We start from the raw sequence: 55560 nt of genomic DNA on the forward strand, positions 1-55560 counted from the left end.
GAACAACTCCCATAGACCGTCTGGAACCAGGTGCTCTACAAGTCTCTCCACGCGGGCTTAACGCCCCGCCCCCGCCAAAAGAAACGGTGTCTAAGGACCTGATCACATACGGGAGCCCTGGACTGACTTGAGCGGTCCGGGGCTTCGGCTTGCCGGAAGGCGTGTAGCCTCCTGGCCGATACGGCCGGAGAACGATCCAGCCAGGTCCGATTGAGGAGACACCATGCCCCCCGAGACGATGAGCACGTCTGCAGAAACCCGCGTTGGCCTGAAGGACGGTACCTATGCCGTCCTTACGCTCGCGGACGTCGCTGTCGCTGCTCTGCGTACGTCCGAAGACGAGAAGTACGACGTGCTCGCAGTGGTCGGCGGGAAGAACGTCCCCGCACTCGTGCTCGTGCGGAACGCGCTGAAGGGACAGGAGCCAGCGAACACGAACGCCGCCGAGATGGCCCTGCATGATCTCGGGTTCAGGATTCTGGTGCGGCGCCGGTTTGACAACGCGACCGGTGAGCCGGTGCGACTGACCCGTGAGCAGATCAACAACTCTTCGATCTGACCTCGAACGACGTCTTCGACGAGGCGACTACATCTCGGAGCCCCGGGTCGTGAGTGGTCCGGGGCCCCGGCCTGTCCACAGGTGGTCCACAGGGCTACGCTCAGGGCCGCGCGAAACACGCTCTGACCTGGCACGATGTCATCACGATCATTACGTCGCCATTACGTGATCACTGGCAAACGGCTGCTTCCGACGGCATCTGCCTGCACATACGACAAGACCCCGCACTCAGCAAACTTGCTGATGGCGGGGTCTTTGGGCACCTCATACAAGGTGCCCCCGGCAGGATTCGAACCCGCGCACACGGCCCCTGAGGACGTTGCCGCGATCTTGCTGTGGCGGGCGGCCCGCTACTTGGAGCGCGCCGTGGCGGGTGAGGAGTCCGCCGTGGGCGACCGATCCATGGCTGTGAGGCCGCGGGCGGGACCGCCGTGTGGGCGCAGGCCACCGACCAGGCCGAGCATCAGCACGGCGATGCCGAGCCATACCGACGGTCCCGGCGCGCCGCTGCCCGAGACGGCGCCGACGACCGCCGCGGAGAGCGGTGCGATGCCGGTGAGCAGCCCGGCTCGTCCGGCCCCGAGGGCGCGGACCGTCGAGTACCACAGCACAAAGGCGACCGCCGTCACCATCAGCGCCAGATAGCCGACGGCAGCCCACTGGGAGCCGGACAACTCCCGGACCGCCGAAGGACCTTCCGAGGTCGCGCCGAGAACGGCCAGCAGCACACCGGCCAGCCACATCGCGTGCACGGACACCCCCCACGGCGAGTGCCGTCGCAGCACCGGCACCGCGAGCAGTGTGAACGCGGCCTCGCACCCGAGGGCCGCCACCGCCCAGCCCACCCCCACGGCGTCGGTGCGACCCGTCCCCTCCACCAGCACCGCGCCCGCCATGACGACCGGCGCCGCCAACAGGACCTGCCGGCTCGGCCTGCGCCGCTCCAGCGCCGGGCCCACCACCCCGAGTACCACGGGTACGCACGCGATCGCGACGGCGACCACCGCGGGCTCCGCATGGCCGACGCCCCGGACCACGGCCACGTTGAACAGCACCAGACCGGTGACCGCGATCCCGGCCAGCCACAGCCACTCCCGGCCACGGGGCCACAGCAGGCGAGCGCCGGCGAGCCGGGCCATGAGCAAAAGGATCACGGTCGCGGCCGCGTACCGGACCGCCTGAGTGGTGAACAGCGGGGAGTCGACCAGCGTGCGCGAGACGGTGACGCTGCTGCCGACCAGCGTCATCCCGACCATGCCGGGGAGGAGTTGGGTGAACGAAGCGGAAGGTGTGTCCATACCGCCCACGCTGCCGTGACAATGGACGCCATGGACAGGTCCACAAGGCCATCGACTCACGGGTCCAAAAGTGCACGCTCGAGGGCGGCGGCAGTGGACGTGCCGGTGGACAACGGGGCAGCCCCGGGCGCGGTTGTCGGCTCGGACTTCCTCCAGCTGGACATCGGTGAGGCACCGCCCGGCGGCCGTACCGCCTGGCTCGCCGACCGGCTGCGGTCAGCCATCGCCGACGGCCGGCTGCCCGTCGGCGCACGACTGCCTGCCAGTCGCGTGCTCGCCGAGGAGCTGCGCGTCACCCGGGGCGTGGTCACCGAGGCCTATCGGCGCCTCGCCGAGTCCGGCCAGATCGCCGGGCGCGGCCGGCTCGGCACGGTGGTCGTGGCGGCTCCTGCGGGGCCCCGCGACCACGCCCGCGACACGGCCGGATCTGGGGCCGGGACCGGATCTGGGGCCGTGGCCGGACCCGCGCTGTTCGGCTCGGGCGACCGCGACGGCCTCATCGACGCTCTGCGCGCCCTGCCCTGCCGTATCGACCTCTCCCCGGGCGTCCCCGACCTCGCCGCCTTCCCCCGCACCGGCTGGCTGCGCGCCGAACGCGCCGTCCTCGCGGGAGTCGGACCGGCCGACTTCGGCTATGGCGACCCCCGGGGTGCGCCCGCCCTTCGCCGGGCCGTGGTCGGCTGGCTGGCCCGCAACCGCGGCATTCGGGCCGACCCGGAGGAGGTGGTGGTCGTCGCGGGCGTGGCGCAGGCTCTCGGCCTGCTCGGGCAGATCCTGCGGGCGGACGGGATCCGCCGCGTCGCCGTCGAAGATCCCGGTTCGCTCGGGGCGCGCCAGCAGCTGGAGTACGGCGGCCACGAGGTCGTGCCTGTTCCGGTGGACGCGGGCGGCCTCGATGTGGGAGCGCTGCGTGCCAGTGGTGCCCGGGCGGTGTTGCTGACCCCGGCACACCAGTTCCCCACCGGTGTCGTCCTCGACGGGGAACGCCGTCGCGAGCTGCTGAGCTGGGCGGCCGAGGGTGGCGTGGTCATCGAGGACGACTACGACGCCGAGCACCGCTACGACCGGCCGCCGGTGTCCGCGCTGCGCTCGCTGCTGCCCGACGGCGTCTGCTACGCGGGCAGCGTCTCCAAACTGCTCGCGCCGGCGCTCCGAGTGGGCTGGCTCCTCGTACCGCCGGACCGACGAGACGCCCTCGTGACGGCCAAGCGGTACGCCGACCTCGGAAACGGCGTCCTCACCCAGCTCGTCCTCGCCCGCCTGATGGACTCGGGCGAGCTGGAACGGCACCTGCGCCATGTCCGGCAGCGCCACCGCAGGCGCCGGGACGTGATGCTGCGAGCGATCGAGAGGCATCTGCCCGGCGCCCGCGTCCACGGGGCGGCAGCCGGCCTGCACCTGATGGTCACCTTCAGCGACCCGCCGGGCGGCGCCCGCGACAGCGGCTTCCGCGACACCGACCTCGCCGCGGCCGCTCTCGCAGGAGGCGTCAAGGTGCACCCACTGTCCTGGCACCGGATCACGCCCGGCCCTCCGGGCCTGGTCCTCGGCTACGCGGCGGGCCCGGCCCACGAGATCGACGAGGGCATCGCCGCCATCGGAGCCGCCCTGCGCGACCTTCTTCCCTCCAGCCCGGCGCCGTAGGGGACGACCTCGGTGAAGTTGTAGCCGACCCTTGACCAAGCAGAACCCGGCGTGGCTGACGTGGTAGAGGCCCAACGACCCGGCGCGGATGGCCGACCACGAGCGAGGACGCCTGCAGGCCACCGCCCGTGCCGATCAGTGGGCGACGACGCCGGTGGCGGAGACGATGCCGACCGTCCCTCTGACGGATGTGCCGGAGGGGCGGGCCGGCGCGCCCTGCCCGGAATAGAGGCGGGCGGGCACATGTTCGGGCAGTCAGTCGACGTATCAATCGGTTGAGGGAGGCGAGGGCGATGCGGTTCGGGATCCTCGGCGTCGGTGATGTGGCCACCGATCCGATCACGAGCCGGACGCCGACCGGGAACACCAGCGCCGGCTGTTCGTCGTGGACGGGGGTGGAGTACCGCTGAAGACCCTGCTCGAGCAGATCGACATGCTCGGCGAGGAGGTCGTACCCGTGCTGCGCCAGGAGTACGCGACGAACCGCCCGGCCGACGTGCCCGACGCCCCCACCCATGCGTCACTGGTCGCAGCCCGCGACGCCGGGAGCACCCGCTCGGCCGAGCGGGCGTCCTGAGGGCGTAACGGCGGCGGCGTGTCCACCCTGCCGTACGAACAGCAACTGGCCGAGCTCTGGACCCCGTGAGGGACCGTGCTCACGCCGGACAACTCCAAGAGGAAGACTGATGAGCGACACCTTCAACGGCTACCCGGCGACGGACGGCGTCGCGCCGGACCGCTGGGCGAGCGCCCTGCACCTGTTCGACAACGGCGCCGGCGTCCCGCACGAGGAGACCACGGCGGAGTGCTGGGAGCGGGCCCGGCTGCTGTTCGAGGCGAAGGACTACATCGGGGCCGCGAAACTGCTCGCCGCCGTCGTCGAGGAGGTCCCCGAGCAGAGTGCGCCCCGGCTGCTGCTGGCCCGCGCCTACTACCAGTCGGCACAGCTGCGGCGTGCCGAGGAGCAACTGCGGCAGATCATCGACCGTGACCCTGTGGAGCACTACGCCCACCTGATGCTGGGCCGCACCCTGCAACGCCAGGGCCGACACGAGGACGCCGCGCCCTGGCTGCGCATGGCCGCCGCTTTCACCGGAGAGTTCCCGGCCGACGACTGACGTGCCGCCGGTGGTGCGACAGCGGCTCCACCTGGGCCGGTTCGGACTGCGACCGGGATCCCGACGGGCGCCTCTGTCCAGGGCATCGGCGTTGTAGATCCCTGACCGCAGGCGCGTTGACGCAGACGGCGTCCCGGCGGCTGGTGTCAGTCGGTGGTGGCAGAGGTGTGGAAGTAATGGCCCTTGTCGAGATCGGTGAGGAGGTCGGGCTGGGTGGGTTCCCAGTCCAGCAGTTCGCGGGTCAGGGTGTTCGACATCGGGGCGTCGGCGCGGAGGAAGGCGCCCAGCCAGGAGAAGTGCTCGGATGCGGCCTCGGGGGGCACGGAGGCCGTCGGCACGTCGAGGTGACGGCCGATCACCTCGGCGATGTCGCGGATCGCGACGCCCTCTTCCGCGGCGCCGTGCAACACCGATCCGGCGGGGGCCTTCTCGACCGCCAGGCGGAACAGCCGTACCGCGTCGAGGCGGTGGACGGCCGGCCAGCGGTTGGCGCCGTCGCCGATGTAGCCGGAGACTTCCCTGGTGCGGGCAATGGCGACGAGGGTCGCCATGAAGCCGTTGTCTCCTTCGCCGTGGCAGGTCGGAGAGAGCCGCACCACGGATGAGCGCACGCCGCGGGAGGCGAGTGCGAGCACCGCTTGTGCGGTGGCCGCTCGGATCGACGTCGGCGAGCCGTCGATCGTGGGCATGTCCCGCTCGGTCGCCACGTGCCCGGGCGCGAGTCCGACCACGCCGGAGGCGAGGACGAAGGGGCGGTCCGTGCCGGCGAGTGCGTCGCCGACGGCGTCGACGGCGCGGCGATCGGCCTCGGCGGCGCCCTGGAAATCGCCGGTGAAGGCGATGTCGTGCTTGAAGGCGAGGTGGATCACCCCGTCCGAGGCGGCGGCCGTGTCCCGCAGGACGGCGAGGTCGTCGAGGGTGCCGCGGACGACCTCCGCCCCGGCCGCGGTGAGCGCGCCGGCGGAGGCGTCCGACCGGGCGAGCCCGACGACCTGGTGCCCCGCGTCGATGAGCTCGGGTACGACGGCGGAACCGATCCAACCGGACGCGCCGGTGACAAAGATGCGCATGACAGAGACCCCGATCCGTTGATGTCAGTTACTGTCATCGACGCTAGCACCTGATGTCAGTTACTGTCATCACGTTAGGATCGGTGCATGGGTAGATGGGAGCCGAACGCGCGCGAGCGCCTGGCGAAGGCGGCGTTGGAGCTTTACACCGAGCGCGGGTTCGAGCAGACCACCGTGGCCGAGATCGCCAAAAGGGCCGGGCTCACGGAGCGGACCTTCTTCCGGCACTACGCCGACAAGCGCGAGGTGCTGTTCTCCGGCTCCGGTGAAGTGCAGGAGCTGCTCGTCAAGGCGGTCGCCGACGCTCCGGAGTCCGCGACGCCGATCGACGCGCTGGCCCTGGGCCTCGACGCGGTCTGCAAGGTGTTCACCGACCGGCGCGAGCACGCGCGGAGGCGGCAGGCCGTGATCATGGCGAACGCGGAACTCCGCGAGCGTGAACTGATCAAGCTCGCCTCGATGTCGGCCGCGCTCGCCGACACCCTGCGCCGGCGGGGCGTCGGCGAGCCGGCCGCGAGCCTGACCGCCGAGGCGGGGATGGCCGTCTTCAAGGTCGGCTTCGAACGCTGGATCGCGGCCGCCGAGGAACGCGAGATGTCGCAGCTGATGCGGGAATCGCTGGACGAGCTCAAGGCCGTGGCTGCGGGAGGCCAGGAGGAGGCGTACCCGGCGGCCCTGCCGTGGCAGCGCCGCTGACGGCCCCACCCCTCAAGTACGAGGTGTCGACGGACAAGGCGATCGACGCCGTGGGCAGGGTGCGCGACATCGCCCACTCCTCCGCCCCGCAGGGCACCGAGGCCCTCGTCGGTGGCATGTCCTCGATCTACAAGGACATCGATGCCGCGGTCAACCACGACTACCGGACGGTCTTCCCTGTCGCCGCTCTCCTGATCATGGTCATCCTGGGGCTGCTGCTGCGCAGTGTGGTCGCCCCCTGGTACCTGATCGCCTCGGTGGGCCTCGGCTTCGGCGCACCCTCGGCGCCACGGTCTGGATCTTCCAGGAGGGACAGGGACACTCGGGGCTGATGTTCATGCTCCCGGTGATCATGTATCTCTTCGTGGTCGCCATCGGCACCGACTACAACATCCTCATGATCGCCCGGCTCCGCGAGGAGGCCCGGGAGGGCCGCGAGCCTCGTGAGGCGGCCGGCATGGCGCTGAGGCACGCCGGACCGACCGTGGCCGCCGCGGGCTTCATCCTGGCGGCGACCTTCGCCACGATGATGCTGGCGGGCAACTCGCTGCTCACGGAGATGGGTTTCGCGGTCTCCTTCGGCATCGCGGTCGCCGCCTTCGTCATGGCGATGTTCTTCACAGCCGGTGACAGTGTGACGGGACAGGTCTGCCAGGCCGCGAGGCCCGGCAGACGCCGACTCGGTCCAGATCGGACGCGACCGACACAGCGACCGACAGACCGAACTCATGCTCCGCACGTCCGCCCTGTACGCGGGTCAACCGTGGTCCTTGTGTCCCTTGGGCGCTTGAGACTTCTTGGCCTCCGCCGCCCGGGTGGCCTCGTCTGCCCCCGCATCCTTGGCTTTCCTGGCCTCTTTGACCTCCTCGACCTCCTTGGTCGCCTTACGGCCGTCGCGGAGCGCGGCCTCCGGTCGAACAGCACGGCCGTACGCGCCGTCGCCGCCCGACGCGCCGGCCAGGGGGGAGGGGGAAGTATTCGAGTCGGACGAGAACGCGGACGCGGTCGGTCGAGGGGCCGCCGTGGACGGAGCTTCCCTCGTCGCGGTTTTGGTGGGCGGCTCCGCCGACGGGGACGTGGGCGGGGCGGAGTCGGCCCGTCCGGCGTTGGTCTCACTGCTGCCCGGAGCCACGGCGAGCGTGACCGTCAGCGTTGCCGAGAGCGCTGTGAGGACGGCGCCCGCCGTACGGCGGCGGGTGTGTTTCGGCCTGCTCGCATGCCGCGTTCCGGTGCGCGGATGCGCGGCTGTGGTGTCGACCGTAGGCTTCTTGGCTTCCTCGACCGCGATCCCCCCGGTACGCGCGTGGACACGCGTATCGGGGGATGCGGTTGACCGGGGGCTGAAGGAGGCCGAGGACGACAGGACGTGCCGATCGGCGCGCAGAGCGGACAGGGCCTGGGCGCAGTGCTCGGCGTCGGGACGGGCCTCCGCGTCCTGAGCGGTCATGGCACGCAGCAGGCGGGCCAGCTCCTGGGGCACCGAGGGCGGAACCACCGGTTGGCGGTGAAGCCGGGCCACGGCGGACTCCAACGGGGTCCCCTCATACTCCAGTTCGCCCTTCAGGCACTCCAGCAGAACCAGGCCGAGCGCGTAGACGTCGGCGGAGGGTCCCACTCCCTTGCCCATGACCTGCTCCGGGGCCAGATAGGCCGCGGTCCCGATCAGTACGTCGGAGGCCGTGTGCCGCGTGGCGTTCACCAGTCGGGCGATACCGAAGTCCGCCAGGTGCGGGGCCCCGGAGGCGTTCAGCAGGACGTTCGACGGCTTCACGTCACGGTGCACGATGCCGGCACCGTGCACATGGGCGAGCGCCTGCGCAAGGGCGGCGCCGAGCTCGGCGACGCGCCCGGGAGGCAGGGGCCCGGCGGCCAGACGCGTGCGCAGAGTCTCGCCCTTGATCAGTTGCATCACCAGATAGGAGCGTCCCCTGTGCCGGCCGGCGTCGTAAACGGTGACCAGCCCCGGGTGCTGCATACGCGCGAGAAGGACGGCCTCCTCGGAGAACCGCTCTTCCATCCGCGGATCGGTGTCCGGCCGGAAGAGCTTGACGGCCACCTCCCGGCCCAAGCGGACGTCGAACGCCTCATGGACGTCGGCGGCGCCTCCCCGGCCGATCCCGGCTCCCAACCGGTACCGGCCACCCACCATTTCCGAGGAGACATGCCGCGCCGACCGGAACCCGGAACCTGGGCCCTTCATCTGTCCTCCGTCACCGTCACCGAGCAGTGCAACCAGCGAAACGCTGCGGGCGCGAGTACCCCCCGCCGCGCCACGCAACCGGACGGAATCGGCGTCAACCGCCTCTCAGGTCCGCACGGCCAGGCCCCGCCGCTGAATTCCGGCACTCCTTCCGGCATCCCGGCCGGGCCAGACGGTAACGGCGGCGTGGGATCAGGCCGTCCTCTGCCGCCGGGCCGCCAGCACCGCGTACACGATGACCCCCGCGAACAGGAACAGCACGCCCTGGTACACCGCGGCGTATCCGGCGCCCGCCACCAGCCACAGTGAGAAGGCGGCCGCGACCGACGCGACCACGGCGTCCCGCACCAGCCGCGCCCGGTCGACCAGCTCGCGCCGCCCCGAGACGAGGTGGAAGAGCTGCGCGGCGGTGGCCAACAGATACGGCACGGTCGCGGTGAACGTGGTGACGAGGACCAGGATCTCGAAGACCTTCGCCGAGCCCGACGTGTAGTTGTAGACGGTGAGCAGCGAGGCGAGGACGACGGTGACGGCGACACCGACGGTGGGAACGCCCCGCCGCCGGCGCGCGAAGGGGGCGGGGAACAGGCCGTCCCTGGCCGCGGCGTAGGGGGTCTGGGCGCTCAGCAGCGTCCAGCCGTTGAGGCAGCCGGTCATCGACACGAGCGCGGCGAGCGCTACGGCCCAGCCTCCCCAACTGCCGCCGAACATGGCGTTGACGGCGTCCGAGAAGGGCGCGGTGGACTTCACCAGGCTGTCGTGCGCGACCGTGCCGAAGACGGACAGTGTGCCGAGGAGATAGACCAGCGCAGCGCCCGTGGTGCCGATGACGGTGGCGCGTCCCACGTTGCGCCGGGCGTTCCTCACCTCGCCCGCGCTGACGGCGGCGGACTCCACACCCAGGTAGGAGAAGAGCAGGATCGCGGCGGAGGCGGACACCGCGCCGATCGCGCTGCCGCCTCCCGCATGGAACGGGCCGAGGTTGTGCGGATCGAAGAAGAACAGCCCACCGACGGCGACGAGCAGGAGCGGTGCGAACTTCAGCACGGTGGACACCAACTGGACGGCGCCCACGTAGCGGGTGCCCGCGAAGTTGGCGAGGGCGGGCAGCCACTGCAGGGTGAGCGCGGCCAGGCAGGCGCTCCAGCGGTGACCGTTCACCGGGATCAGTACGTCGAGGTAGCCGACGGCGGCGACGGCGAGCGCCGCGTTCGACACCCAGGTGGTGATCCAGTACGCCCAGGCGGCGAGGAAGCCGGCGAAGTCACCGAAGGCCTCGCGGGCGTAGACGTAGGGCCCGCCGGTGCGCGGGTCACGCTCGGCGAGCCGGCCGAAGACCAGGGCGAGGGCGATGGCACCGACGGTCAGGACGCCGAAGGCGACCAGACTGACCGTGCCGTACGGGGCGACGGAGGCCGGGAGCAGGAAGATGCCGCCGCCGATGATGTTGCCCATGACCAGCGCGGTGGCGACGGGGAGACCGAAGCGGCGGGTGTGCCTGCCGGTGTCGCCGCTGGAGTCCTCGGCGGGGGCGGGGGCCTTGGGGGCCTCCTGCGGGGCCGGAGCCGACGGAGGGGCGGTTCCGGTGACGTGCATGGGGTGGTGCGCCTTTCATCGAACTGGTGCCCGGGATCGCCGGGGCGGACCCATGGTCCGGCATGGCCCGACGCGGCACCAAATCGCTCGCTTTTGTCCTGTATGGCTCCGCCGGATGCCGCAAAAGATGCGCCGTGACGGGCCCTGAGCGGGGAATCGTTCAGCGACGGCGGATCTGCATGCCGGCGGCGCTTGTGGACGGTGAGGTAGGACAGGCCGTCTTCCCCCGCGGTGACGCTGCGGGTGGAGCCGCGCGGCAGCCACAGCAGCGTGCCCTCGGTGAGACGGCGTGGCCCGTCGGGGCTGCCGAGGACGCCGTCTCCGGTGATGACCACGAGGAGAACGTCCAGGTCCGTCCGCTGCACCTGGGCCTGATGCAGGGCGCGCTGGCCTGATCGCGCTGGGAGTCAGCGTGCTGACACGGTGAACCGAACCGCGCGGGAAGGTCCCATCACCCGGGTCGGCCGCCGAGCCGGAGCGGCTGCGGGACCAGGCGTTCGCACGATCCTGGACGTATGAGGCAACAGGCGCTCGTCACCTTCGGACACGGTACGGCGGACCGCGACCGGCTCTCGGACCTGTTGCGCGCGGCTCGGATCGCCGCCGTGGTGGATGTCAGGACCGCCCCGGGAAGCCGCCGCAACCCGGACGTCGGCAGGGAGCGGCTGCAGCAGTGGCTCCCCGAGTGCGGGATCGGCTACCGCTGGGAGCCGCGACTGGGCGGATTCCGCAAGGTGCCGCAGGACTCACCCGACACCGTGTGGCGCAACGAGTCCTTCCGCGGATACGCCGGACACACCCGGACGGCCGAGTTCGTCGACGCGATCACGCTGCTCCTCGACGAAGCCGCACAGCGCCGGACGGCCGTGATGTGCGGGGAGGCCGTCTGGTGGCGCTGCCACCGTCGCCTCATCGCCGACTTCGTGGTGCTCGCCCGCGGGCGGCCCGTCCTGCATCTGATGCACGACGGCCGGCTCGTCCCGCACTCCCTCAGCCAGGGAGTGCGGCTGCGCGAGGACGGACTGCTCGTCTACGACGTCCGGCCTCCGGCCGGGCAGTGAGCCGGCGGTTCCCCACAAGTGGGGGACCGAGCGGTGCGGTGCGACGTCAGGCTGCCGGACCGCACGACGGAACGGCAGGATGCCCCGGCGCACCCCGCCGTTCCGGGCGGGGTCAGCCGAAGCGGCCCGGACGGAAGGCCGCGAGGAGGGGGCTGGGCTCCCCGGTGACGATCTCGTCGGCCAGCAGTTCACCCGCGATCAAAGCGAGCGTCGCCCCGCTGTGCGTGAACGCCACGAACAGACCGGGTACCTCCTCCAGTTCGCCGAAGACCGGCTCGCCGTCGCCGGGGATCGGCTTGGGCCCGACCCCGTAGGAGGCGGCGGTCAGCACGGGGTTGCCCTCCAGCACGGCCGACGCCTCGCGCAGCAGCTGCTCGACCGTGGCGTCCTTGACCTCGTAGCTGCCGTCCGGATGGACGACCACCTCGTCCGCCGCCGCGTCGGAGTCCATCACCAGCGAACCGTCCGGCGCAGGACGCACCGCCACCCGCGGGGTGTTGAGCACCGCTCGCAGGGCGGTGTCCACGGGCGGGGTCCGCACCAGGAGGGCCACCGGGGTGGCGTCCGGGACGGTGGCACCGTATTCCTGGACCATCCGCGGCACGGCGGCACCGGTCGCCAGGAGCACGGCATCGACGTCGATCCGCTCACCCGACCCGGTCCGCACGGCCCTGGCACGGCCCCCCTCCACCACGACCGAGGCCGCTCCCGCACCGGTGACGATCCGGCCGCCGGCCCCCGTGAGGTCGGCGGCGAGCCGCCGGACGAGCGCCGCGAGGTCCACCCAGCCCTCACCGGGGTTGAAGATCGCCCCCTCGTCGGGGATGGCGGCCGGGTCGACGCCCGGCGTCCAGTCGGCCACCTCGTCGCGCTCCAGCCACACCGCGTCGTAGCCGCACCGCCGCATGTGTGCGAACGCCGAGCGATGCGGTTCGGTGTCACCGGACGGCGCCCAGGTCAGCCCGCCGTCGAAGCGGAGGTAGGGGGAGGAGGACGGAACCCGGTGTGCGAGCGTGCGATAGCGGTCCAGGCCCAGCATCCGCAGGTCGTGGTAGGCCGCCGACCGTACGCCGGGACCGCCGAAGGAGTTCAGCCACGACAGGGAGCGGCCCGACGCGCCCGAGGTCAGGCCGGAGTCGGTGACCAGGACGACCTCCGCGCCGCGCCGGGCGAGCTGTGCCGCGGTCGATACGCCGAGCACGCCACCGCCGACCACGGCCACGCGACGACGGCTGGAGGAAGAGGAGGACGAAGGTGAGGAAACGGGCATGGTGAACGTGCCTTTCCGCGGGCGCCGTGCGGGATGCGCTCGCATGAGCGTGTTGTGTGCCTGCGCCGCGTCGTGATCGCGCTGCGCTGAGTGAGGACGAGGGTGAGGGTCTTGGGGCGAGGCCCTGTGTCAGTCGGCGCGGGCGTCGCCGCGCCGCGGCTTCGCGGCGCTGGAGCGGACGAGCAGCCGGGTGGGCAGGACGATCCGTTCGCCGGGGCTGTCGTCGCCCTTGATACGGGCGAAGAGCCGCTCGGCCGCGGTGCGCCCCATGTCCATCGGCGACTGGCCCACCACGGTCAGCGGCGGGTCGACCAGAGTCGTCCAGTCCAGGTCGTCGAAGCCCACCAGCGAGATGTCGCCCGGAAGGGCGAGGCCCCGCTGTCGGACGGCTGTGAACAACCCCTGGGTGGCGACGTTGTCGGCGGCGAAGACGGCGGTCGGCGGCTCAGGAAGCGACAGCAGCGCGTGGGCCTCCTTCTCGAACTCGGCGGCGTCCCCGATCACCGAGCAGCGGATCAGCTCCCGGGACGACTCCGCTCCGTACGCGTCCAGAGCGGCCAGGTAGCCGCGGATACGGTCGATCGAAGGGCGCGCCGCACCCCGTACGGTCAGCCGGCCGCTGTCCGACGTGACCAGTTCGGGGCTTTCGTCGGGATCCACGTACAGGAGCATCCCGATCCGCCGGTGGCCCAGATCCAGCAGATGCTCGACCGCCTCCTGCGCGGCGCCCTCGTTGTCGATGACGACGCTGTCCGCGTCCAGGGCGCTGCTGTGGCGGTCGAGCAGGACCACCGGTACCCCGAGGTCCTGGGCGCGCCGCAGGTGCGCGACGTCGATCACGGCGTTCGGTGCGACGACGAGGCCCTCGATCTGCTTCTCCAGGAAGACCTTCACCGCGGCCCGTTCGGCGTCCATACGGTCGTCGCTGTTGGCCAGGATCGCCTCGTAGCCCTCCTCGCGGGCCACGTCGCAGATGCCGCGCATCGCGGTCGCGAAGTAGGGGTTCGAGATGTCGACCCCGATGAAGCCGATGGTGCGGGTGCCGCCGGAGCGCATGCTGCGGGCGACGCCGTTGGGGGAGTAGCCGAGTCGGGCGGCGGCGGCCCGCACCTGGTCGCGCAGGGCGTCGCCGACCCGGCCGTAGTCGCCGAGGGCGCGGCCCGCGGTGGCCACCGACACGCCGGCCTCGCGGGCCACGTCGGCCACCGTCGGACGCCTGCGTCCGCCCTGCGCTCCGGTACCGTTCCCCGCCATCACAGCACCTGCGAGAGGAACTTCTTCAGCCGCGCGGACCGCGGCGCGTCGAAGATCTGCTCCGGCGGCCCGGACTCCACGACGACTCCCGCATCCATGAACACCACTGTATCGGCGACCTGCCGGGCGAAGCCCATCTCGTGGGTCACGACCACCATGGTCATGCCCGCGCCGGCCAGCTCGGCCATCAACTCCAGGATTCCCTTGACCAGTTCGGGGTCCAGCGCGCTGGTGGCCTCGTCGAACAGCATCACCTGCGGCTCCATGGCCAGAGCCCGGGCGATGGCCACCCGCTGCTGCTGCCCGCCGGACAGCTGGGCCGGCCGGTGCCCGCCACGGTCGCCGAGCCCGACGTCCCGCAGACGCCGCAGCCCGATCTCGGCGGCCTCCTCCTTCGACAGCTTCTTCACGGTGCGCAGTGCCAGCGTGATGTTCTGCAGGGCCGTCTTGTGCGGGAACAGGTTGAACTGCTGGAACACCATGCCGATGCGCTGCCGCAGCACGTTGGGGTCCATCGCCGTGGTGTCCTCGCCGTCCAGCAGGACCTCGCCCGACGTGCGGGTCTCCAGGCCGTTCAGACAGCGCAGCAGCGTCGACTTGCCCGAGCCGGAGGGGCCGATCACGCACACCACCTCACCGGCCGGCGCCGTCAGGTCCGCACCGCGCAGGACCTCGACGGGCCCGAACCGCATCCGGATGTCGCGCGCCTGAAGGGAGGCGCCCGTGTACCGCTGCCCTGCCGGGGAGACGGTCAGGTCCGGCGTCCTCACGCCAGCACCTCCTTCGGGTCGACGAGCGAGGGCTCCTCGGGCGCCGCGGCCGGGCGGGAGCCCTCGCGCAGCCGCCGGTCGATGTGGTTGACGAGGTGGGTGAGGGGCACCGTCAGCAGCAGGTAGCACAGGCCGGTGGCCAGCAGCGGTGACAGGTTGCCCGAGGTCACCGACTCGTCCTCGCCGATACGGAACAGCTCGCGCTGGGTGGTGATCAGCCCCAGGAAGTACACCAGGCTGGAGTCCTTGATGATGCCGATGAACTGGTTCACCATCGCGGGCAGCACCCGCCGCACACCCTGCGGCACCACCACCAGGCGCAGCGCCTGGCCGTGGGTGAGGCCGAGGGCCCGGCACGCCTCGCCCTGTCCCTTGTCGACGCTCTGGATGCCCGAGCGGAAGATCTCCCCGATGTACGCCCCGGACATCAGGCTCAGCGCCAGGATGGCCGCCGGGTACGGCGAGGCCAGCCAGCTGATCCGGGCCGCGAACACGCCCTCGCCGATCACCAGGATGGTGAGCGCGGCGGGCATACCGCGGAAGATGTCGGTGTAGACGCGGGCGGGGAACCGCAGCCAGCTGCGGGAGGACAGGGCCATGACCGCGAGCACCATGCCGATGACACTGCCGAGGAGTGCGGAGAGCACCGACAGCAGCAGGGTGTTGCGCAGGCCGTAGGTGAGCAGGTCCGGAAGCACCTGCCCGATCAGGTGCCAGTCGAAGAAGTTGCCGATGAGGTCGTTCACTTCAGTGCCCTCGCCTTGTAGGGAGGCAGCTGGCTGCTGCTCGGCACCGGGTCCTCGGGGAAGTACTTCTTGTAGAGCCTCAGCCAGGTGCCGTCGGCGACGACTTGCTTCAGCGCGGTGTCGAGCTTGCTCCGCAGCGCGGTGTTGCCCTTGCGCACCGCCCAGCCGGCGGGGAAGTCGGTGGCGGGGACGGTGAGGGGCTGGCCCAGGTGCAGGGCCGGGTACTTGCCGGCGATGGCGCGGTTGGGACCGTAGTCGTTGAAGAACCCGTCGACGCGGCCGTTCTTCAGGGCCAGGGCGGCGGTGTTGTTGTCGGGGAAGCGGACGATCTGCGCGCCGGGGATCAGTGTGGCGGAGTTGACGTCGGTGATGGAGCCCTGGAGGACCGCGATCTTCTTCCCCTCGACGCTGGAGACCTTGGAGGTGATGCCGCTCTTGGCGGCCGTCAACAGGCCGAAGTAGCCCGCGAGGTAGCCGTCGGAGAAGTCGACCATCTTCACGCGGTCGGTGGTGATGCCCACGGCCGCGGCGGCCACGTCGAACTGCCGGTTGTTGACCGCCGGCAGCAGTCCCGCGAAGTCCAGCGACACGAACTCCGGCTTCAGCTTCAGCTTCTGTGCCGCTGCCGAGATCAGGTCGACGTCGAAGCCGGTCAGCTTGCCGTTCTCTTCGTAGGTGTACGGCTTGGTGTTGTTCGACGTGCCGACCTTCAGCGTGCCGGCCTGGGCCACGCCGGACGCGTTCGCGGCCGAAGAGCTCCCGTCCGCCGCGGAACCGGAACCGCAGCCGGTCACGGCGAGGGCCAGCACGGCCGCCGCGGCGGCCACCCCTCTGGCCGAGCGGAACTTCCCCATGTCTCCTCCATGCGTGCTGGAACGTCATGCGTGCGCTGAGCACCGGACCGTGCCCGGGCGCACGGGATTCCGGCGGTGGTGCGGGTGGTGACGGCCTGATCGACGGGTGCGGGTGGTGACGGCCTGATCGACGGGGCCGAACGGCGGTGGCCGGGTGGGCGACGACTGCGGGGCCGGGATGCCCCTCTGCGGCCGCGGACGGCACGCGAGGGGCGCGAGAGTGTGTTCCCATGCTTGCTGAGAACGTTCTCTCAGAGGTGGTGAGAGAACGTTCTCCCGACTGGGTGAGAGAACGTTCTCATGTGTCTCACGGGCGGTCAATACCCGCGTGGGACGGAAGTCGTCGCGGTGTTGGCCGCCGCCCCGAGATCGAGGTGGCGACGCCGCTCGTCAACCGCCTCAGGGCCGTCCGGCCGGCCGTGTTCGGCGCCGCCGCCCGCCAGGCCTACGGTCTGGTCGGATCTGTCCGGCTGGTGCCGTACGTGCAGGCGGCCGTGGGCTGAGGCAGGCCGCCACACCGGGCTGCTGCCGGGTGGGCCATGAGGCATCCGGCTCCTGGCGGGTCTCAGTCGCCCGACACGAGCAGCACGTCCTTGCTGCTGCCGCTGTCCGGGTCGGCCGGGTCGGCCGGGTCGGCCGGCGTCTCCTCGGCCCGCTCCAGCGGGAAGCTGTGGGTGGTGGGCCCAGTGACGTCCAGGCCGTCCCCCAGGGACGCGGTCGGCGGTGGCGGCGTGGCACTGGCCCTCACCGCGATGTACACCCACCTGCGGACGGTCTTCGGCGACATCGAACGCATCCGCGCCCGTTCACCCCGATCTGTTCGCCTCCGGCCCTGCGACGGTGCCGGTGCGGCGGGACGTGGTGGTCCGGGAGCGGCGAGGCCGAGGCGGGCGTGCGGGGCGTCACCCGATAGGGGCACCGCCGCGCACGCCCGTGCGGGCGCCCCCGTCAGTCGGGTGCCGCGGCCGGAGCCTCGCGGGCGGGCGCGATGGGTTCCGGCCTGGCGGCCTGCGGGGCCGGCTGTGTGCGGGAGGACCGGCGGTCGCGGAGCAGCAGCCGTCGTGCGGGGCGTTCCACCGCCTCGTACAGCACCCAGGACAGGCCGAGGGACAGACCGAACGCGACGGCGGTGGTGGCCACGGCCGTCGGCAGGCCGAAGTGGGGCGGCGAGTTGCCGAGCAGGCTGGTGCCGGCCCGCAGGACCAGAAGGTGGATCATGTAGAACGCGAACGAGAGTTCCCCCAGGCGCACCAGTCGCCGGTGCCGCCACAGCGAGGGCAGGCCCCGCAGGTCGGCGAGGGCCGCCGCCGGGATGAGCAGCGCGAAGCCGACGAGGGTGCAGGCGGTGGCCGGGTAACCCCCGTCGGTGATCTGCGGCACGAGGAAGTAGCCGATGATCGTCAGGGCGAGTGAGGCCTCCAGGCCGGGACCGCGCCACCGTTCGAGCCGCACCAGCCGGGCGGTGGCGGCGCCGAGGACGAACTCGGGCAGGCGGGCGGCGGGGAGGGAGTAGAGCGACTGGCTCACCCAGTCGTGGGTGTCCGCCCGGGCGAGGACCAGGACCGCCAGCACGGATGCCCCGGCCAGGGCCGCCGACGCCCGGGGCCCCAGACGGCGCAGGACGACCATCATCAGCGGGAAGGCGGCGTAGAAGAAGGCTTCGCAGGCCAGCGACCAGCTGACCGGGTTCAGCGTCTGCCACCAGGACTGCCGCCAGGAGTGCACCAGCAGCACGTTGGCCACTCCCTGGGCCGCCGTCGGCTTCGCCAGATGGGGCGGTGTGTAGACCATGAGCAGCGCGATCCCGGTGGTGACCAGATGAACGGGAAAGATGCGCGCGATGCGCCGCCGCCAGAAGGAGACCGCGCGGTCGTTCGGCCGCGCGGTCCACATCAGAACGAACCCGGACAGGATGAAGAAGAACGACACCCCGGTGCTACCCGCTTGGAACGCCCAGGTCATGATGTGGCCGCCGGTGCCTCCGAAATAGCCGAAGTTGCCCACGTGCAGTCCGAAGACCAGGAGCGCGGCCATCCAGCGCAGCCCGGTGAGGGACGGCAGCGAGGGCGCCGGAGCGGATGGAGGGACCCTTGTGGCGGGCTCGGTGGTGGCGGGCGCTGTCCGGGGCGGCGTCGTGTCAACTACCGGGGGTGTGCGAACGGGCATGAAGGGGAACGTTGCCCGTTCGCCACGTTTCATTCGGGGGCAGTAGGGAACGTCACACCGGCACGGACGATCTCCCTCCCCCACGCGTCCGGATCCGCCGCAGGGGTGGGGCTGCGGGTGTCGTCCGCCTCAGTGGCGTCCGCGTCCCTCGCTCAAGCGTTCAAGGACGGCCCGCGCCATGGCCTCCTCGCCTTGGGCGTTGGGGTGCGCGGGGGCCGCGGGCGAAGCCGGCTGCAGCGGCTCGATCCAGCGGTCCGCCGGGGCCTTGCACATGTCGTGGCCGCGCGTGGGACCGTAGGTGTCGACGTACTCCGCCCGGTTCCACTCCGCCACCAGACGGAGCATCAGATTCAGGCGCTTCTCGGTGTCCCGCAGATAGGGGAAGTCCTTCGACGCGAACGGGACCGAGGGGTAGCAGCCGCTGCCGTCGTCGGGCAGGAGGTCCGGGTAGCCGACGACGAGCACCCGGGCGTGCGGCGCCCTGGCGTGCACGGCCCGCAGGACACGGTCCACCTTCGGCGCCGTCTGCACGACGGCGAGCGTCAACCGGTCGATCCCGGATGAGGCGTAGGAGCGCCGGCACGGATCTCCCGTCGGGTCCTGGGAGCTCAGGCGCGCGCAGGTGGCGATGATGGAGCCGAAACCGATGTCGTTGCCGCCGATCTGAACCGTCACCAGATCGGTGTCGCGCCGCACCGCGTCGAGCTGTGGCGCGTTGGTGCCCTGCGCCTTCCACATGTCGTCGGTCGTCGCTCCGCCGCAGCTCACGTCCTTGAAAGCGGTCACGCGCCGCTCCGCCGCCACGAGCGAGGGGTAGTTGTGGTCGGAACGGGCGCAGGCGGCGTCCACCTGCCGGGGGATGGCGGGGCCGGAGGTGTAGGAGTCCCCGAGTGACACGTAGCGCGTGTCGCGGCCGGGTACCGCGCCGTGCGCCGCGGCAGGTGCCGTCGAGGTGGCGAAGAGGGCGCAACCGCCGATGGCCGCCCCCACGGCGAGCGGCCATCGGCGGCGTCTGGCCGCTCCACGTCCCGCCGCTGTGCCCGGATGCGTGTCGTGCGCCGTGGAAAGTCCGGCGTGCGCCATGGAAGTCCTCCCCCTGAGGCCGGAACGGCGCGCGGAGCCCGCGTCGGGCGGCGGCCGGCGCACGTTCGCCGGGGCCTGTATACCGGTCGCCGCGTCACCGGGGCCAGGGGTGGGAAGCGAGCATTTCGTGGCATGGCCGCTTCAATCAGGCTCCGGGCGTGCGGCCTCCGTCGCGACGCGCCAAACTTGGTCTGCTCATTTTCTTGAACAGTTCGTGTTTGTGAGGGTAGGTTCGACGCCATGACCGCATCCCGGACTCCGACCACCGCCGAGGAGCTGCGCGGTGCCGGCCTGCGGGTGACGGCGGCCCGCGTCGCGCTGCTGGAGACCGTCCGGGAAGGCGACCACCTCGGCGTCGAGGCGATCGCCTCCGGAGTGCGCGACCGCGTAGGACACATCTCGCTTCAAGCCGTGTACGAGGCCCTCCACGCGCTCACCGCGGCCGGGCTCATACGCCGTATCGAGCCGGCCGGCAGCCCCGCCCGGTTCGAGGGACGCGTCGGCGACAACCACCACCACGTCGTGTGCCGGTCGTGCGGCGCCGTCGCCGACGTCGACTGCGCGGTCGGCGAGGCGCCCTGCCTGACCGCGTCCGACGACCACGGCTTCTCGATCGACGAGGCCGAGGTCGTCTACTGGGGCCTGTGCTCCGCATGTTCCACCGCCCGCAGTTCCTGAGCACTGTGATCCGCTCTCATCCGGAAGGATTGCCATGACCGAGAACCACGACGCAGTCGTCACAGACCCGAAGACGGAGGGTGGAGGCGGCGGCTGCCCCGTCGCGCACGGGCGCGCCCTGCACCCGACGCAGGGCGGCGGCAACCGCCAGTGGTGGCCGGAGCGGCTCAACCTGAAGATCCTCGCCAAGAACCCCGCCGTGGCCAATCCCCTCGGTGAGGAGTTCGACTATGCCGAGGCGTTCAAGTCCCTCGACCTTCAGGCGGTGAAGCGGGACATCGCCGAGGTGCTGACCACTTCGCAGGACTGGTGGCCCGCCGACTTCGGCAACTACGGCCCGCTGATGATCCGTATGGCCTGGCACAGCGCGGGCACCTACCGCATCAGCGACGGCCGCGGCGGCGCCGGTGCCGGCCAGCAGCGCTTCGCCCCGCTCAACAGCTGGCCGGACAACGGCAACCTCGACAAGGCGCGCCGTCTGCTGTGGCCGGTCAAGAAGAAGTACGGCCAGAGCATCTCCTGGGCCGACCTCATGATCCTCACCGGCAACGTCGCCCTGGAGCAGATGGGATTCAAGCCCTTCGGCTTCGGCGGCGGCCGCGAGGACGTCTGGGAGCCGGAGGAGGACGTCTACTGGGGTCCCGAGACCACCTGGCTCGACGACCGGCGCTACACCGGCGACCGCGAGCTGGAGAACCCGCTCGGCGCGGTCCAGATGGGCCTGATCTACGTCAACCCGGAGGGCCCGAACGGCAACCCGGACCCGATCGCCGCGGCCCGCGACATCCGTGAGACGTTCCGCCGCATGGCGATGAACGACGAGGAGACCGTCGCCCTGATCGCCGGCGGCCACACCTTCGGCAAGACTCACGGTGCCGGTCCGGCGGACCACGTCGGTGCCGACCCCGAGGCCGCCTCGCTGGAGGAGCAGGGCCTGGGCTGGAGGAGCACCTATGGCACCGGCAAGGGCGCGGACGCCATCACGTCCGGCCTGGAGGTCACCTGGACCGCCACGCCGACCCAGTGGAGCAACGGGTTCTTCAAGAACCTCTTCGAATACGAGTACGAACTCGAGCAGAGCCCGGCCGGCGCCCACCAGTGGGTGGCCAAGGACGCCCCGGAGATCATCCCCGACGCGCACGACCCGTCGAAGAGGCACCGCCCGCGGATGCTCACCACCGACCTGTCGCTGCGCTTCGACCCGATCTACGAGCCGATCTCCCGCCGGTTCTACGAGAACCCCGAGGAGTTCGCGGACGCGTTCGCCCGGGCCTGGTACAAGCTGACCCACCGCGACATGGGCCCGAAGTCGCTGTACCTCGGCCCGGAGGTCCCGCAGGAGACCCTGCTGTGGCAGGACCCGCTGCCTGAGCGCGAGGGCGAGCTGATCGACGAGGCGGACATCGCGGCCCTGAAGACCAAGCTGCTCGAGTCGGGCCTCACCGTGTCCCAGCTGGTCACCACCGCCTGGGCGTCCGCCTCCACCTTCCGCGGCAGCGACAAGCGCGGCGGCGCCAACGGCGCCCGCATCCGCCTCGCTCCGCAGCGCGGCTGGGAGGTCAACGACCCGGACCAGCTCGCCCAGGTGCTGCGTGTCCTCGAGGGCGTCCGGCAGGAGTTCAACGCCTCCTCCGGCGCCAAGAAGGTCTCCCTGGCCGACCTCATCGTCCTCGGCGGTGCCGCCGCCGTGGAGAGGGCCGCCAAGGAAGCCGGCTTCGAGGTGGAGGTGCCCTTCACCCCGGGCCGTGTGGACGCCGGCGAGGAGCACACCGACGTCGAGTCCTTCGAGGCGCTGGAGCCGACGGCGGACGGCTTCCGCAACTACCTGGGCAAGGGCAACCGCCTGCCGGGCGAGTACCTGCTGCTCGACAAGGCGAACCTGCTCACCCTGAGCGCCCCCGAGACGACCGTGCTCGTCGGCGGTCTGCGCGTCCTCGGCGCCAACCACCAGGGTTCGCAGCTCGGTGTCTTCACCAAGACGCCCGGTGTCCTCACCAACGACTTCTTCGTCAACCTGCTCGACCTGGGCACGACGTGGAAGGCGACCTCCGAGGACCAGACCACGTTCGAGGGCCGCGACGCCGCCACCGGCGAGCTGAAGTGGGCCGGCAGCCGGGTCGACCTCGTCTTCGGTTCCAACTCCGAGCTGCGCGCGCTCGCGGAGGTCTACGCCGGCGACGACGCGAAGGAGAAGTTCGTCAAGGACTTCGTCGCGGCGTGGGGCAAGGTCATGAACCTCGACCGGTTCGACCTCGTCTGATCGTTCCGACCGCGATGCCCGGGCAGGCCCACACGGCCGGCCCGGGCGTCGTCCGTTTGTGGGCAGCGCACCCGCCGCTCATCTCCGAATACCACCAAAATCCGCCCACACCTGAAATTCCGCTGAAAAGACGTATAAATTGTCTGGAAGTGGACAGCGGAAAGGGGACCCGGTCATGTCCATCAGGCCCGATGTCCCAGGACCACCCGGTGCGACCGTGCTCTCGCCCCAGTGGCCGCCGGACGCGGACCTGTTCGGGCCGGCCCCGGTGATCTTCGCTTCCCTGAGTGGTCCCGGGCACATCGTGGAGACTGCGAACCCGGCGTTCTTCGACATCGTCTGCGGCGGCCGGAGGCGGACCGGCGTGCCGATCGTCGAGCTGATGCCCGACGCGGCTCTGCAGGGTGTGATCGCCCGCATCCGGGAGGTGTACCGCACCGGTGCTCCTCACCGCACGCGGGACAAACGGCTGGTCCTCGGGGAGCCCGGGGCGGAACAGGAGAGGATCTTCGACCTCACCTACGAGCCCCGGCGGGACGCCCTGGGCACGGTCGACGGGGTCGTGGTGATCGCCATGGACACCACCGCCTACCGTGACACACAGCTGCTGGCGGCGGAGCAGCGCGCCCTGCTGGAGCAGATCGCACGCGAGGCACCGCTGCAGGAGATCCTCACCGGCATGGCCAGGACGATCGAGGACTTCTCCCCGGGCATGCTCGTCTCGGTGCTGCTCGTCGACGCCGACGGCCGGCGGCTGCGGCACGGCACCGGCCCGAGCCTGCCCGACTACTACAACGAGGCGATCGACGGGGTCCCGATCGGCGAGGGCCAGGGATCCTGCGGCACCACCGCGTACCGGCGCGCCCCGGTGGTCTGTACCGACATCGCCACCGATCCGCTGTGGGCGGAGTACCGCGAGCTGGCGAAGCGGGCGGGGGTCGGGGCTTGCTGGTCCACCCCGATCCTGAGCACGGACGGGCGGTTGCTGGGCACATTCGCCATGTACCACCGGACGCCGAAGATCCCGGAACTGAAGGACCTGGCCCTTGGCGCCGCCTTCACGCGCATCGCGGCGCTGGCCATCGAGCGGCACCAGGCCGTGGCGGCGGGCCGAGCCGCGCGGCAGCGTGAGAGTTCGGCCCGTGAGGACCTGGCGTTCGTCCTGGAGGCGAGCACCGCCATCGCACGCGAGCAGCACTACGCCAACAGCCTGCGCTGTCTGGCCCAGCTGGTGGTCCCGGGCCTTGCGCAGCTGTGCGGGGTCTACGTGTTCGACGGTGGCCACCGCAGCCGGATCGCCTCCGCGGCCGCGACCCCGGCGGAAGCGGCGCTGCTCGTGGCACCGGAGTGGTGCGAGGTGGTGGACCGTGTGGTCGCCCGCGTGCTGGCCTCCGGCACGACGGAGACCGGCTCCCTCGACGTCCGCCCCGGCACGGAGCCCGGCGGACGCGGTGCCGGTTATCTGTGCGTACCGCTCACGGCCCGCGGATGCACCTTCGGCGCCCTGGCGCTGCTGACCCTCGACCGGGACTGGGACGGCCACGTCGTCGCACTGGCCGAAGAGCTCGCCGGCCGGGCGGCCCTGAGCGCGGACAACGCCCGCCAGTTCACGCACCGGGTGCGGCTCGCGCACGACCTCCAGGCCGGGCTGCTGCCCCCGAAGCTGCCGAACGTGCCGGGCGCGGCCCTGGCGGCCTCCTACCATCCGGCCGGCGAGGGTCTCGACGTCGGCGGCGACTTCTACGACGTCTTCCCGCTGCCCGGCGACCGCTGGGCCGTCATGATCGGCGACGTGTGCGGTCACGGAGCGGTGGCCGCCACCACGACCGGCATGGTCCGGCACACGGCGCGTGCGGTCGCCCGTCTGCTGCGCGACCCCGTGGCCGTGGTCACCGCGATCAACGACGCTCTGGCCGAGCACACCGAGGGCCAGGACCTGTTCGTGTCGCTCGTCTACGGCGAACTGCGGCACACCACCACCGGTCAGGCGGTGACCCTGATGCGCGCCGGCCATGTGCCGCCGCTCGTGCGCCGCGCAGGCGGCACCGTCGAGCGGCTCGTGCCGCCCGGCCTGCTGCTGGGCCTCGGCCTGGGCGGTGTGGGATCACCCGTGCGCGTCGACCTGCACCCGGGCGACGGCCTGGTCCTCGTCACGGACGGCATCACCGAAGCGCGGTCGCCGGCCGGCGAGCTGTTCGGTGAGGAACGGCTGGCCGACACGCTGACCACGGTTCCGCCCACCGCCGCCGCCCTGCTGGAGTCCGTCACCACCGCCGTCGCCGCCTTCACCCACGGCACCTCCCTGGACGACCAGGCCGCGCTGGTCGTGACCGCCGTATGAGCCGATCCAAGGACACGCCCTACGGCTCGCGGTGCTCGTGTGCCGCTCGTTCCAGTTCCGCGGCCTCCGCCTCGGCCAGTCGCCTCTCGGCCTCCACATCGATGGACCGTGTCAGCAGCCAGTACAGCAGCGCGGCGACCGGCAGCCCGATGAACAGGGAGATGTCGGCACCGCCGAGTGCCTCGGCGGCGGGCCCGACGTAGAGGTTCGCGACGGAGAAGAACGGCACCATGGCGGCGAACCCGACCAGGTAGGCGATGATGCCGTGCCACCCCCAGCGCCCGTAGACGCCGCGCGGATTGAAGATCTCGGCGATGGCGTAGTGGCCGCGGCGCACCACGTAGTAATCCATGAGGTTGACCGCGGTCCACGGGATGAACAGGTAGAGCACCAGCAGCAGGAAGTTGCTGAAGTTCTGGAGGAAGCCGGACGTCGCGGACAGTGCGCCGATCAGGGAGAGGACCGCGGTCAGTCCGATGGTCACCAGCCGTACGGCGAGTGTCGGGCGCACCCTCCTGAAGGAGTCGATGGCGCTGATGAGCGTCAGCGACCCGCCGTACATGTTCAGCGCGGTGACCGACACCAGCCCCAGCGCGGCGAACAGCAGCACGATCGCGCCGAAGCCACTGAACACCTTGTCGCCCGCGGCGTCGATCGAGCGGATGGTGTCGAAGTCCTTGCCCGCCCAGGCGGCGAGCAGCGTCCCGAGCACCATCAGCCAGATCCCGCCGAGCGCCGACCCGAAGTAGGTCCAGTAGAAGGTCTTACGGACCGTCACGTCCGGTGGAAGGTACCGCGAGTAGTCCGAGACGTAGATGGCCCAGCTGATCTGGTAGCCGGCCACCACACCGAACTGGGCGAGGAACGGCGTCCACCGGAAGGCGCCGAGGTCGAAGGAGCCCGGCGGGTAGTGCAGGGTGACCAGGATCCCCACGGTGAAGATCCCGAAGACGACCAGGAAGGTGTACGTCAGCACCTGCTCGGCCCGGTGGATGACGTCGTAGCCCACCAGTGCGACGAGGAAGGCGACGACGGTGACCACGACCACCCACAGGTCGACGCCCCCGTGCAGCGTGGTGTGCAGGGCCTCCCCGGCGAGGATGGTGTTGAAGACGTTGAACCCGGCGTACTGCAGGTAGGCGAAGAGCCACACCAGAAGGGCCCCGACATAGCCGAACTGCGGCCGCGACTGGATCATCTGGGGGAGCCCCAGCTGTGGGCCCTGGGCCGAGTGGAAGGCCATGAAGAAGGTGCCGACGACGGTCCCCGCCACGATCGCGATCAGCGACCAGATGAGGTTGCCGCCCTCGGTGATGCTGATCAGGCCCACCGCCAGCGTGGCGATCTGCGCGTTCGACATGAACCACAGCGGCCCGAGGTGCCACAGCTTGCCGTGGCGTTCGTCGAGGGGGACGTAGTCGATGGAGCGGATCTCCAGGCCCGGCATCCGCGGCTCTGCTGATGTGCTTGTCACGGTGCCTCCTGCGTGCCGGTCCGCCCCCGTCACACGATCTTCCCCTGATCGCGGCTGGTCAAGAGGTGCGTCGCAACGCGCGCCGTTCGCCTCACGCGGCCGCGCGAGGGGGCCATGTGCGGCAGGCCCCTGCGCGGCCCGTGCCCTGTTTGTTCAGTTTGCCCTAGTGGGATGGGGTTACCCGCCCAGTGAACGACGCTCAGAGGAGGGCAGTGCCGTGAGCAATGCGACGATGGAACGCAAGGAGGCGGCGAGGCTTCCGGAAGGCGACGTGGTCCGCGTCCTGCTGGAGCAGCACGCACGTATCCGAGACCTGTTCGACGACGTGAAGAGCGCGCAGGGCGAGCAGAAGAAGCAGACGTTCGACGAGCTGAGGGCGCTGCTGGCGGTGCACGAGACGGCGGAGGAGCTGATCCTGCGCCCCACCGCGAAGAAGACGGCCGGTGACGCCGAGGCCGACGCCCGCAACCACGAGGAGGAGGAAGCCAACAAGGTCCTCGCCGAGCTGGAGAAGATGGACGTCACCAGCGTCGAGTTCGACGCGAAACTGGCCGCCTTCGAGAAGGCCGTCATCGACCACGCCGAGCACGAGGAGCTGGAGGAGTTCCCCGCGGTGCGGCGCGGTTGCGACGAGGAGCAGCTCAAGGGCCTCGGGGCAAGGCTGCAGATGGTCGAGAAGGTGGCGCCGACCCATCCGCACCCCACCGCTGCAGGATCGCCCGCGGCCCAGTTGCTGACGGGTCCCTTCGCGTCCATGGTGGACCGGGTGAAGGACGCGATCACCGGATCGTCGGGCCGCACCTGAGACATACGGGCGCACACTCACCGTGTGCGCACCGGCAGACGGGCGACGCCACCGCCGGCGGACACCGGCGGTGGCGTCGTCCTGTCCGTGGGTACCGTCAGGGCTTCTGCGTGTCGCCCGGGCCCTCCCCACGCTGCCGCCGGGAAGGCCGGGGCGGATGGGCCGCGCCCGTGCCGCCCGGCCGGCCGTCACCGGCGGTGCCGTAGCCGCCGGGAACGCCGGGCGCCATGTCGGCGTCCGCGTCCTGTTCCGTCACGCGGCGCCGGGCCCTGACCCCTGCCCGGCGCTCCGGGTAGGGGTACTCGAACGGACGCGAAGCGGCGCGCTGCTCCTCTGCCTCGCGCTGCTCCCGGGCGGCCTGCTCGGCCGTCCGCCGCTCGTCACTGTCGTGGTTGCGGTGCTTGTCGTTCATGCGCGCCGAGTACCCGGAGCCCGTCGTCCGACAACGCGCCCGTGTCATGTGAGGCTGGCAGCCCGTTTCCTTGTGTTCCCGGGCGCGTTCTCGCGGCGCGGGAGCAGCAGCGGGGTGGCGAGGAGGAGGACTCCGGCGACCGCGATCGCGGTGCGGGGGCCGGTGACGGCGGCCAGCAGGCCCCACAGAGCGGTCAGGGCCGCGATGGCGGCGCTGCTGCTGACCGACCACGCGGCCAGGGTGCGGGCGACCCGGTCGGGGCCGGTGTGGTCGAGCCGGTAGGTGGCCAGCACCGGGTTGAACACGCCGATGCAGGTGACCAGGCCGAGTTGGACCGCGATGACGAGGACGATCCCGGGGGCACCGGGCCGGACGAACGCCAGTCCGACAGGCCAGCACGCACGCAGCACCCCCGCGGTGAGCATCACCCTGTGCTGCCCGAACCGCGCCACGAGCCGGCGCGCCAGGCGTGAGCCGACGAGACCACCGACGCAAGGGGCAGCGAACGCGAGACCGTACTGCCAGGGTGCGAACCCCAGCCGGCCCAGCAGGAGTACGGCGAGCAGCGGCTCGGAGGCCATGATCAGGCCGTTGACCACGATCGTGTTGAGGAACAGCGGGCGCAGCACGGGGTGGGTGAGGATGTGGCGCCATCCTTCGAGGAGATCGCCTGCGCGCAGCCGCGGTGCGCCGGTCCGCGCGGGACGCGGTTCCCTCCCGCCGATGGCGCGGATGCCCAGCGCCGAGAGCAGGTAGCTGACCGCATCGGCCACCACGGTCGTCACCGGGCCGAACATCCCGATCGCCGCCCCGCCGAGCGGCGGCCCGACCACCGTCGCGCTCCACATCGTGGACTCGAACCGGCCGTTGGCGACGAGCAGGTCCTCCGGCGGCACGAGCGCCTTCAGATACGCACCGCTGGCCGCGTTGAAGGCGATGTTGGCCGCGGCGACGACGACGGAGACGACGAGGAGTTGGGCGAAGGTGAGCCGGCCGAGCGCGAACGCGGCCGGGACGCTCATCAACGCCGCGAACCGGGTCAGGTCCATCGCCACCATGACCGGCCGCTTGCGGCGGAACTCCACCCACGGACCGAGTGGCACCGCCACCAGGGCCCCCACTGCCCGCCCCGCCGCGGACAGCGCCGCCACCTGGGTCGGCCCGGAGTGCAGCACGAGAACCGCGATCAGGGGAAAGGCACCGAACCCGAACCCTGAGCCGTACGAGCTGACCGCATACGCCGCCCACAACCACCCGAACCGCCGCCCCAGCGCCCGTCTCCCCGCCATACCCGCCGCACCTCTCGCCGCCCCGAACAACCAGCCGCTGACCATCGGCAATCAAAGCGAGTGGCAGATGACGAGATCAAACAACCGATCCACCAGGAAAGCACAACCATTTGTTGTGCCGATACGGTGGGCGGCGTGGATCTCGATGACACCGGGACCTGGACACCGGCATGGGCGAAGCGGTCAGGGCCACCGCGTCACCCGGCGACGACCGGATCGTGAGCCGAGAGGACCGGGGCGTACCACGACACCCCGGTTATCCGCCCGTCGACGGGGGCACCCGGTGTGCCGGGCGAGCCCTCGTGGGGTCGCCCTATCCAGCCGAATCCACAGGGAGGCGTTGGACATGGGACATGGAGGGAACGTCATCGACGAACTGATGACGGACCATCGGGAAGTGGAGGAGCTCTTCGGCCGGATCGAGGCGCTGCCGCCCGGTGACAAGAACCGCAAGGTGTACGCCGATCAGGCCGTCATGGAGCTGGTGCGTCACTCGGTGGCCGAGGAGGCCTACCTCTACCCGGCCGTACGGCAGTTCCTGCCCGACGGGGACGCGGTGGCCGACAAGGAGCTCAAGGACCACGCCGAGGCCGAGCAGATCATGAAGGATCTGGAGCGCCACGAGGCCGACGACCCGGAGTTCGACCGGCTCATCGGGATGCTCATGACCGAGATCCGGTCCCATGTGGCCGACGAGGAGGGGAACCTCTTCCCGAGGCTCGGCGAAACGGCTTCCGCCGAAGCCCTCGACGAGCTGGGCGACAAGGTCCGGCGGGCGAAGAAGACGGCACCGACCCGCCCGCACCCCTCCGCCCCGGACAAGCCGCCGGCCAACAAGCTGCTCGCGCCCGGCGCCGGCCTGGTGGACCGCATCCGCGACGCGCTCACGGGGCGCGGAGAGAAGGACTGACCGGCCGGCGGTTCACCGGTCGGGTCCGTCGGCGGTTCACCGGTCGGGCCGGTCGGCGCGGGAGCGGATCTCGTACCGGCTGAGCGCCTCCCGCAGCTGGTTCAGCTCGGGGTCGGGCAGGGCGTCACCCTGCGCGAACCTCAGGATGTGCTCGGCCACGACCCGCAGTTTGGTGTTGGTGTGCTGGGAGACGTCGCGCAGGACGCGCCATGCCTCCTCCGGCGCGATCCGTGCCAGCACCACCACGGCGCCCATGGCCTGGTCGATGGTGGCATGAGAGGTCACCGCCTGCCGCAGCTGCGCGTTTTCCTCGTGCAGTCGCTCGTTCTCCGTCGCCAGGTCGGCGGGGGAGAGCAGGTGCGCGGGCAGGCGCGGAGGCTGCCGCTTGGATATCGCGTGGAACGCCATGGTGTGCCCCTGGATGAACGAGTGGCCGCAGTTCCAGCTTCCCCCAGGTCGGCGTCGTGGACGACCTGGATGCGGGGTGTCCCCGTCGGCCGCGCCCGTGCCTAGGCGCTGCGCGGCCGACGGGCCGTCCTCTTCTCCGCGGTCTTCTTCGCCGCGGCCCCTTTCGCCGCGGTTTCCTCCTGTGCGGTGTCCTTCCGCGCGGCGGTCCGCGCCCCGGCCTTCGGGGCGGTCTTCGCCGCGGTCTTCTTCGTGGTCTTCTTCCCGGCCGTCTTCTTCGCCGCGGTCTTCTCGGCCGGCTCATTCTTCGCCGCCCTGCCGGTGGCGGCCTTCTTCCTCGGCAGCTCGTGGACCTCGGCCTCCGTCCCCTCGCCGCGGGCGGCCTTCGCCTGGGCCACGGACGCCTGGAGCGCGGTCATCAGGTCCAGCACCCTGCCGGGCCCCGCCTCCGGCTCCGGCATCTCGGGCGGCGCCTGCCCCTCACGCCGGGCCTCGATCACCTGCTCGAGCGCTTCGGTGTAGTGGTCGACGAAGTCGGGGCCCTCGAGGTCCTCACGGGTCATGCGGTCGATCAGATGTTCCGCCTCGCTGATCTCGTCGTCGGAGAGCCGGACCTGCTGCGGAGCCAGCTGGCCCGGGTCGCGGATCTCGTCGGGCCAGCGCATCGCGTGCAGCACGATCGCCTCGTCCCGCACCCTCAGCAGCCCGAGCCTCTCCCGGCCGTGCCAGGCGAACTTCGCCACCGCGACCTTCGACGTCCGCTCCAGCGCCTTGCGCAGCAGCGCGTACGGCTTCGCGGCGACCGTGCCGGACGCCTGAAGGTAGTAGCCCTCGCCGATGCGCAACGGGTCGATCGAACCGGCCGGCACGAAAGCGGCGATCTCGATGGCCTTCGCCGTGGGCAACGGCAGCTCACGCAGCTCCTCGTCGAGCACGGGCACGACCCGGTCCCTGGACAGCTCGTAGCCCTTGCCGATCTCCTCGGGCGGGACCTCACGGTCCTCCAGCTCGCAGTACTTGCGTACCCGGACCCGGCCCATGTCCTCCAAGTGGTACTGGTGGAAGCGCACGCTGTGGTCCTCGGTCGCGGGCACCACGTTGACCGGAATCGTGACCAGACCGAAGCTGATCGCTCCCGACCAGATGCTCCGGGGCATCGCAGACCTCCGTGACATGCCCCGAGGGCACCAGCGTACGAAGGGCGCGGGCCCGTGGCACGGCGAAGGGGTCCGCAGGACTGACGACGACCGCGACCGGCGAGCACCCGGTGAACCCTGACGGAACTCTTGGTGTCCGCCCCCGTCGCAGGGCCGTTCGGGCGTACGGTGCTGCCTGTCATGAGTGCGCCCGCCACCCGGGCGCGTCGGTACGTTCGCACGTCGTCCGGGGAGGCGCGGAGCAAAATGCCGGTGCCCGGCCTCGCATCACGGCGGGCCCGACTCTGGGCCGCGGGTGGCGCTCTCCTCACCCTGGTCCTGGCGACGGCACTGTTGGCCACGGCCCTCGGCGGAGCCCGGCACGCACGGGCCGCCGCCGACGACGGGCTGCCGCACACCACCGTCGAGGTGTCACCGAGCGGCTGCGGACGGGGCTGGGACCGGCCGGTCCCCGGCCTGCAGGTCTTCGATCTGCACAACACCTCCAGCGGCCCCGCCGAGGTCTACCTCGAGGACGCCCGCACCAGGGCCGTCTACGGCGAGATGGAGGGCCTGGCCCCGGGCACGAAACGGGCGTTGACCGTGCGCCTCGGCACGGGCTCGTACGCTTTCACCTGCCTGCCCGACGACGCCGACGCGGTCACCGGCCCCACCGTCCGCATCACCTCGGGACAGTCCGGGCCCGCGGCGGCCCCGGTCACCGAGCACGACCTGATCCCCCTGGCGATCGACTACCAGAAGTGGGTGGCGGGCGGTCTGGACCAGGTCGTACGACTGACCGGACGGCTGAACGACGCCATCGACCGCGGCGACCTCGAGGGGGCCAGGGCCGCCTGGCTCCCCGCGCACCTGGAGTACGAGCGGCTGGGCGCGGCGTACGACGCCTTCGGCGACGCGGACAAGCAGATCGACGCAACGGACGCGGGACTCGTCGGGGGAGTCCACGACCCGTCCTTCACCGGCTTCCACCGCATCGAGTACGGACTGTGGCACGGCCGGACGGCCGCTGCCCTGCGCGCCCCGGCGGGCGCCCTGCTCAAGGCGGTCACCGCGCTGCGCGACAGCTGGGCGCAGGCCCGTGTGGACCCCGCGCAGCTGGGCCTGAGGGCACACGAGATCCTGGAGAACACCGTGCAGTTCGAGCTGACCGGGCGGACCGACTACGGCAGCGGCAGCAACCTCGCCACCGCCCGCGCCAACCTCGACGGCACCCGCGCCGTGCTGTCCCGGCTGCGCCCCCTGCTCACCACCCGGTACCCGGACCTGTCCGGCCTCGATGGGGAACTGGACCGCGCCCAGCACACGCTGGACGCCTTCCACCACGAGGAGAGCTGGACGCCGCTCGACCGCCTGGACCGCTCGCAACGCGACCAGGTCGACGCGGTCCTCGACGACCTGGTCGAGCGACTCGCCTCGGTGGCGACACTCTGCGACCCGCGGAGGACGGTGTGAGCGCGTCCGTGGAGAGCAACGGGGTCGGGCGGCGGGGCTTCCTGCGCGGTGCGGCCCTCGCGGGCGCCGGGCTCGCGGCGGGCGGCGCGGCGGCCCCGGCCGCCGCCGGCGGCGCGAGTGCGTCGTCCGTCGCGCCGTTCCACGGCTCCCACCAGCAGTCGGTGCTCGCCGCCCCGCGCCGGGTCACCGCGTTCGCGGCCCTCGACGTGACCGCCCAGAACCGCGCAGACCTCGTCGACCTGCTGCGCACCCTCACCGCTCGCGCCCGCTTCCTCACCTCGGGTGGCACGCCCTCGCCGGTCGGTATCACCGGCCCGCCCGCCGACTCCGGCATCCTCGGCGAGCGGCTGCCCTCCGGTGCGCTGGCGGTGACCGTCGGCGTCGGCGCGTCCCTCTTCGACGACCGCTTCGGCCTCTCCGGTCACCGCCCGCGCAGGCTGACGACGATGCCGTCCTTCCCCGACGACGACCTCAGACCCGAGTGGTGCCACGGCGATCTCAGCCTCCAACTGCACGCCGACGACGCGGACACCGTGTTGCACGCCCTGCGCGACATCGCCCGGCACACCCGCGGCGGCCTGCAGGTCCGCTGGCGCCTCGACGGTTTTTCCAGCCCGCCCCGCCCCTCGGGCACACCGCGCAACCTGATGGGCTTCAGGGACGGCACCGCCAACCCGGACACCGCCGACGCCCGAGAGATGAACCGCCTGGTGTGGGTGGGCCCCGGCCTGGGTGAACCGGACTGGGCCGTCGGCGGCAGCTACCAGGTCGTCCGGCTGATCCGCATGCTCGTGGAGTTCTGGGACCGGGTCTCCCTCACCGAGCAGGAGCGGATGTTCGGCCGGTCCCGGGAGACCGGCGCGCCCCTGGACGGGAACGCCGAGCACGACACACCCGACTACGCGGGCGACCCCAAGGGCGACGTCATCCCGCTGGACGCCCACATACGCCTGGCCAACCCGCGCACGGCGGCCACGGCCGACCAGCGGATCCTGCGCCGCGGCTACAACTACGACGCGGGCCTGGACAGCAACGGCAACCTCGACATGGGGCTGTTGTTCTGCTGCTACCAGCAGGACCTCGCCCGGCAGTTCGAGACCGTGCAGCGCCGCCTCGCGGGCGAACCCCTCACGGACTACATCAAGCCATTCGGCGGCGGCTACTTCTTCGCCCTGCCCGGTGTGCGGGACAGCGCGGACTGGTACGGACGGGAACTGCTGGCCGGGGCGTCCTGAACGTGTACGGGCCGCCGCCGGGTCAACAGGCGGTCAAGTTTTCCCTTGGCTTCCCTGACCCGGTGTTCACTTGACCGCCACCGTGCCTCCAGGATCGTGCCGTTCGTGGAGCAGAGCATCCCTGACCGTATGGCGCAATCACGTTCGTGCCCGGAAGGTGAACCAGCATGGCCAGCAGAGGTAGACGAGCAACGATGAGGAGCCTCGGCGCGCTTGCGGGCGCCGCCGCGCTCACGGCCCTGGGGGCCGGCGCGCCCGCCTGGGCGGCGGCGCCGGACGGCCACGGGACCCACTCCTCGACGGCCACGCCCATCAAGCATGTGGTCGTCCTCTTCGACGAGAACATCTCCTTCGACCACTACTTCGCGACCTACCCGAAGGCCGCGAACACCGACGGCACGAAGTTCACGGCGTCGAAGAAGACCCCGAAGGACATCGACACCCTGGCGAACGCCGGGCTGTTGACGAAGAACCCCAACCAGTACGCGCCCAAGCGGCTCACCCCGTCCCAGGCCATGACCTGCGACCAGAACCACGCCTACGGGCCCGAACAGTACGCGTACGACGGCGGCAAGAACGACCAGTTCGTGCAGAACACCGACTCCGGCAAGTGCTCCGGCAACCTGTTCGGCGAGCCGGGCCTGGTCATGGACTACTACGACGGCAACACCGTCACCGGGCTGTGGAACTACGCCCAGCATTACGCCCTCAACGACCGCTCCTACAGCTCGGTCTACGGCCCGTCCACCCCCGGCGCGCTCAACCTGGTCTCCGGGCAGACGCACGGCGTCATCTCCGTGGACCCCACCACCGGCACCGAGAACCCCAAGCAGACCTCGACGCCGGACTCGTACACCGTCCAGTCGCCGGACGCCAAGGGCGTCGGCACGGTCGTCAACGACCCGGACCCGGCCTACGACGACTGCTCCGGCAAGGACCACACCAGCAAGAACGCGCTGGCCGCGATGCAGGGCCAGAACATCGGTGACGTCCTCAACTCCAACAAGGTCACCTGGGGTTGGTTCCAGGGCGGCTTCCGCCCGTCCACCGCGTGGGACGGCAAGCAGGGCGACTACGCCAAGTGCGACACCACGCACACCAACGTCGGCGGTGCCGCGGTCGTCGACTACAGCCCGCACCACTCGCCGTTCGAGTACTACAAGTCGACGTCCAACCCGCACCACCTGCCGCCGAAGAGCGTCGACGAGATCGGCCACAACGGGCAGGCGAACCACAACTACGACCTGACCGACTTCGACGCGGCCCTGAAGGCGGGCAAGCTGCCGGCGGTCAGCTTCCTCAAGGCCGCCGAGTACCAGGACGGTCACGCCGGTTACTCCGACCCGATCGACGAGCAGCACTTCCTGGTCGACGAGATCAACGCGATCCAGAAGTCGCCGCAGTGGAAGTCGACCGCGGTCGTCATCGCCTACGACGACTCCGACGGCTGGTACGACCACGCGTACGCCAAGCCGCGCAACGGCTCCACGGACACCTCGACCGGCTCCAACGGCAAGGCCACCGACAGCCCGGCCTGCCAGGCGGGCCCGGCCCCGGCCGGCGGCTACCAGGACCGCTGCGGCCCCGGCACCCGTCAGCCGCTGCTCGTGGTCTCCACGTACAGCAAGGTCAACAAGGTCGACCACACGCAGACCGACCAGTCCTCGATCATCCGCTTCATCGAGGACAACTGGCACACCGGCCGGATCGGTGACCACTCCTTCGACGCCACCGCCGGCTCCCTCGCGGGCATGTTCGACTTCCGGCACCCGAACAACAAGCAGGTGCTGCTGAACACGGACGGCTCGGTGCGGTCGGTCGGCCCGATCCACCCGGTGAAGGCCGTGGCCACCAGCATCACCCCCGGCCCGGCGATGCAGAACACGGCCGCCAGCACGGACGCCTCGTCCTTCCCCGCCCTCCCGGTGGGCATCGCGGCGGGCGCCCTCGTCGCGGCCGGCGCCACCGGCACCTTCCTCACCCTGCGTCGCAGGGAGCGCGCGGGCGCCTGATCCGGCACACGCGCACGCATGAGCGGTGGCCCCGGCGATCCCGGGGCCACCGCCCGTTTCTACCGGCCACCGTGGCCGAGTATGTCCACCAGTCGCCCGTGGAGTCCGGCCGGTGCCACGAGGAGGCTGTCGGATCCCGCGGTCCACGGGCGGCCGTCGGCGTCGGTGACCAGCGCGCCCGCCTCACGGGCAACCAGCGCGCCCGGCGTCAGGTTGGCGGCGTCACGGCCGCGCGGCGACGGCCGCCGCGGGTGCCCTGGCTGGCGGCGCATCCCGTGGTGCACGGCGCCTTCGCCACCACCGGCGCGTCCAACCTGCACCTCGCGATCTGGATACGGGACCTGGAACACCTCTACCGGTTCATCACACGGGACCTCGGCGGCCTGGGCGCCGACGGCGCCGAGACCGTGATCGTGGGCCACGCGGTGAAACGCCCCGGCACGGGGCCGGGCGGCAGGGCGGGGTGAGCCGTGCGCGGCGCCCGCTTACCCTGGACGCCGGCCCGGACCGACCGGGCCTGCGGCGAACGCGTGCAGACAGGCAGGTCGACGATGACGGACTCCTTCGACGGCAGACCCGGGGGACGGCAGTTCCAGGTGGAGCCGCACGGCCTCGACGTGATCGGCGACGCCGAGCGCAAGGGCACTCCGCGGACGCTGTTCTGGCCGTGGTTCGGTGCCAACGTCTCCGTCCTGGGACTCAGTTACGGCGCCTTCGCGCTAGGCTTCGGGATCTCCTTCTGGCAGGCGCTGGCAGCCGGGGCGATCGGGATCGTGTTCTCCTTCCTGCTCTGCGGTCTCATAGCGGTCGCGGGCAAGCGCGGCTCGGCCCCGACGATGGTTCTCAGCCGCGCCGCGTACGGTGTGCGCGGCAACCGGCTGCCATCGGTGATCTCCTGGATGCTCACCGTCGGCTGGGAGACCGTCCTGACCGCACTCGCCACCCTGGCCACCGCCACCGTCTTCGGACGGCTCGGCTGGGGCGGCGGCACCGGGACCAAGGTGGCGGCGCTCGTCCTGGTCGGCGCGCTGACCGTCGTCGGCGGCGTCATGGGCTTCGACCTGATCATGCGCCTGCAGACCGTGATCACCGTGGTCACGGGCGTGCTCACCGTCGTCTACATCGCCCTCGTCGCCGACCACATCCACTGGCACACGGTCAGGGCCCATCCGGCGGGCTCCACCCAGGAGTTCATCGGCGCCCTGGTCTTCATGATGACCGGCTTCGGGCTCGGCTGGGTGAACGCGGCCGCGGACTACTCCCGTTATCTGCCGCGCACCTCCTCCAGCCGCGGCGTGATCGGCTGGACCAGCTTCGGCGCCTCGGTCGCCCCCCTGCTCCTGCTGGTCTTCGGGCTGCTGCTGGCGGGCTCGTCCGACACCCTCAGCAAGGCCGTCGCCGCCGACCCCATCGGTGCGCTGACCACGATCCTGCCGACCTGGTTCCTCGTCCCGTTCGCGGTGGTCGCGGTGCTCGGCCTGGTGGGCGGCGCGGTGCTGGACATCTACTCGTCGGGCCTGGCGCTCCTTTCCGCCGGTCTGCGGATTCCCCGCCCCCTGGCCGCGCTGGTCGACGGCGTCCTGATGATCGCGGGTTCGGTCTACATCGTCTTCTTCGCCGGCGACTTCCTCGGCCCGTTCATGGGCTTCCTGACGACGCTCGGCGTCCCCATCGCGGCCTGGTGCGGCATCATGCTCGCAGACCTGGCCCTGCGTCGCCGCGACTACGCCGAGGACGACCTCTTCCGCCCGCACGGCCGCTACGGCGACGTCCCGCCCACACCCCTGCTGCTGACCCTCGCCGCCACGGCGATCGGCTGGGGCCTGGTGACGAACAGCGCAGCGACCTGGTTGGACTGGCAGGGCTATCTCCTCGGCCCCATGGGCCTCGGCGGCACGTCGGGCGCCTGGGCGTACGCCAACCTCGGCGTTCTGGCGGCTCTCGCGGTGGGCTTCCTCGGCGCTCTCGTCCTCAGCCGCGGGCGTGTGCACCGGCAGGAGCAGGAGGCCACGGGCCGGACGACGAACGAAGGCGCACCGATCGCATGACCGCCGCCGACCTGCTCGGCGTGATCGACATGCAGCGCGTCTTCGCCGATCCCGCGAGCCCCTGGGCCGCCCCCCGTTTCCGGGAGGCGGCGGACGGCGTACGGCGCCTGCTGCCCGCCTTCGGGGAACGCGTCACCTTCACCCGCTTCCTGGCACCCCGGACGCCGGAGGGCGCCTGGCGGGCGTACTACGAGCAGTGGCCCTTCGCCCTGCAACCGCCTCACGCCCCGCTGTGGCGGCTGGCCGACGACTTCGCCGCCGTGGCGCGGCACGTGGTGGACGCGACCACGTTCGGCAAGTGGACGCCCGAGCTGGCCGGGCGTGTCGGGCCCGAAGGCCGTCTGGTGCTGGCCGGTGTCAGCACCGACTGCTGCGTGCTGTCCACGGCTCTTGCCGCCGCGGACGCGGGAGTCGAGGTGCTGGTGGTCGCCGACGCCTGCGCGGGCGCCGACGACACCGCCCACGACCGGGCGCTGCGCGTGATGGATCTGTACCGTCCGCTGATCCGGGTGGTCACCACCGGGGAACTGCTCGCGGAGCGGCGAGCCTGAGAGGCGTCCCTCTCGACGACCGTTCCCGGCCCACGCGCCGGCCGTGCCCCCGCACTTCGGTAGCCGTTCTCCCTGACCGGGCCGACACCTGAGCCGTGCGGCATGCATGGCCCGGCGCGGGATGGGTACGTGGGCGGGAGTGCGCCCGGAGCCACTGGTTCCGGGGCGTGCCCGCCCGTACCTACCTGGGGATTTGCCATGGACACTCCGGACAAGAACCACCACCCGACCGCGGCCCAGGCGGCACTGGACACCCTTGCGGTGGACGCCCGGGACGTGGAGGCGCTGGACACGCTGGCCGGGAGCGATGTGCTCGTCCCCGTGCCGGACGACGCCAGCGAGGAGGACGCCAACAACCCGAACACCGTCGCGCTGCCCGTCCTGGAGCAGCCGGACGGCGAACAGACCGTGCCGGTGTTCACCTCGGAGACGGAGATGGCGGACCTGCTGCCGTTCGTCTCCCGCTACCGCCTGGTGCCGCTCGGCGCGCTCGCGTCCCAGTGGCCCGCCAGCGACCTCACCCTGACCATCGACGCGGCCTCCCCGCACGGCCTGACCCTCAATTCGGACGGGGTGCGCCACCTGCTGGCCCGGCCGTAGGGCTCACGCACACGGCGGCGTCGGGGGTGGCGGCCCCGACGCCGCCGAGCACCCCACCGGCTGTGTTGAGGCGGGCCGGGCCGCGCGGTCCACAATGACCGCATGAGATGGATCTCCGGGGTCGCCGGCGCCCTGGTCCTGATGGCCGTGCTCTCCAGCATCGTGCGCACTCTCGTGGTGCCCCGCGGGCTGTACTCGATCCTCGTGTACCGGCTGTGGTGGGCACTGCGGCGGGTGCTGCGGCTGGCCGCGCCCGGGGGCCGCTACGAGGACATCGACCGGGCACAGACCTGGCTCGCCCCGCTGATCCTGATCGGCATGCTCGCCATCTGGCTCGGTGGGGCGCTCGCGGGGTACGGCCTGCTGCTGTCCTCCGTGTCCTCGCTGAGCTGGAGCAATGCGTTCCGTGAGGCGGGCTCCAGCCTGTTCACGCTCGGCTTCGCCAGCGGTATGCGGCTGCGGCTGTCCGCGCTGGACTTCGTCGCGGCGGCCACCGGGCCCGTGGTCATCGCCCTGCAGATCGCCTACCTGCCCACCCTGTACGCCGCCTACAACCGCCGTGAACTGGAGGTCACCCTGCTGCAGTCCCGGGCGGGCGAGCCCGCCTGGGGCCCGGAGATCCTGGCCCGTCAATGGCTCGTCGAAACCGAGACCGCGCTGCCCGAGCTGTACCGTGCGTGGGAGCGGCTGGCCGCCGACATCGGCGAGAGCCACTCCACCTACCCGGTGCTGATCTCGTTCCGCTCGCCGCGGCCGTACCGGAACTGGCTGGTCGGGATGCTCGCCGTCATGGACGCGGCGGCGATGCAGCTCTCCCTCGCGCCGCGCGCCGCGCCACCGGAGGCCCGGCTGGTGCTCCGGGCCGGGTTCACCGCCCTGCGTGACATCGCCCGCTCGCTGCGCTTGCCGTTCGAGGCCGACCCGGCGCCCGACGCCCCGATCCAGCTCACCTTCACGGAGTTCGACGCGGCCGTGGCGATGCTGGAGGCGACGGGCTTCTTGGCGGAGCGGACGGCGCGGGAGGCCTGGCCGCACTTCCAGGGCTGGCGGGTCAACTACGAGGCGATCGCATACGAACTGTGCCGCCGCTGCGATGCCGTACCCGCGCTGTGGAGCGGTCCCCGCGACTTCGACTGCCCCCAGATCCCGCCGCGCCGGCCGGCGGACCGGCGGCCCGCGACGGGGTGAGCGCGGCCGGTCCAGGGCCCGGCCGGCCGACCTGAGCCGAAAGGCAGGCGCTAGGCATCCCTGCCGGAGACGTCGCCCTCGTCGTCAGCGGGCGTCTGCTCGGCCTCGTCGTCCGGCCGGACCCCGCTCCGTGACGGCTGCTGCCCCTCGAGTTGCCGCTGCTCCTCATCGAGATGCCTGCGTACCTCTTCCGGCTTGTCTCCGACCTGTTCCATGACGTCCCTCCGGTTGTCCTGGCCCATGTCGCGCGCCGCGGCGCGCGCACCACCAGGTTCACACGGAGCTGCCACGCATGCGATCGCGCGCATGATGCCGGCGCCGGCGGTGTGCCGGGCCGACAACCCCGTGCCGCCGGTCAGGCGGGGCGGCCGGGCCAGGACGTCAGCGTGCGGGCGAGGACCTCACGTTGCAGCGGCAGCACCTCGGCGTGCAGCGCGCGGCCCTTCTCGGTCAGGGCGACCCAGACCCCGCGCCGGTCCTCGTCGCACACCGAGCGCCGCACCAGCCCGTCCTTCTCCAGCCGCCCGATCAGCCGGGACAGCGCGCTCTGGCTCAGATGGACGCGCCCGGCGATGTTCTGCACCCGGCACTGGTCGCCGTGGGCGGGCGTCTCGGCGGCGAGGATGTCGAGAACCTCGAAGTCGCTGGCGCCGAGACCGTGGGGGTGGAGCGCACGGTCGATCTCGCACATGGTGCGGGCGTGCACCGACAGGATGTCCCGCCACTGTTCCTCGAGCCGGGAGTCGGCCGTCTTCACTGCCATACCCGCACGGTAACAGAAAACCCCCCATTCGTTTACGTTGCAACTAGTGTGTGTGCAAGCACTGCACGGAGGGCGAAACCCTACGAGGCCGGGTCCTGGAGGAGGCCCACGAGGTTGCCGTCCGCGTCCTTCACCGACGCGATCAGCCTGCCGCCACCGACGTCCTGGAGGTCCTGCAGCACCTCGGCCCCGGCGTCCACCAACGCCCCGAGCCGGGCCTCGATGTCGGACACGTGCCAGAAGGGCACCGGCCCGGTCAGGCCCTTGGCGTGCCCGTTCGGGTCCAGCCCGACGTCCTGCCCGGCGACCCGGAACCCGACGTAGTAGGACTCGTCCACGTACGGCTCCGTCCCCAGCAGGGCGCTGAACATCGACTTGGCCGCGGCCAGGTCCTTGACGGGGTAGATGATGGTCTGCAGGCCCGTGGTCATGGTGTGCTCCTCAGCGGTGGGTGGGCCGGCGTCGTTCGCCGGTGTTCCCACGCTACGGAGGGGCAGTCGCGCACGGCTTCTCCAAAACTGACCGGTCGCACGAGGCGCCGACGGCTCGGGTGACCGAGCGGCGCGCCCGCGCGACCGTGAGGTCACGTCGACTCGCGTTTCACCAGTTCCGTCGGCAGGATCACCGCCGCCGGGTCCTCGCCGCCGATCCGCGCCAGCAGGACGCGGACCATCTCGTTGCTGATCCGGTCCCAGGGCTGACGGATGGTGGTGAGGGCGGGGCTCACCGCCGTGGCCGCGGGGGAGTCGTCGAAGCCGCCCACCGCCACGTCGTCGGGGACCCGGCGGCCCGCCCGCCGGAGCGCGGTCAGCACGCCCTGGGCCATCAGGTCGGAGGCGACGAACACCGCGTCCATGTCCGGTGCCTGCGCCAGCAGCCGTTCCGCGCCCGCCTCACCGCCGGCCCGGCTGTAGTCACCGGGAACGACGAGCTTCTCGTCGATCTCCAGGCCGGCCTCGCCGAGGACCTCCTTGTAGCCGGCGAGGCGCTCCACGCCGCCCGGCGTGTCAAGGGGACCCGTGACCACGCCGATCCGCCGCCGGCCCACGGACAGCAGATGGCGCACCATCTCGCGGGCGCGGTCCCGGTCGTCCGCCGCCACATAGCTCACCTTGGCGCCCAGCCCGATGGGCTTGCCGCACGCGACCAGCGGCACGCCCGCCTCGCGAAGCTCCTCGGCGACCGGGTCACCGGAGTGGCTGGAGACCAGCAGCACCCCGTCGACGTGGCCCGCGGTGATGTACCGGGTGATGCGCCGCCGTTCGTCCTTGGTGCCCTCGAGCATCAGCAGCAGCGGGATGTCGTGCGCGGCCAGCGCCTGAGTACAGCCGCGCAGCAGCACGTTGAAGTTGGGGTCCTCGAAGAACCGCTCCTGCGGCTCGGTGAGCAGGAAGCCGATCGAGTCGGAGCGACCGGTGATCAGCGAGCGGGCGTTGTTCCGGCTGGACAGCAAGGACTCGCTGACCAACCAGATCGACACCACCGGTGAGCTGGTGAACGGCTACCCGGCGACCACCGCAGGGCAGGCCGCCTGGCTGCGGGACGTCATGAACAGCGTGGAGGCCGTGCCGAACGGCCGAGGCCTCGGCGTCTTCTACTGGGAGGCCACCTGGACCGCGGTCACCGGCAACGGCTGGGACCCGACCGACCCGTCCTCAGGCAACGGCTGGGAGAACCAGGCCCTCTTCGACTACGACAACAAGGCGACCCCGGCGATGAGCTGGTTCGGCCAAGGCCACCGCTGAACCACCGGCAAGCCGGGGCCCCGGCCGCGTGTGCGGCCTCGGCCCCGCGCGTACAAGGGGCCGTTCGGCCCTTCTCAGTTCGGCCCGATCGGGCCTCGGCCCCGCACCGTCCGTCACGGCAGAGTGGGACCAGAGGGCGGTACGGAAGGGACGAGATGCTGAAGAGACCCGACGGCGACAGGAGGCTGCGGATCCTGGAGTGGCTGAGGGACCCGGGAGCCCACTTCCCGCCCCAGCGGTACACCGACCTCACCGAGGACGGCGTGACCGCCGCCGCCGTCGCGTCGAAACTCGGCGTATCCCGCTGCGTCGCCGAGTCCGACCTGCGCCTCCTTGCCGCCATCGGCCTCCTCCGCACGAGGACGATCCGCCGCCGCACCCACTACCGTCGCGACGAGGTACGGATCGCCGAGGTGGCGAGGATGTTCGAGAAAGGCTGGTGAGTGCTCACCACGGACGGCCGGAGTAACGCGTGCCCGGCGGTTACGACCGTGCGCCGGAGCGCTCCGGCAACCGGGCCGACAGCGCCTGGCCCAGCGCCAGCACGCTCAGGCCGAACATAAGGATGCCCAGGGGCACATGGAGCTGTTGGGTTGGCGGTCGCTCCGGAATCAGTGAGCGCCCGGCCGACAACCCGGTTTCGGTACGAGCGCCGGGCACCTCGCGCCGCGTTCCCGCCCCCAGCCGCGCCATGACCTCTACCTCCAACCCTTGGCCTGGGTCGCCGAGCTGAGCGAATGCCACGGACGTGCACGAAGGTGAAAAGGTTGTGCCCCGGCTGTTGGCTTCCCGTGTGGCATTCGCCACGTCGGTGACCTGTGATGTTCCCGAGTTGGCATGCGCTTGACCAGCAGGAGGGGACCGGTTGGCGTTCCCCTGACCCGAGCGAAGGGGTGGGGTCCCATGGGCCAGTCGGACAAGCGCATTCCGTCCGCGAAGGAGATGCGGCGGTACGCGGCCGCCTTCGTCGCGCGCGTCACCGCCCGCAACCGGCTGCCGCTGGACTATTCCGTGGCCAGCCTGCGCGTCGTCGACTTCATGGTCGACGGCCTGCGCAAGGGAGGGGCCGACCGGAACCGGGCGTCCGGGGCGCTGTTCGGTCTCGGCGCGTACGTCGGTGAGGTTCTCGTGCGCCGCGCGGGGGCGGCGTGGGTGGACTTCGACGCCGAGCAGCGCGCCTACTTCGGGCAGCCGATCGGTGTGCGCATGCCGGACGGGCGGGTCTGGAACCCCCTCGGCAAGGTCTTCAACCGCTTCGAGCTGGGCGCCCCCGAGGAATCCCTGCAGCTCTTCTATCTGAGGTTGCACGGCAGGGCGCGCACAACGGCGGACGTGACGTCCTGAGCGGCGGCTGTGCGCACGTGGTTCGAGACGGCACGGTCGCGCACGAGTCCGAAAGGGTACGGGTGTCTGCGGGTACCTGCTGCGAGGATGAACCGTCTTCGGCAGCGAAGGGCAGGCACACATGGACCGTCCCAAGGCTCTTGTTCCGCTCCGCTACGTCGCGATCGGCGGCCGGGGCCCGGAGGACGTCGTCGTCGACCGACGCGGGCGGGTGCTCACCGGTGTCGAGGACGGCCGCATCCTGGGCCTCGACGGACTCGCGGATCCCGCTCGTACCCGCGTCGAGGTGATCGCCGAGACCGGTGGCCGCCCGCTCGGGCTCGAACTCCTCCCCGACGGCGACCTGTTGGTGTGCGACGCGCACCGCGGGCTTCTGCAGACCCACCTCGAGGACGGCACCGTACGCGTCCTCGCCGACTCGGCGGCGGGGGAGCCCCTGCGGTTCTGCAGCAACGTCGTCGCCCTGTCCGACGGCACCTTGTACTTCACCGTGTCCAGCCGTCGCCACCCCTTCGAGCAGTGGATCGGCGACATCGTCGAGCACACCGGAACGGGACGGCTGTTGCGGCTCGCCCCCGGCGCCGACGCTCCCGAGGTGCTCCTGGACGGGCTCCAGTTCGCCAACGGGCTCGCGCCCGCCAAGGACGAGTCCTTCCTCGTCGTCGCCGAGACCGGAGCCCGACGCCTCAGCCGCTACTGGCTGGCCGGACCGCGTTCCGGTCGCGCCGAACCATTCCTCGAGGACCTCCCGGGAATGCCGGACAACCTCTGGCGCGAAGGACCGGAAGGTCCGATCTGGGTGGCCCTCGCCGGACCGCACGTCCCCGCTCTCGACCTGCTGCACCGCGCCGCCCCGCCCGTGCGCCGCGCCGCCGCCCGGCTCGCGGTGCGGGCCCCGTACCGCCCGGCGGCCATGGCCGGTGTCCTCGCCATCGATGACGACGGTCGCATCCGGCGCCACCTCGTCCGCCATCGCTCCGGCTTCCGCATGTCCACCAGCGCCTGTGTCGCCGACGGCCGGCTGATCCTCGGCAGCGTCTGGGAACACGGCATCGCCGTGTGCGAGCTGCCCGACACCCCATAGACCCGACCCCATAGAGGGGGCGCTCGACCCCGCGTGTGCGCGGCCGTCGTGCCCGACGGTAATCTGTACCCCGGCCGCGATCACGTCCCGCGGCGCGGCGGTGGGGCCCGCCGTACCCGAACCGCGGCAGTGCCGCCGCCAACGGTCCCTACTTGCGATGAGCGTGCCCGTCCGGCAGGGCCCCGGCGAGTAGGAGAAGTACGTCCATGTCAGTCCCGCACCCCAAGAGCGCCGACACCACCGGTGCCGCACCGCCCGAGCCCATGCGGCGGCCGTCCCCCTGGCACGGACAGGGACCCGTCGTCGCGGTCGTCGCCCTCGGCGGCGGCATCGGCGCCACGGCCCGCTACGGCGCCTCGCTGCTGTGGCCCGCGCGGACCGGGGGATTCCCCTGGACCACCTTCGGTGTGAACCTCGTCGGCTGTGCCGTGATCGGCGTCTTCATGGTCGTGATCACCGATGTGTGGGCGGCCCACCGGCTGGTGCGGCCCTTCTTCGGCACCGGCGTGCTCGGCGGCTTCACCACCTTCTCGACGTACGCCGTCGACATCCAGAGGCTGGTCGACGCGGGCCATCCGCGCACCGCACTCGCGTATCTGTTCGCGACGCTCCTCGGGGCCCTCGCCTCGGTCTGGCTCGCGATGACGGCCGTCCGTCGCGTCCTGGCGTGGCGGCCGCGATGAACGACACCACCCACCGGCGCCCGCGGAGGCGGCCATGACACGACTGACCGGCAGGGCCCTCAGGCTGACCGTCTTCATCGGTGAGCACGACACATGGCACCACAAGCCCCTCTACAGCGAAATCGTGCACCGGGCGCATGCCGCGGGTCTCGCGGGCGCGAGCGTCTTCCGCGGCATCGAGGGCTTCGGCGCCTCCTCGCTGATCCACACCTCCAGGCTGCTGTCGCTGAGCGAGGACCTGCCCGTCGCCGTCGTGATCGTCGACACGGAGGAGCACGTCCGTGCCTTCTTGCCCCAACTCGACGAACTCGTCACCGAAGGACTCGTGACGCTCGACGACTGCGAAGTCATCCGGTATGCCGGACGCGGGGAGATCGCACGCGGGGAAACCGGTCGCGGGGAATCCGGACGACGGGAAAGGTGAGAACTCGTTGTGAATTGGCTGCTGGTGATTCTCGGTGCCGTGGTCGGCGCACCCCTGCGTTACCTCACCGACCGCTCGGTGCAGCTCAAGCACGACACGGTCTTTCCCTGGGGCACCCTGGTGGTCAACGTCACGGGCTGCCTCGTCCTCGGCCTGCTGACCGGCGCCGCCGCGGCCGGCCATGCCTCGCCGCACCTGCAGCTCCTGCTCGGCACGGGCCTGTGCGGGGCGCTGACCACATACTCGACGTTCTCGTACGAGACACTGCGGCTGACCGAGACCGGCGCGGGGTTCTACGCTGCCGTCAACGTCGTCGCGAGCGTGACGGCGGGCCTCGGTGCGGCTTTTGCCGGGGTTTCGCTCGCCCAGGCCCTGTGGACCTAGTCGGCGGCCGTCACCCGCGCGTAGTACAACTTCCTCAGCATCACCGTCTACAGCACTGTCGACCAACTCCTCAGAACTGGATCCCATGAGCGTCATCAACGTCGGTCAGGCCGCCGTCCTCGGAGTCGTCGAGGGATTGACCGAATTCCTCCCCGTGTCCTCGACCGGCCATCTCAAGATCACCGAGGGGCTGATGGGGATCCCCGTCGACGATCAGGCCGTCGTCGGCTTCTCGGCCGTCATCCAGGTCGGCGCGATCGCAGCCGTGCTCCTGTACTTCCTCAAGGACATCGTGCGGATCGTCTCCGCGTGGTTCCGGGGTCTGTTCAACAAGCAGGAGCGGTACCACCACGACTACAAGTTCGCCTGGTGGGTCATCGCCGCGACGATCCCGATCGTCGTGGTCGGCCTGGCCGCCAAGCCGCTCATCGACGGGCCGCTCGCCTCGCTGTGGGTGGTGGCGGGCTCGCTGATCGTCGGCAGTGGCGTGATGTGGTGCGCGGACCAGATGGGCCGGCACAAGCGCGGCGAGGACGACACCTCGTTCAAGGACGCGATGCTGGTCGGCAGCTCGCAGATCCTCGCCCTGCTCTTCCCGGGCTTCTCCCGCTCCGGCGCCACCATGTCCACCGCGCTCATCCTCGACCTCGACCGGGTGGCCGCCACCCGCCTCTCCTTCTTCCTCGGCATCCCGGCCCTCACCGGCGCGGGCATCTACGAGCTGAAGGACGCCCTGGGTACGGGTGTGGGCGCCGCGCCGCTCGCCGTCGGCACGGTCGTCTCGTTCGTGGTCGCCTACGCCTCGATCGCGTGGCTGCTGAAGTTCGTCGCCAAGCACTCCTTCAACGCCTTCGTGGTCTACCGGATCGTGGTCGGCGTGGCGCTCCTCGGCCTGCTCACCACCGGCGTGCTCAGCTGACCGAAGCCGTCCTGGAACAGCGCAGGAGCTGATCACCACTGATCGTCGGGGGTCGGGAAGCCGATATTCAGGCACCCGGCCCCCTGAAAGTTTCCTTACTCCGCCCCTTGACAGTCCCGTCCCGTTACCCGGAGGATCAACCCCCGTGAACCTGTCAGACAGCCAGACAGGTGGTCGGGGGCCGCGGCGCGTCAGCGCGATGGAAGCAGTCCTCACCCACCTCCGCGGCGCCATCGAGCGCGGCGAGTACGCGATCGGTGACAAGCTCCCCTCCGAGGCCGAGCTGTGCCGCACCCTCGAGGTCAGCCGCCCCGTGCTGCGCGAGGCCCTGCGGGCCCTGCAGACCATGGGGCTGACCGTCTCGCGGACCGGCAAGGGCACCTTCGTCGTCGCCAACGCCGTCGAGGACCCGACCTTCGGCGACTACGCGGCGAGCGACCTGCTGGAGGTGCGCCGTCACATCGAGATCCCGGTCGCCGGGTATGCGGCGCTGCGCCGCACCCCCGAGAACCTGGACCACCTGGCCCATCTGCTGGACCGGATGGAGCGGGAGACGGACACCACCGCGTGGGTCGCGATGGACACCCTCTTCCACCTCGCCGTGGCCGAAGCCGCCCAGAACCCGGTCTTCCGCCGGGTCATCGAGGAGATCCGCGACGCACTGGCGCGTCAGTCGGCCTTCCTCAACGAGCTGGGCGGCCGGCGCGAGCAGTCCAACCGCGAGCACCGGGCGATCGTCGAGGCGCTGATCGACGGTTCCGAAGACGACGCGGTGGCGGCCATGGCCCACCACATCGACCGCGTCGAGACGACCCTCACCGACATCCTGCGCCCTGGGCGTACGGATCTCCCCACGGAAGGCGGACCAGAGGCGTGAGCGAACAGCACCTCAAAGAAGAGACGCGCCCATCGTCCGGTCACGTCGACGCCGGAGACGCGGGCTACAGCAAGTCCCTGAAGTCCCGGCACGTCAACATGATCGCCATCGGCGGGGCCATCGGCACCGGCCTCTTCCTCGGCGCCGGCGGCCGCCTCGCCGACGCCGGCCCCTCCCTCTTCGTCGCGTACGCGATCTGCGGCGTCTTCGCCTTCCTGGTGGTGCGCGCGCTCGGCGAACTCGTCCTGTACCGGCCGTCGTCCGGCGCCTTCGTGTCGTACGCACGGGAGTTCCTCGGCGAGAAGGGCGCGTACACCGCGGGCTGGATGTACTTCCTCAACTGGGCGACCACCGGCATCGCCGACATCACCGCCGTGGCCACCTACACCCACTACTGGGGCGTGTTCTCCGACATCCCGCAGTGGGTGATCGCGCTCATAGCCCTGGCCGTGGTGCTCACCGTGAACCTGATCTCGGTGAAGATCTTCGGCGAACTGGAGTTCTGGTTCGCGATCGTCAAGGTCGGCGCCCTCGTGGTCTTCATGGCGATCGCCATCTTCCTGCTGGTCACCCAGCACAAGGTCGACGGCAGCACCCCCGGCCCGTCCCTGATCACCGACCACGGCGGTGTCTTCCCCAACGGTGTGCTGCCGATGCTGCTGATCATCCAGGGCGTCGTCTTCGCCTACGCCTCCGTGGAACTGGTCGGCGTCGCCGCGGGCGAGACGGAGAACCCCGAGAAGATCATGCCGAGGGCGATCAACTCGATCATGTGGCGCGTCGGCCTGTTCTACGTCGGCTCGGTCGTCCTGCTCTCGATGCTGCTGCCCTGGAACAAGTACTCCGCCGGCGAGAGCCCCTTCGTCACGGTCCTGTCCAACATCGGCGTCCCGGCAGCCGGCGGCGTGATGAACCTCGTCGTCCTCACCGCGGCCATGTCCTCGCTCAACTCGGGCCTGTACTCCACCGGCCGCATCCTGCGCTCCATGGCCATGTCGGGCTCGGCGCCCAGGTTCACGAGCGTGATGAGCCGCAGCCAGGTCCCGTACGGCGGCATCCTGCTCACCAGCGGGATCTGTGTCCTCGGCGTCGGCCTCAACTTCGTGGTCCCGGCGGACGCGTTCGAGATCGTGCTCAACTTCGCGGCGATCGGCATCCTGTCCACCTGGGGCATGATCATGCTCTGTCACCTGCTCTTCTGGCGGAAGACGCAGCGGGGCGAACTGTCCCGTCCCAGCTATCGCCTGCCCGGCTCCCCGTGGACCGAGATCGTCACGCTCGGCTTCCTCGCCTCCGTGTTCGTCCTGATGTACGCCGACGGCGGCGCGGGCCGCACCACCGTGCTGTGCCTGCCGCTGATCGTCGCCGCCCTCGTCGGCGGCTGGTACGGCATCCGCGGCCGGGCCGGCCGCAGTAAATCCCCCAAGGTGAATGTGTGAACCACGCAGTGTTGTACGGAAGTCCGGTCGCCGAGGCTCCTGTGATCCGGGAGCCCCTGCACGCACCGATCGCCCACCTCGTCCGGGGTGGCGTCATCGAAGGCATCCACTACGGCTCGGTCGTCGTCCTCGGCGCCGACGGCAGAGTGGAGCTGCAACTCGGTGACATCGAGGCCGCCTTCTACCCGCGCTCGGCCCTCAAGCCCGTGCAGGCGGTGGCCATGGTGCGCGCCGGACTTCCCCTGGACGGCGAGCTGCTGTCGCTGACCGCCGCCAGCCACTCCGGCGAGGAACGGCACCTGGCCGGCACCCGGCGGATCCTGGAGCTGGCCGGTGTCACCGAGGACGAGCTGCGCAACGTCCCGGACCTGCCGTACGACCCGGTCGTGCGCGACGACTGGATCCGCGAGGGCCGCCTGCCCTCCCGGCTCGCCCAGAACTGCTCCGGCAAGCACGCGGCCATGCTGTACACCTGCAAGCTCAACGGCTGGCCGCTGGAGGACTATCTCGATCCGGCCCACCCCCTCCAGCAGGCCATCGCCGAGATCGTCGAGGACCTCACCGGTCAGGCGATCGCCCGGGTGACCGTCGACGGCTGCGGCGCGCCGCTGTTCTCCGTCTCGCTGCACGGGCTCGCCCGTGCAGCGGCCCGCATCACGACCGCGCCGACCGGCACCCCGGAGGCACGGGTGGCGGACGCCATGCGCGAGTACGCCGAGATGGCCTCGGGCTCCGGGCGCGACGTCGCCGCGTTGATGCGGGCCGTGCCCGGGCTGCTCGCCAAGGACGGCTTCGAGGGCGTCCAGGTCGCCGCGCTGCCCGACGGCCGTGCCGTCGCCGTGAAGATCGCCGACGGGGCGAACCGGGCCCGGATCCCGGTCGCCGCCGCAGCCCTGGCCCGCGCCGGCGTCGACCCGGCGGCGCTCACCGAGTTCGCGGGCGAGCCGCTGCTCGGCGGCGGCGAACCCGTCGGCAGCGTCCGGCCGGTCCGGGCCCTCGACCCCGTCGCCCCCCACACCCGCGCCTGACCGACTCGTCCACCTCGTTTCGTCCACCTCCGAAAGAGGACCCGCACAGCCATGACCGCCGCAGCCCACCGCAGCGAGCACGACCTGCTCGGCCACCGCGACGTACCCGCCGAGGCGTACTGGGGCATCCACACCCTGCGCGCCAAGGAGAACTTCCCCATCACCGGGACGCCGATCTCCGCCTACCCGCATCTGATCGACGCTCTGGCCGCCGTGAAGGAGGCCGCCGCCCTGGCGAACGAGGAACTCGGCCTGCTGGAGCCGAAGAAGGCCGCCGCCATCGTGGAGGCGTGCCATGAGATCCGCGACGGCAAGCTGCACGACCAGTTCGTGGTCGACGTCATCCAGGGCGGCGCGGGCACCTCGACGAACATGAACGCCAACGAGGTCGTCGCCAACCGGGCTCTGGAGCTGCTGGGGCACGCCAAGGGCGAGTACCACCACCTGCACCCCAACGAGGACGTCAACCTCGGCCAGTCCACCAACGACGTCTACCCGACCGCCGTCAAGATCGCGACCGTCTACGCCGTGCGCGGCCTGCTGAAGGCGATGGCCGTGCTCCAGGACGCCTTCGCGGCCAAGGCCGTCGAGTTCCGTGACGTGCTGAAGATGGGCCGCACCCAGCTCCAGGACGCGGTGCCGATGACGCTGGGGCAGGAGTTCTCGGCGTACGCGGTCATGCTGGACGAGGACCGCAGCCGGCTCGCGGAGGCCGTCGAGCTGATCCACGAGATCAACCTCGGCGCCACCGCGATCGGCACCGGCCTCAACGCTCCGGCGGGATACGCCGAGTCCGCGCGGCGCCACCTCTCGGAGATCACCGGCCTGCCGCTGGTGACGGCCGCCAACCTGGTCGAGGCCACCCAGGACTGCGGCGCCTTCGTGCAGATGTCCGGTGTGCTGAAGCGGATCGCGGTCAAGCTCTCCAAGAGCTGCAACGACCTGCGCCTGCTGTCGTCCGGGCCGCGCGCGGGCCTGAACGAGATCAACCTGCCGCCGGTGCAGGCCGGCTCGAGCATCATGCCCGGCAAGGTGAACCCGGTGATCCCCGAGGTCGTCAACCAGGTCGCCTTCGAGGTGATCGGCAACGACGTCACCATCACCATGGCCGCCGAGGCGGGGCAGCTCCAGCTCAACGCCTTCGAGCCGGTCATCCTGCACTCCCTCTCCGAGAGCATCACGCATCTGGAGCGCGCCTGCCTCACCCTCGCCGAGCGGTGCGTCGCCGGGATCACGGCCAACGAGAGGGAACTGCGGGCGGCCGTGGAGAACTCCATCGGCCTGGTCACCGCACTCAACCCGTACATCGGCTACGAGGCGGCCACGGGCATCGCCAAGGAGGCCCTCGCCACCGGTCGCGGCGTCGCCGAACTCGTCCTGGAGAAGGGCCTCTTGCCGGCCGAGCGGCTCCAGGCGCTGCTGCGGCCCGAGGTGGTCGCAGGCAGCGGCTCCCCGGAGGTCTGACCGTCCCGGTGAGCAGGGAGAAAGCGCCTGGGGGCGGCGGCCGTGGCTGCCGCCCCGCCGGGTGGAGCAGCCCCGACCGCGTCATAGGATCCAGCGCATGATCACGAGGCACGTCAGGTGAGCGGTCCGTCGCGGGGGGCGGCACGATGGTGACCATGGCCCCGTCGTTGAACTTCCAGCCCGTGCTGGAACGTATCGCCGAAGAGATGGAGCAGCGCCCCGGTCGCGGCCGGGCCGCCGACTACATACCGGCGCTCGCCGCCTTGGACCCGCGCCGCTTCGGCATGGCCGTCGCCGAACTGGACGGCACGGTGTACGGGGTGGGGGAGTGGCGGGAGCCGTTCTCCACCCAGTCCATCACCAAGGTCTTCACCCTCGCCCTCGACCTCGCCCGCGAGGGTGACGCGCTGTGGGAGCACGTGGGCCGGGAACCGTCCGGCAACCCGTTCAACTCGCTGGTCCAGTTGGAGTACGAGAACGGCATCCCGCGCAATCCCTTCATCAACGCGGGCGCCCTGGTCGTCACCGACCGGCTGCACACCCGTACCGGTGACGCGGCCGGCACCCTGCTCGACTTCCTCCGAACCGAGAGCGGCAACCCCGGACTCTCCTTCGACACGGAGGTCGCCGCCTCCGAAGCCGCGCACGGCGACCGCAACGCCGCCCTCGCCCATTTCATGGCGTCCTACGGCAACATCGGCAACCCCGTGCCGGTGCTGCTCGAGCAGTACTTCCGGCAGTGCTCCCTCACCGCGTCCTGCGCGGACCTCGCCCTCGCCACCGGCTTCCTGGCCCGGCACGGCATCCGCGCAGACGGCACCCGGCTGCTGACCCGCAGCCAGGCCAAGCAGGTCAACGCGGTGATGCTGACCTGCGGCACGTACGACGCGGCGGGCGACTTCGCCTACCGGGTCGGCCTGCCCGGCAAGAGCGGCGTCGGCGGCGGCATCATCGCGGTCGTGCCCGGCCGCTGCACCCTGTGCGTATGGAGTCCCGGCCTCGACGAGCGCGGCAACTCCGTCGCGGGCGTCGCGGCACTCGACCGCTTCACCACGCTGACCGGGTTGTCCGTGTTCTGACCGGGACTTCCGTGCCCCCGTGCGCCCGTCGATCACGCGGCGGTCACAAGCAGGCCGCCCGCGCGAGAGACGGACGTTGCTTTCCGGCCACCCGGTGTTGACACGCTTCCCGAGTGTTGGCCATGGCTTTCCCCGTCGATCTCCGCCGCTGTCAGGCGCTCGGTCTGGCCGGTACCGCCTTTCTCGCGCTGGGCGGTGAGACCGCCGGAGCCCTGCCGGTCGAGGATCTGGTCTCCCCGGAGTCCGGGCGCGCCGCGCTCGGACTGGTGGGGGTGTACTTCGGTGTCGTCCTGCTGATCGCCGCCTGGGCACTGCTCGGCCGGGTGATCCGCGGCCCCGAACCGCCGACGCCGCGGGCCCTGCTGCTCGTCCTCGCCACCTGGGCGGCGCCGCTGCTGCTGGCCCCGCCGCTGTTCAGCCGGGACGTCTACAGCTACCTCGCCCAGGGCGCCATGGTCCACGCCCACCTCGACGTCTACGCCTACGGGCCCGCCCAGCTCGGCGGTCCGCTGGCGGACGAGGTGGCTCCGGTGTGGCGGGACACCGCGGCCCCCTACGGCCCGGTCTTCCTCGTCGTCGCCTCCGCGCTGTCCGGACTGACCCGGGGCGAACTGCCGGCCGGCCTGCTCGGCATGCGGCTGGTCGCGCTGCTCGGCGTGGCCCTGATGGCGTTCGCGCTGCCACGGCTCGCCAAGCACTGCGGCGCCGACCCGGCCGCCGCGCTGTGGCTCGGCGCCCTCAACCCGCTCGTCCTGCTGCACCTGGTCGCCGGCGCCCACAACGACGCCATCATGCTCGGCCTGCTCGGCATGGGCCTGCTCGCCGCCCGCGGCCGGCTGCACGTCCTCGGCGTCGTCCTGGTCACGCTCGCCGCGCTGGTCAAGGCCCCCGCCGCGCTCGGCCTGCTCGCCGTGATCGCTCTGCGCCGGCACGTCGGCGTCCTCCGGGCGACGGTGACGACCACGGTGGTCGCGCTCGCCACCACCGCCGCGGTCACCGCCGTCGCCGGCACCGGGTACGGCTGGATAGCGGCCCTGAAGACACCCGTCTCCCCGCACAACTGGTCACCCACCAGCGTTCTCGGCCGGGTCACGGGCCGTCTGCTCGACGGTCTCGGCAGCGACCTCGCGCCCCTGGCGGAACCGGCCTGGCACGCGGTCGGGGTCGCCGCCACCGCCATCACGGTGCTGGTCATCTGGGTGAAGCTGCGGCCCGCCCCGGTCTACGCGCTCGGCCTGAGCCTCGCCGTCGTCGCCGTCCTCGGCCCGGCCATCCGCCCCTGGTACGCCCTGTGGGGACTGTTCCTCATCGCCGCCGCGGCCCCCAGCACGTCGGTACGCCACCGGGTGGCCGCGGCCACCGCCGTCCTCGCGCTCGCCGTGCTGCCGAGCGGCGGCCCGCCCGACCTCGCCCAGGTGGTGCTGGCCGTCTCCGGCGGCATGTTGGCCGTGGTCGTGCTGTGGCAGGCGCACCAGGCGGCCCAGGCACCCGTACTGGGACGGACCGCGTGAGACCGCCGCGCACCGAGAAGGGACGGCTCGCCCTCGTCCTCGGCCTCGCCGCCGCCGTGACCGTCTTCACCGCCACCGTGCCGCTGCTGCGCGGCTGGTTCGACCTGCGCGTCTACTACGGCGCCGTGGACGCCTGGACGCACCACGGCGGTCACCTCTACGACTACCGGGTGCCGGGCACGACGTACGGCTTCACCTATCCGCCGTTCGCCGCGCTGTGCATGCTGCCGATGGCGTTCGTCGGCCTGCACACGGCCATCGCGCTCGCCCTGCTGTTCAACCTGGCGGCCATCGCCGCCGTGGTGTGGATCCTCGTCGGCCGGGAGCTGGGCCGCCACGGCTGGTTCGGCTGGGGCCTGGCCACCTGCGCGCTGGCCCTGTTCGAACCCGTCCGGGACACCTTCAGCTTCGGGCAGGTCAACCTCCTGCTGCTGGTACTCGTGCTCGCCGACGCCTGGCTGCTGTCCACCGGGCGCGGGCGCTGGGCGGGGGCCGGTATCGGACTCGCGGCGGCCGTCAAGCTCACCCCGGCGGTGTTCATCGCTCTGCTGCTGCTCGCCCGCAGATGGCGGGCCGCCGCCGTCGCCACCGCTGTCGCAGGGGCCGCCACTCTG

General features: G+C 71.2%; 53 protein-coding genes and 5 pseudogenes (1 of these 58 only partly in view). 36 read left to right on the forward strand and 22 right to left on the reverse strand.

From position 1 onward, the window contains the following. Positions 1 to 223 precede the first annotated feature (223 nt). Positions 224 to 559: a hypothetical protein gene (locus ACZ7L1_RS21190; protein WP_471439184.1), complete on the forward strand. Its 336-nt coding sequence runs from the start codon at positions 224 to 226 to the stop codon at positions 557 to 559. Between the two features lie 350 nt (positions 560 to 909). Here the strand turns inward: ACZ7L1_RS21190 and ACZ7L1_RS21195 are convergent, their stop codons facing one another. Then, positions 910 to 1857, reverse strand: coding sequence for a DMT family transporter (locus tag ACZ7L1_RS21195; protein ID WP_471439186.1), 948 nt, complete (start codon positions 1855 to 1857; stop codon positions 910 to 912). A gap of 21 nt (positions 1858 to 1878) precedes the next feature. Between ACZ7L1_RS21195 and pdxR the strand changes: the two genes are divergently transcribed. The 3 genes and pseudogenes from pdxR to ACZ7L1_RS21210 all read left to right on the forward strand — a co-directional run bounded on the left by pdxR (position 1879) and on the right by ACZ7L1_RS21210 (position 4619). Then, entirely contained in the window at positions 1879 to 3501 is a 1623-nt protein-coding gene (gene pdxR, locus ACZ7L1_RS21200; protein WP_471439188.1) for a MocR-like pyridoxine biosynthesis transcription factor PdxR, read from the forward strand. 361 nt (positions 3502 to 3862) lie between these two features. Beyond that, positions 3863 to 4078: pseudogene (locus ACZ7L1_RS21205) on the forward strand (5,10-methylene tetrahydromethanopterin reductase); the annotation flags it as partial. 109 nt (positions 4079 to 4187) lie between these two features. Beyond that, positions 4188 to 4619 carry a tetratricopeptide repeat protein gene (locus ACZ7L1_RS21210; RefSeq protein WP_471439190.1) on the forward strand — a complete coding sequence of 144 codons (432 nt, stop codon included), beginning with the start codon at positions 4188 to 4190 and terminating at the stop codon, positions 4617 to 4619. Positions 4620 to 4765: 146 nt separating this feature from the next. On the opposite strand, the gene ACZ7L1_RS21215 is transcribed toward ACZ7L1_RS21210, so the two are convergent. Then, positions 4766 to 5689: an SDR family oxidoreductase gene (locus ACZ7L1_RS21215; RefSeq protein WP_471439192.1), complete on the reverse strand. Its 924-nt coding sequence runs from the start codon at positions 5687 to 5689 to the stop codon at positions 4766 to 4768. An 87-nt stretch (positions 5690 to 5776) separates the two neighbouring features. On the opposite strand from ACZ7L1_RS21215, the gene ACZ7L1_RS21220 reads away from it, so the two are divergent. Both ACZ7L1_RS21220 and ACZ7L1_RS21225 read left to right on the forward strand, forming a co-directional pair. Then, entirely contained in the window at positions 5777 to 6385 is a 609-nt protein-coding gene (locus tag ACZ7L1_RS21220; protein ID WP_471439194.1) for a TetR family transcriptional regulator, read from the forward strand. 11 nt (positions 6386 to 6396) lie between these two features. Next, positions 6397 to 7046, forward strand: a pseudogene (locus ACZ7L1_RS21225) (MMPL family transporter); the annotation flags it as partial. Positions 7047 to 7142: 96 nt separating this feature from the next. On the opposite strand, the gene ACZ7L1_RS21230 reads toward ACZ7L1_RS21225, so the two are convergent. The 3 genes and pseudogenes from ACZ7L1_RS21230 to ACZ7L1_RS21240 form a co-directional block, all read right to left on the reverse strand. Beyond that, the gene (locus ACZ7L1_RS21230; protein ID WP_471439196.1) at positions 7143 to 8585 is read right to left on the reverse strand and encodes a serine/threonine-protein kinase; all 1443 of its coding nucleotides are present in this window, start codon (positions 8583 to 8585) and stop codon (positions 7143 to 7145) included. A 192-nt stretch (positions 8586 to 8777) separates the two neighbouring features. Then, positions 8778 to 10181: an amino acid permease gene (locus ACZ7L1_RS21235; protein WP_471439198.1), complete on the reverse strand. Its 1404-nt coding sequence runs from the start codon at positions 10179 to 10181 to the stop codon at positions 8778 to 8780. Positions 10182 to 10341: 160 nt separating this feature from the next. Next, positions 10342 to 10534 (reverse strand): annotated as a pseudogene (locus ACZ7L1_RS21240) (hypothetical protein); the annotation flags it as partial. 162 nt (positions 10535 to 10696) lie between these two features. Here ACZ7L1_RS21240 and ACZ7L1_RS21245 point away from each other — a divergent pair. Next, positions 10697 to 11242: a DUF488 domain-containing protein gene (locus ACZ7L1_RS21245; RefSeq protein WP_471439200.1), complete on the forward strand. Its 546-nt coding sequence runs from the start codon at positions 10697 to 10699 to the stop codon at positions 11240 to 11242. Positions 11243 to 11354: 112 nt separating this feature from the next. On the opposite strand, the gene ACZ7L1_RS21250 is transcribed toward ACZ7L1_RS21245, so the two are convergent. The 5 genes from ACZ7L1_RS21250 to ACZ7L1_RS21270 form a co-directional block, all read right to left on the reverse strand. After that, complete coding sequence (locus ACZ7L1_RS21250; protein WP_471439202.1) at positions 11355 to 12464, reverse strand: NAD(P)/FAD-dependent oxidoreductase; 1110 nt, start codon at positions 12462 to 12464, stop codon at positions 11355 to 11357. A 177-nt stretch (positions 12465 to 12641) separates the two neighbouring features. Further along, positions 12642 to 13766: a LacI family DNA-binding transcriptional regulator gene (locus ACZ7L1_RS21255; RefSeq protein WP_471439204.1), complete on the reverse strand. Its 1125-nt coding sequence runs from the start codon at positions 13764 to 13766 to the stop codon at positions 12642 to 12644. Beyond that, entirely contained in the window at positions 13766 to 14536 is a 771-nt protein-coding gene (locus tag ACZ7L1_RS21260) for an amino acid ABC transporter ATP-binding protein (protein ID WP_471439205.1), read from the reverse strand. The genes ACZ7L1_RS21255 and ACZ7L1_RS21260 overlap by 1 nt, the downstream gene beginning before the upstream one ends. Beyond that, a complete protein-coding gene (locus ACZ7L1_RS21265) occupies positions 14533 to 15282 on the reverse strand; it encodes an amino acid ABC transporter permease (RefSeq protein ID WP_471439207.1) in 750 nt (249 codons plus the stop codon). Before ACZ7L1_RS21265 ends, ACZ7L1_RS21260 begins: the two co-directional genes overlap by 4 nt. Beyond that, complete coding sequence (locus tag ACZ7L1_RS21270; RefSeq protein WP_471439208.1) at positions 15279 to 16136, reverse strand: ABC transporter substrate-binding protein; 858 nt, start codon at positions 16134 to 16136, stop codon at positions 15279 to 15281. Before ACZ7L1_RS21270 ends, ACZ7L1_RS21265 begins: the two co-directional genes overlap by 4 nt. A 374-nt stretch (positions 16137 to 16510) precedes the next feature. Between ACZ7L1_RS21270 and ACZ7L1_RS21275 the strand changes: the two genes are divergently transcribed. Next, the gene (locus ACZ7L1_RS21275) at positions 16511 to 16639 is read left to right on the forward strand and encodes a hypothetical protein (RefSeq protein WP_471439210.1); all 129 of its coding nucleotides are present in this window, start codon (positions 16511 to 16513) and stop codon (positions 16637 to 16639) included. A 62-nt stretch (positions 16640 to 16701) separates the two neighbouring features. Here ACZ7L1_RS21275 and ACZ7L1_RS21280 read toward each other — a convergent pair whose 3' ends face one another. From ACZ7L1_RS21280 to ACZ7L1_RS21290, 3 genes are all read right to left on the reverse strand, one after another. After that, a complete protein-coding gene (locus ACZ7L1_RS21280) occupies positions 16702 to 16923 on the reverse strand; it encodes a hypothetical protein (protein ID WP_471439212.1) in 222 nt (73 codons plus the stop codon). A gap of 161 nt (positions 16924 to 17084) precedes the next feature. Then, positions 17085 to 18335 (reverse strand): acyltransferase family protein, encoded by a 1251-nt coding sequence (locus ACZ7L1_RS21285; RefSeq protein ID WP_471439214.1) that lies wholly within the window; start codon positions 18333 to 18335, stop codon positions 17085 to 17087. 96 nt (positions 18336 to 18431) lie between these two features. Further along, the gene (locus ACZ7L1_RS21290) at positions 18432 to 19385 is read right to left on the reverse strand and encodes an SGNH/GDSL hydrolase family protein (protein ID WP_471439216.1); all 954 of its coding nucleotides are present in this window, start codon (positions 19383 to 19385) and stop codon (positions 18432 to 18434) included. Between the two features lie 240 nt (positions 19386 to 19625). On the opposite strand from ACZ7L1_RS21290, the gene ACZ7L1_RS21295 reads away from it, so the two are divergent. The 3 genes from ACZ7L1_RS21295 to ACZ7L1_RS21305 all read left to right on the forward strand — a co-directional run bounded on the left by ACZ7L1_RS21295 (position 19626) and on the right by ACZ7L1_RS21305 (position 24664). Continuing rightward, positions 19626 to 20063 carry a Fur family transcriptional regulator gene (locus ACZ7L1_RS21295; protein WP_200419479.1) on the forward strand — a complete coding sequence of 146 codons (438 nt, stop codon included), beginning with the start codon at positions 19626 to 19628 and terminating at the stop codon, positions 20061 to 20063. Between the two features lie 34 nt (positions 20064 to 20097). Beyond that, positions 20098 to 22323, forward strand: a complete 2226-nt coding sequence (katG, locus tag ACZ7L1_RS21300) for a catalase/peroxidase HPI (protein WP_471439218.1) — start codon at positions 20098 to 20100, stop codon at positions 22321 to 22323. Between the two features lie 175 nt (positions 22324 to 22498). Continuing rightward, a complete protein-coding gene (locus tag ACZ7L1_RS21305) occupies positions 22499 to 24664 on the forward strand; it encodes a GAF domain-containing SpoIIE family protein phosphatase (protein WP_471439219.1) in 2166 nt (721 codons plus the stop codon). 19 nt (positions 24665 to 24683) lie between these two features. Here ACZ7L1_RS21305 and ACZ7L1_RS21310 read toward each other — a convergent pair whose 3' ends face one another. Beyond that, positions 24684 to 26138 carry a purine-cytosine permease family protein gene (locus ACZ7L1_RS21310; protein WP_471439221.1) on the reverse strand — a complete coding sequence of 485 codons (1455 nt, stop codon included), beginning with the start codon at positions 26136 to 26138 and terminating at the stop codon, positions 24684 to 24686. A 217-nt stretch (positions 26139 to 26355) separates the two neighbouring features. Between ACZ7L1_RS21310 and ACZ7L1_RS21315 the strand changes: the two genes are divergently transcribed. Further along, positions 26356 to 26943 (forward strand): hemerythrin domain-containing protein, encoded by a 588-nt coding sequence (locus tag ACZ7L1_RS21315; RefSeq protein ID WP_471439222.1) that lies wholly within the window; start codon positions 26356 to 26358, stop codon positions 26941 to 26943. 97 nt (positions 26944 to 27040) lie between these two features. Here ACZ7L1_RS21315 and ACZ7L1_RS21320 read toward each other — a convergent pair whose 3' ends face one another. Then, the gene (locus ACZ7L1_RS21320) at positions 27041 to 27355 is read right to left on the reverse strand and encodes a hypothetical protein (protein WP_471439224.1); all 315 of its coding nucleotides are present in this window, start codon (positions 27353 to 27355) and stop codon (positions 27041 to 27043) included. A gap of 44 nt (positions 27356 to 27399) precedes the next feature. After that, positions 27400 to 28644, reverse strand: coding sequence for an MFS transporter (locus ACZ7L1_RS21325; RefSeq protein ID WP_471439225.1), 1245 nt, complete (start codon positions 28642 to 28644; stop codon positions 27400 to 27402). A gap of 346 nt (positions 28645 to 28990) precedes the next feature. On the opposite strand from ACZ7L1_RS21325, the gene ACZ7L1_RS21330 reads away from it, so the two are divergent. Continuing rightward, positions 28991 to 29554: a hemerythrin domain-containing protein gene (locus tag ACZ7L1_RS21330; protein ID WP_471439227.1), complete on the forward strand. Its 564-nt coding sequence runs from the start codon at positions 28991 to 28993 to the stop codon at positions 29552 to 29554. 36 nt (positions 29555 to 29590) lie between these two features. Here the strand turns inward: ACZ7L1_RS21330 and ACZ7L1_RS21335 are convergent, their stop codons facing one another. Continuing rightward, positions 29591 to 29962: an ANTAR domain-containing protein gene (locus tag ACZ7L1_RS21335; protein ID WP_471439229.1), complete on the reverse strand. Its 372-nt coding sequence runs from the start codon at positions 29960 to 29962 to the stop codon at positions 29591 to 29593. A 101-nt stretch (positions 29963 to 30063) separates the two neighbouring features. Continuing rightward, the gene (ku, locus tag ACZ7L1_RS21340) at positions 30064 to 31116 is read right to left on the reverse strand and encodes a non-homologous end joining protein Ku (protein WP_471439231.1); all 1053 of its coding nucleotides are present in this window, start codon (positions 31114 to 31116) and stop codon (positions 30064 to 30066) included. Between the two features lie 246 nt (positions 31117 to 31362). On the opposite strand from ku, the gene ACZ7L1_RS21345 reads away from it, so the two are divergent. From ACZ7L1_RS21345 to ACZ7L1_RS21380, 8 genes are all read left to right on the forward strand, one after another. Continuing rightward, a complete protein-coding gene (locus tag ACZ7L1_RS21345; protein ID WP_471439232.1) occupies positions 31363 to 32568 on the forward strand; it encodes an EfeM/EfeO family lipoprotein in 1206 nt (401 codons plus the stop codon). Continuing rightward, positions 32565 to 33803, forward strand: coding sequence for an iron uptake transporter deferrochelatase/peroxidase subunit (gene efeB / locus ACZ7L1_RS21350; RefSeq protein WP_471439234.1), 1239 nt, complete (start codon positions 32565 to 32567; stop codon positions 33801 to 33803). Before ACZ7L1_RS21345 ends, efeB begins: the two co-directional genes overlap by 4 nt. Positions 33804 to 33970: 167 nt before the next feature. Continuing rightward, positions 33971 to 35815 (forward strand): phospholipase C, encoded by a 1845-nt coding sequence (locus tag ACZ7L1_RS21355; RefSeq protein ID WP_471439236.1) that lies wholly within the window; start codon positions 33971 to 33973, stop codon positions 35813 to 35815. 71 nt (positions 35816 to 35886) lie between these two features. Further along, complete coding sequence (locus ACZ7L1_RS21360) at positions 35887 to 36282, forward strand: Lrp/AsnC ligand binding domain-containing protein (RefSeq protein WP_471439238.1); 396 nt, start codon at positions 35887 to 35889, stop codon at positions 36280 to 36282. A gap of 84 nt (positions 36283 to 36366) precedes the next feature. Further along, positions 36367 to 37863: a purine-cytosine permease family protein gene (locus ACZ7L1_RS21365; protein ID WP_471439239.1), complete on the forward strand. Its 1497-nt coding sequence runs from the start codon at positions 36367 to 36369 to the stop codon at positions 37861 to 37863. Beyond that, the gene (locus ACZ7L1_RS21370) at positions 37860 to 38414 is read left to right on the forward strand and encodes a cysteine hydrolase family protein (RefSeq protein ID WP_471439241.1); all 555 of its coding nucleotides are present in this window, start codon (positions 37860 to 37862) and stop codon (positions 38412 to 38414) included. Before ACZ7L1_RS21365 ends, ACZ7L1_RS21370 begins: the two co-directional genes overlap by 4 nt. Positions 38415 to 38612: 198 nt before the next feature. Further along, positions 38613 to 39014 carry an SseB family protein gene (locus ACZ7L1_RS21375; protein ID WP_471439243.1) on the forward strand — a complete coding sequence of 134 codons (402 nt, stop codon included), beginning with the start codon at positions 38613 to 38615 and terminating at the stop codon, positions 39012 to 39014. 102 nt (positions 39015 to 39116) lie between these two features. Then, positions 39117 to 40202, forward strand: a complete 1086-nt coding sequence (locus ACZ7L1_RS21380) for a hypothetical protein (RefSeq protein ID WP_471439245.1) — start codon at positions 39117 to 39119, stop codon at positions 40200 to 40202. 50 nt (positions 40203 to 40252) lie between these two features. On the opposite strand, the gene ACZ7L1_RS21385 is transcribed toward ACZ7L1_RS21380, so the two are convergent. The 4 genes and pseudogenes from ACZ7L1_RS21385 to ACZ7L1_RS21400 form a co-directional block, all read right to left on the reverse strand. Next, on the reverse strand, positions 40253 to 40417 hold the full coding sequence (locus tag ACZ7L1_RS21385) for a hypothetical protein (protein WP_471439247.1): 165 nt from the start codon (positions 40415 to 40417) through the stop codon (positions 40253 to 40255). Positions 40418 to 40557: 140 nt separating this feature from the next. Then, entirely contained in the window at positions 40558 to 40965 is a 408-nt protein-coding gene (locus ACZ7L1_RS21390) for a MarR family winged helix-turn-helix transcriptional regulator (protein ID WP_471439249.1), read from the reverse strand. A gap of 80 nt (positions 40966 to 41045) precedes the next feature. Next, complete coding sequence (locus ACZ7L1_RS21395; RefSeq protein WP_471439251.1) at positions 41046 to 41396, reverse strand: VOC family protein; 351 nt, start codon at positions 41394 to 41396, stop codon at positions 41046 to 41048. A gap of 152 nt (positions 41397 to 41548) precedes the next feature. Continuing rightward, positions 41549 to 42400, reverse strand: a pseudogene (locus tag ACZ7L1_RS21400) (LacI family DNA-binding transcriptional regulator); the annotation flags it as partial. Position 42401: 1 nt separating this feature from the next. On the opposite strand from ACZ7L1_RS21400, the pseudogene ACZ7L1_RS21405 reads away from it, so the two are divergent. From ACZ7L1_RS21405 to ACZ7L1_RS21475, 15 genes and pseudogenes are all read left to right on the forward strand, one after another. Then, positions 42402 to 42710 (forward strand): annotated as a pseudogene (locus ACZ7L1_RS21405) (glycosyl hydrolase 53 family protein); the annotation flags it as partial. A 155-nt stretch (positions 42711 to 42865) separates the two neighbouring features. Beyond that, positions 42866 to 43153 carry an ArsR family transcriptional regulator gene (locus ACZ7L1_RS21410; protein WP_471439253.1) on the forward strand — a complete coding sequence of 96 codons (288 nt, stop codon included), beginning with the start codon at positions 42866 to 42868 and terminating at the stop codon, positions 43151 to 43153. Positions 43154 to 43613: 460 nt separating this feature from the next. Continuing rightward, complete coding sequence (locus ACZ7L1_RS21415) at positions 43614 to 44054, forward strand: hypothetical protein (RefSeq protein WP_471439255.1); 441 nt, start codon at positions 43614 to 43616, stop codon at positions 44052 to 44054. Between the two features lie 121 nt (positions 44055 to 44175). Next, entirely contained in the window at positions 44176 to 45138 is a 963-nt protein-coding gene (locus ACZ7L1_RS21420) for an SMP-30/gluconolactonase/LRE family protein (protein WP_471439257.1), read from the forward strand. Between the two features lie 206 nt (positions 45139 to 45344). Further along, the gene (crcB, locus tag ACZ7L1_RS21425; RefSeq protein WP_471439259.1) at positions 45345 to 45821 is read left to right on the forward strand and encodes a fluoride efflux transporter CrcB; all 477 of its coding nucleotides are present in this window, start codon (positions 45345 to 45347) and stop codon (positions 45819 to 45821) included. A 34-nt stretch (positions 45822 to 45855) separates the two neighbouring features. After that, positions 45856 to 46245: a DUF190 domain-containing protein gene (locus ACZ7L1_RS21430; protein WP_471439261.1), complete on the forward strand. Its 390-nt coding sequence runs from the start codon at positions 45856 to 45858 to the stop codon at positions 46243 to 46245. Positions 46246 to 46254: 9 nt separating this feature from the next. Next, positions 46255 to 46629 carry a fluoride efflux transporter CrcB gene (crcB, locus tag ACZ7L1_RS21435; protein ID WP_471439263.1) on the forward strand — a complete coding sequence of 125 codons (375 nt, stop codon included), beginning with the start codon at positions 46255 to 46257 and terminating at the stop codon, positions 46627 to 46629. Positions 46630 to 46714: 85 nt separating this feature from the next. Further along, positions 46715 to 47548 carry an undecaprenyl-diphosphate phosphatase gene (locus ACZ7L1_RS21440; RefSeq protein ID WP_471439265.1) on the forward strand — a complete coding sequence of 278 codons (834 nt, stop codon included), beginning with the start codon at positions 46715 to 46717 and terminating at the stop codon, positions 47546 to 47548. 199 nt (positions 47549 to 47747) lie between these two features. Beyond that, positions 47748 to 48425 (forward strand): FadR/GntR family transcriptional regulator, encoded by a 678-nt coding sequence (locus ACZ7L1_RS21445; RefSeq protein WP_471439267.1) that lies wholly within the window; start codon positions 47748 to 47750, stop codon positions 48423 to 48425. Next, complete coding sequence (locus ACZ7L1_RS21450; RefSeq protein ID WP_471439269.1) at positions 48422 to 49864, forward strand: amino acid permease; 1443 nt, start codon at positions 48422 to 48424, stop codon at positions 49862 to 49864. Before ACZ7L1_RS21445 ends, ACZ7L1_RS21450 begins: the two co-directional genes overlap by 4 nt. 11 nt (positions 49865 to 49875) lie before the next feature. Continuing rightward, a complete protein-coding gene (locus ACZ7L1_RS21455) occupies positions 49876 to 50892 on the forward strand; it encodes an asparaginase (protein ID WP_471439466.1) in 1017 nt (338 codons plus the stop codon). Between the two features lie 51 nt (positions 50893 to 50943). Next, the gene (aspA, locus tag ACZ7L1_RS21460) at positions 50944 to 52356 is read left to right on the forward strand and encodes an aspartate ammonia-lyase (protein ID WP_471439271.1); all 1413 of its coding nucleotides are present in this window, start codon (positions 50944 to 50946) and stop codon (positions 52354 to 52356) included. A 155-nt stretch (positions 52357 to 52511) separates the two neighbouring features. Then, positions 52512 to 53435 carry a glutaminase gene (locus ACZ7L1_RS21465; protein WP_471439272.1) on the forward strand — a complete coding sequence of 308 codons (924 nt, stop codon included), beginning with the start codon at positions 52512 to 52514 and terminating at the stop codon, positions 53433 to 53435. 122 nt (positions 53436 to 53557) lie between these two features. After that, positions 53558 to 54946 carry a polyprenol phosphomannose-dependent alpha 1,6 mannosyltransferase MptB gene (gene mptB, locus ACZ7L1_RS21470; protein ID WP_471439274.1) on the forward strand — a complete coding sequence of 463 codons (1389 nt, stop codon included), beginning with the start codon at positions 53558 to 53560 and terminating at the stop codon, positions 54944 to 54946. Continuing rightward, a protein-coding gene (locus ACZ7L1_RS21475; RefSeq protein WP_471439276.1) for a glycosyltransferase 87 family protein crosses the window boundary here: on the forward strand, positions 54943 to 55560 show its start. 753 nt of this gene lie beyond the right edge of the window; 618 of the gene's 1371 nt are visible here — the first part of the coding sequence; the start codon lies at positions 54943 to 54945; the stop codon falls past the right edge of the window. Before mptB ends, ACZ7L1_RS21475 begins: the two co-directional genes overlap by 4 nt.

The sequence above is a fragment of the Streptomyces sp. NPDC107546 genome, from assembly GCF_055639175.1.

Coding starts and splice junctions, on each gene's coding strand:
- ACZ7L1_RS21230 (WP_471439196.1), bottom strand. CDS start 8,585: ATGAAGGGCCCAGGTTCCGGGTTCCGGTCGGCGCGGCATGTCTCCTCG.
- ACZ7L1_RS21380 (WP_471439245.1), top strand. CDS start 39,117: ATGAGATGGATCTCCGGGGTCGCCGGCGCCCTGGTCCTGATGGCCGTG.
- ku (WP_471439231.1), bottom strand. CDS start 31,116: ATGCCCCGGAGCATCTGGTCGGGAGCGATCAGCTTCGGTCTGGTCACG.
- ACZ7L1_RS21290 (WP_471439216.1), bottom strand. CDS start 19,385: ATGGCGCACGCCGGACTTTCCACGGCGCACGACACGCATCCGGGCACA.
- ACZ7L1_RS21355 (WP_471439236.1), top strand. CDS start 33,971: ATGGCCAGCAGAGGTAGACGAGCAACGATGAGGAGCCTCGGCGCGCTT.
- ACZ7L1_RS21325 (WP_471439225.1), bottom strand. CDS start 28,644: ATGGCGGGGAGACGGGCGCTGGGGCGGCGGTTCGGGTGGTTGTGGGCG.
- ACZ7L1_RS21270 (WP_471439208.1), bottom strand. CDS start 16,136: ATGGGGAAGTTCCGCTCGGCCAGAGGGGTGGCCGCCGCGGCGGCCGTG.
- ACZ7L1_RS21255 (WP_471439204.1), bottom strand. CDS start 13,766: ATGGCGGGGAACGGTACCGGAGCGCAGGGCGGACGCAGGCGTCCGACG.
- ACZ7L1_RS21415 (WP_471439255.1), top strand. CDS start 43,614: ATGGGCCAGTCGGACAAGCGCATTCCGTCCGCGAAGGAGATGCGGCGG.
- mptB (WP_471439274.1), top strand. CDS start 53,558: ATGGCTTTCCCCGTCGATCTCCGCCGCTGTCAGGCGCTCGGTCTGGCC.
- ACZ7L1_RS21280 (WP_471439212.1), bottom strand. CDS start 16,923: ATGTCGCCGAAGACCGTCCGCAGGTGGGTGTACATCGCGGTGAGGGCC.
- ACZ7L1_RS21245 (WP_471439200.1), top strand. CDS start 10,697: ATGAGGCAACAGGCGCTCGTCACCTTCGGACACGGTACGGCGGACCGC.
- ACZ7L1_RS21465 (WP_471439272.1), top strand. CDS start 52,512: ATGGCCCCGTCGTTGAACTTCCAGCCCGTGCTGGAACGTATCGCCGAA.
- ACZ7L1_RS21345 (WP_471439232.1), top strand. CDS start 31,363: ATGCCGGTGCCCGGCCTCGCATCACGGCGGGCCCGACTCTGGGCCGCG.
- ACZ7L1_RS21190 (WP_471439184.1), top strand. CDS start 224: ATGCCCCCCGAGACGATGAGCACGTCTGCAGAAACCCGCGTTGGCCTG.
- ACZ7L1_RS21375 (WP_471439243.1), top strand. CDS start 38,613: ATGGACACTCCGGACAAGAACCACCACCCGACCGCGGCCCAGGCGGCA.
- ACZ7L1_RS21235 (WP_471439198.1), bottom strand. CDS start 10,181: ATGCACGTCACCGGAACCGCCCCTCCGTCGGCTCCGGCCCCGCAGGAG.
- ACZ7L1_RS21420 (WP_471439257.1), top strand. CDS start 44,176: ATGGACCGTCCCAAGGCTCTTGTTCCGCTCCGCTACGTCGCGATCGGC.
- ACZ7L1_RS21385 (WP_471439247.1), bottom strand. CDS start 40,417: ATGGAACAGGTCGGAGACAAGCCGGAAGAGGTACGCAGGCATCTCGAT.
- ACZ7L1_RS21330 (WP_471439227.1), top strand. CDS start 28,991: ATGGGACATGGAGGGAACGTCATCGACGAACTGATGACGGACCATCGG.
- aspA (WP_471439271.1), top strand. CDS start 50,944: ATGACCGCCGCAGCCCACCGCAGCGAGCACGACCTGCTCGGCCACCGC.
- ACZ7L1_RS21440 (WP_471439265.1), top strand. CDS start 46,715: ATGAGCGTCATCAACGTCGGTCAGGCCGCCGTCCTCGGAGTCGTCGAG.
- ACZ7L1_RS21285 (WP_471439214.1), bottom strand. CDS start 18,335: ATGAAACGTGGCGAACGGGCAACGTTCCCCTTCATGCCCGTTCGCACA.
- ACZ7L1_RS21390 (WP_471439249.1), bottom strand. CDS start 40,965: ATGGCAGTGAAGACGGCCGACTCCCGGCTCGAGGAACAGTGGCGGGAC.
- ACZ7L1_RS21370 (WP_471439241.1), top strand. CDS start 37,860: ATGACCGCCGCCGACCTGCTCGGCGTGATCGACATGCAGCGCGTCTTC.
- ACZ7L1_RS21335 (WP_471439229.1), bottom strand. CDS start 29,962: ATGGCGTTCCACGCGATATCCAAGCGGCAGCCTCCGCGCCTGCCCGCG.
- ACZ7L1_RS21305 (WP_471439219.1), top strand. CDS start 22,499: ATGTCCATCAGGCCCGATGTCCCAGGACCACCCGGTGCGACCGTGCTC.
- ACZ7L1_RS21410 (WP_471439253.1), top strand. CDS start 42,866: ATGCTGAAGAGACCCGACGGCGACAGGAGGCTGCGGATCCTGGAGTGG.
- ACZ7L1_RS21215 (WP_471439192.1), bottom strand. CDS start 5,689: ATGCGCATCTTTGTCACCGGCGCGTCCGGTTGGATCGGTTCCGCCGTC.
- ACZ7L1_RS21320 (WP_471439224.1), bottom strand. CDS start 27,355: ATGAACGACAAGCACCGCAACCACGACAGTGACGAGCGGCGGACGGCC.
- ACZ7L1_RS21220 (WP_471439194.1), top strand. CDS start 5,777: ATGGGTAGATGGGAGCCGAACGCGCGCGAGCGCCTGGCGAAGGCGGCG.
- ACZ7L1_RS21195 (WP_471439186.1), bottom strand. CDS start 1,857: ATGGACACACCTTCCGCTTCGTTCACCCAACTCCTCCCCGGCATGGTC.
- ACZ7L1_RS21395 (WP_471439251.1), bottom strand. CDS start 41,396: ATGACCACGGGCCTGCAGACCATCATCTACCCCGTCAAGGACCTGGCC.
- ACZ7L1_RS21210 (WP_471439190.1), top strand. CDS start 4,188: ATGAGCGACACCTTCAACGGCTACCCGGCGACGGACGGCGTCGCGCCG.
- katG (WP_471439218.1), top strand. CDS start 20,098: ATGACCGAGAACCACGACGCAGTCGTCACAGACCCGAAGACGGAGGGT.
- ACZ7L1_RS21365 (WP_471439239.1), top strand. CDS start 36,367: ATGACGGACTCCTTCGACGGCAGACCCGGGGGACGGCAGTTCCAGGTG.
- crcB (WP_471439259.1), top strand. CDS start 45,345: ATGTCAGTCCCGCACCCCAAGAGCGCCGACACCACCGGTGCCGCACCG.
- ACZ7L1_RS21430 (WP_471439261.1), top strand. CDS start 45,856: ATGACACGACTGACCGGCAGGGCCCTCAGGCTGACCGTCTTCATCGGT.
- ACZ7L1_RS21295 (WP_200419479.1), top strand. CDS start 19,626: ATGACCGCATCCCGGACTCCGACCACCGCCGAGGAGCTGCGCGGTGCC.
- ACZ7L1_RS21445 (WP_471439267.1), top strand. CDS start 47,748: ATGGAAGCAGTCCTCACCCACCTCCGCGGCGCCATCGAGCGCGGCGAG.
- pdxR (WP_471439188.1), top strand. CDS start 1,879: ATGGACGCCATGGACAGGTCCACAAGGCCATCGACTCACGGGTCCAAA.